General features: G+C 61.3%; 60 protein-coding genes (2 of these 60 only partly in view). 21 read left to right on the top strand and 39 right to left on the bottom strand.

The window, feature by feature from the left end:
* The 10 genes from GO988_RS16030 to GO988_RS15985 all read right to left on the bottom strand — a co-directional run.
* On the bottom strand, positions 1–931 hold the 5' portion of the coding sequence (locus GO988_RS16030) for a hypothetical protein (RefSeq protein WP_157567246.1). It extends 446 nt beyond the left edge of the window; 931 of the gene's 1,377 nt are visible here — the first part of the coding sequence; its start codon is at positions 929–931; its stop codon lies off the left edge, out of view.
* Between the two features lie 3 nt (positions 932–934).
* A complete protein-coding gene (locus GO988_RS16025; RefSeq protein ID WP_157567244.1) occupies positions 935–2,863 on the bottom strand; it encodes a hypothetical protein in 1,929 nt (642 codons plus the stop codon).
* Complete coding sequence (locus tag GO988_RS16020; protein WP_157567242.1) at positions 2,856–3,839, bottom strand: hypothetical protein; 984 nt, start codon at positions 3,837–3,839, stop codon at positions 2,856–2,858. Before GO988_RS16020 ends, GO988_RS16025 begins: the two co-directional genes overlap by 8 nt.
* Position 3,840: 1 nt before the next feature.
* On the bottom strand, positions 3,841–4,383 hold the full coding sequence (locus GO988_RS16015) for a hypothetical protein (RefSeq protein WP_157567240.1): 543 nt from the start codon (positions 4,381–4,383) through the stop codon (positions 3,841–3,843).
* A 1-nt stretch (position 4,384) separates the two neighbouring features.
* Complete coding sequence (locus GO988_RS16010; RefSeq protein ID WP_157567238.1) at positions 4,385–4,786, bottom strand: DUF5675 family protein; 402 nt, start codon at positions 4,784–4,786, stop codon at positions 4,385–4,387.
* A gap of 268 nt (positions 4,787–5,054) precedes the next feature.
* The gene (locus tag GO988_RS16005; protein ID WP_157567236.1) at positions 5,055–6,890 is read right to left on the bottom strand and encodes a hypothetical protein; all 1,836 of its coding nucleotides are present in this window, start codon (positions 6,888–6,890) and stop codon (positions 5,055–5,057) included.
* Positions 6,883–8,616: a hypothetical protein gene (locus tag GO988_RS16000; protein WP_157567234.1), complete on the bottom strand. Its 1,734-nt coding sequence runs from the start codon at positions 8,614–8,616 to the stop codon at positions 6,883–6,885. Before GO988_RS16000 ends, GO988_RS16005 begins: the two co-directional genes overlap by 8 nt.
* Positions 8,613–9,092 carry a hypothetical protein gene (locus GO988_RS15995; RefSeq protein WP_157567232.1) on the bottom strand — a complete coding sequence of 160 codons (480 nt, stop codon included), beginning with the start codon at positions 9,090–9,092 and terminating at the stop codon, positions 8,613–8,615. The genes GO988_RS16000 and GO988_RS15995 overlap by 4 nt, the downstream gene beginning before the upstream one ends.
* A 32-nt stretch (positions 9,093–9,124) precedes the next feature.
* Positions 9,125–9,640 (bottom strand): hypothetical protein, encoded by a 516-nt coding sequence (locus tag GO988_RS15990; RefSeq protein WP_157567230.1) that lies wholly within the window; start codon positions 9,638–9,640, stop codon positions 9,125–9,127.
* A 52-nt stretch (positions 9,641–9,692) separates the two neighbouring features.
* Positions 9,693–10,358 carry a recombinase family protein gene (locus tag GO988_RS15985; RefSeq protein ID WP_198172804.1) on the bottom strand — a complete coding sequence of 222 codons (666 nt, stop codon included), beginning with the start codon at positions 10,356–10,358 and terminating at the stop codon, positions 9,693–9,695.
* Between the two features lie 292 nt (positions 10,359–10,650).
* On the opposite strand from GO988_RS15985, the gene GO988_RS15980 reads away from it, so the two are divergent.
* The gene (locus GO988_RS15980; RefSeq protein ID WP_157567226.1) at positions 10,651–10,845 is read left to right on the top strand and encodes a hypothetical protein; all 195 of its coding nucleotides are present in this window, start codon (positions 10,651–10,653) and stop codon (positions 10,843–10,845) included.
* Between the two features lie 99 nt (positions 10,846–10,944).
* Positions 10,945–11,145 carry a hypothetical protein gene (locus GO988_RS15975; protein ID WP_157567224.1) on the top strand — a complete coding sequence of 67 codons (201 nt, stop codon included), beginning with the start codon at positions 10,945–10,947 and terminating at the stop codon, positions 11,143–11,145.
* Here the strand turns inward: GO988_RS15975 and GO988_RS15970 are convergent.
* From GO988_RS15970 to GO988_RS15925, 10 genes are all read right to left on the bottom strand, one after another.
* Positions 11,129–11,485, bottom strand: a complete 357-nt coding sequence (locus GO988_RS15970) for a hypothetical protein (RefSeq protein ID WP_157567222.1) — start codon at positions 11,483–11,485, stop codon at positions 11,129–11,131. The two genes, GO988_RS15975 and GO988_RS15970, sit on opposite strands and share 17 nt — an antisense overlap.
* The gene (locus GO988_RS15965) at positions 11,485–11,754 is read right to left on the bottom strand and encodes a hypothetical protein (protein WP_157567220.1); all 270 of its coding nucleotides are present in this window, start codon (positions 11,752–11,754) and stop codon (positions 11,485–11,487) included. The genes GO988_RS15970 and GO988_RS15965 overlap by 1 nt, the downstream gene beginning before the upstream one ends.
* Positions 11,738–13,024, bottom strand: coding sequence for a toprim domain-containing protein (locus GO988_RS24465; protein ID WP_157567218.1), 1,287 nt, complete (start codon positions 13,022–13,024; stop codon positions 11,738–11,740). Before GO988_RS24465 ends, GO988_RS15965 begins: the two co-directional genes overlap by 17 nt.
* Before the next feature lie 236 nt (positions 13,025–13,260).
* Entirely contained in the window at positions 13,261–13,821 is a 561-nt protein-coding gene (locus tag GO988_RS15955; protein WP_157567216.1) for a hypothetical protein, read from the bottom strand.
* Positions 13,822–13,976: 155 nt separating this feature from the next.
* The gene (locus GO988_RS15950; protein ID WP_157567213.1) at positions 13,977–14,309 is read right to left on the bottom strand and encodes a hypothetical protein; all 333 of its coding nucleotides are present in this window, start codon (positions 14,307–14,309) and stop codon (positions 13,977–13,979) included.
* A 1-nt stretch (position 14,310) separates the two neighbouring features.
* Positions 14,311–14,595 carry a hypothetical protein gene (locus GO988_RS15945; RefSeq protein ID WP_157567211.1) on the bottom strand — a complete coding sequence of 95 codons (285 nt, stop codon included), beginning with the start codon at positions 14,593–14,595 and terminating at the stop codon, positions 14,311–14,313.
* Positions 14,596–14,641: 46 nt separating this feature from the next.
* Positions 14,642–15,055: a hypothetical protein gene (locus tag GO988_RS15940; protein WP_157567209.1), complete on the bottom strand. Its 414-nt coding sequence runs from the start codon at positions 15,053–15,055 to the stop codon at positions 14,642–14,644.
* Between the two features lie 37 nt (positions 15,056–15,092).
* Entirely contained in the window at positions 15,093–15,404 is a 312-nt protein-coding gene (locus GO988_RS15935) for a hypothetical protein (RefSeq protein ID WP_157567206.1), read from the bottom strand.
* 4 nt (positions 15,405–15,408) lie between these two features.
* Positions 15,409–15,669: a hypothetical protein gene (locus GO988_RS15930; protein ID WP_157567204.1), complete on the bottom strand. Its 261-nt coding sequence runs from the start codon at positions 15,667–15,669 to the stop codon at positions 15,409–15,411.
* A gap of 37 nt (positions 15,670–15,706) precedes the next feature.
* Positions 15,707–15,973, bottom strand: a complete 267-nt coding sequence (locus GO988_RS15925) for a hypothetical protein (protein WP_157567202.1) — start codon at positions 15,971–15,973, stop codon at positions 15,707–15,709.
* Between the two features lie 66 nt (positions 15,974–16,039).
* Here GO988_RS15925 and GO988_RS15920 point away from each other — a divergent pair, with 66 nt between their 5' ends.
* Positions 16,040–16,465, top strand: coding sequence for a hypothetical protein (locus GO988_RS15920; protein ID WP_157567200.1), 426 nt, complete (start codon positions 16,040–16,042; stop codon positions 16,463–16,465).
* Positions 16,466–16,636: 171 nt separating this feature from the next.
* On the opposite strand, the gene GO988_RS15915 is transcribed toward GO988_RS15920, so the two are convergent.
* Positions 16,637–16,879: a hypothetical protein gene (locus GO988_RS15915; protein ID WP_157567198.1), complete on the bottom strand. Its 243-nt coding sequence runs from the start codon at positions 16,877–16,879 to the stop codon at positions 16,637–16,639.
* A 143-nt stretch (positions 16,880–17,022) separates the two neighbouring features.
* On the opposite strand from GO988_RS15915, the gene GO988_RS15910 reads away from it, so the two are divergent.
* Positions 17,023–17,523, top strand: coding sequence for a hypothetical protein (locus tag GO988_RS15910; protein ID WP_157567196.1), 501 nt, complete (start codon positions 17,023–17,025; stop codon positions 17,521–17,523).
* 13 nt (positions 17,524–17,536) lie between these two features.
* Positions 17,537–18,334: a hypothetical protein gene (locus GO988_RS15905; protein WP_157567194.1), complete on the top strand. Its 798-nt coding sequence runs from the start codon at positions 17,537–17,539 to the stop codon at positions 18,332–18,334.
* Between the two features lie 120 nt (positions 18,335–18,454).
* Here the strand turns inward: GO988_RS15905 and GO988_RS15900 are convergent, their stop codons facing one another.
* Positions 18,455–21,775 carry an NACHT domain-containing protein gene (locus GO988_RS15900; RefSeq protein ID WP_157567192.1) on the bottom strand — a complete coding sequence of 1,107 codons (3,321 nt, stop codon included), beginning with the start codon at positions 21,773–21,775 and terminating at the stop codon, positions 18,455–18,457.
* 96 nt (positions 21,776–21,871) lie between these two features.
* Between GO988_RS15900 and GO988_RS24460 the strand changes: the two genes are divergently transcribed.
* Complete coding sequence (locus GO988_RS24460; RefSeq protein WP_262885689.1) at positions 21,872–22,006, top strand: hypothetical protein; 135 nt, start codon at positions 21,872–21,874, stop codon at positions 22,004–22,006.
* Positions 22,007–22,094: 88 nt separating this feature from the next.
* On the top strand, positions 22,095–22,325 hold the full coding sequence (locus GO988_RS15895; protein WP_157567190.1) for a hypothetical protein: 231 nt from the start codon (positions 22,095–22,097) through the stop codon (positions 22,323–22,325).
* A gap of 54 nt (positions 22,326–22,379) precedes the next feature.
* On the opposite strand, the gene GO988_RS15890 is transcribed toward GO988_RS15895, so the two are convergent.
* Entirely contained in the window at positions 22,380–22,808 is a 429-nt protein-coding gene (locus tag GO988_RS15890; protein WP_157567188.1) for a BLUF domain-containing protein, read from the bottom strand.
* 459 nt (positions 22,809–23,267) lie between these two features.
* Here GO988_RS15890 and GO988_RS15885 point away from each other — a divergent pair, with 459 nt between their 5' ends.
* The 7 genes from GO988_RS15885 (at position 23,268) to GO988_RS15855 (ending at position 30,068) form a co-directional block, all read left to right on the top strand.
* Entirely contained in the window at positions 23,268–23,723 is a 456-nt protein-coding gene (locus GO988_RS15885; protein ID WP_157567186.1) for a hypothetical protein, read from the top strand.
* Between the two features lie 141 nt (positions 23,724–23,864).
* A complete protein-coding gene (locus GO988_RS15880; protein WP_157567184.1) occupies positions 23,865–24,410 on the top strand; it encodes a SpoIIAA family protein in 546 nt (181 codons plus the stop codon).
* 51 nt (positions 24,411–24,461) lie between these two features.
* A complete protein-coding gene (locus tag GO988_RS15875; RefSeq protein WP_157567182.1) occupies positions 24,462–25,889 on the top strand; it encodes a phage integrase SAM-like domain-containing protein in 1,428 nt (475 codons plus the stop codon).
* A 351-nt stretch (positions 25,890–26,240) separates the two neighbouring features.
* On the top strand, positions 26,241–26,834 hold the full coding sequence (locus tag GO988_RS15870) for a helix-turn-helix domain-containing protein (RefSeq protein ID WP_157567180.1): 594 nt from the start codon (positions 26,241–26,243) through the stop codon (positions 26,832–26,834).
* A 95-nt stretch (positions 26,835–26,929) separates the two neighbouring features.
* A complete protein-coding gene (locus GO988_RS15865) occupies positions 26,930–28,117 on the top strand; it encodes a serine hydrolase domain-containing protein (RefSeq protein ID WP_157567178.1) in 1,188 nt (395 codons plus the stop codon).
* A gap of 102 nt (positions 28,118–28,219) precedes the next feature.
* Positions 28,220–29,170, top strand: a complete 951-nt coding sequence (locus GO988_RS15860) for a GlxA family transcriptional regulator (RefSeq protein ID WP_157567176.1) — start codon at positions 28,220–28,222, stop codon at positions 29,168–29,170.
* Position 29,171: 1 nt separating this feature from the next.
* The gene (locus GO988_RS15855) at positions 29,172–30,068 is read left to right on the top strand and encodes a DJ-1/PfpI family protein (RefSeq protein WP_232341531.1); all 897 of its coding nucleotides are present in this window, start codon (positions 29,172–29,174) and stop codon (positions 30,066–30,068) included.
* 70 nt (positions 30,069–30,138) lie between these two features.
* On the opposite strand, the gene GO988_RS15850 is transcribed toward GO988_RS15855, so the two are convergent.
* Positions 30,139–30,714, bottom strand: coding sequence for a dihydrofolate reductase family protein (locus tag GO988_RS15850; RefSeq protein ID WP_157567173.1), 576 nt, complete (start codon positions 30,712–30,714; stop codon positions 30,139–30,141).
* A 1,469-nt stretch (positions 30,715–32,183) separates the two neighbouring features.
* Here GO988_RS15850 and GO988_RS15845 point away from each other — a divergent pair.
* The 6 genes from GO988_RS15845 to GO988_RS15820 all read left to right on the top strand — a co-directional run bounded on the left by GO988_RS15845 (position 32,184) and on the right by GO988_RS15820 (position 36,981).
* The gene (locus GO988_RS15845; protein ID WP_157567171.1) at positions 32,184–32,666 is read left to right on the top strand and encodes a hypothetical protein; all 483 of its coding nucleotides are present in this window, start codon (positions 32,184–32,186) and stop codon (positions 32,664–32,666) included.
* 47 nt (positions 32,667–32,713) lie between these two features.
* The gene (locus GO988_RS15840; RefSeq protein WP_157567169.1) at positions 32,714–32,878 is read left to right on the top strand and encodes a DUF3606 domain-containing protein; all 165 of its coding nucleotides are present in this window, start codon (positions 32,714–32,716) and stop codon (positions 32,876–32,878) included.
* Between the two features lie 74 nt (positions 32,879–32,952).
* Positions 32,953–33,258, top strand: a complete 306-nt coding sequence (locus tag GO988_RS15835; RefSeq protein WP_157567167.1) for a hypothetical protein — start codon at positions 32,953–32,955, stop codon at positions 33,256–33,258.
* 87 nt (positions 33,259–33,345) lie between these two features.
* Positions 33,346–33,591, top strand: coding sequence for a hypothetical protein (locus tag GO988_RS15830; protein ID WP_157567165.1), 246 nt, complete (start codon positions 33,346–33,348; stop codon positions 33,589–33,591).
* Between the two features lie 209 nt (positions 33,592–33,800).
* Positions 33,801–35,012 carry a T9SS type A sorting domain-containing protein gene (locus tag GO988_RS15825; protein ID WP_157567163.1) on the top strand — a complete coding sequence of 404 codons (1,212 nt, stop codon included), beginning with the start codon at positions 33,801–33,803 and terminating at the stop codon, positions 35,010–35,012.
* 592 nt (positions 35,013–35,604) lie between these two features.
* Entirely contained in the window at positions 35,605–36,981 is a 1,377-nt protein-coding gene (locus tag GO988_RS15820; protein WP_157567161.1) for a sigma 54-interacting transcriptional regulator, read from the top strand.
* A gap of 104 nt (positions 36,982–37,085) precedes the next feature.
* On the opposite strand, the gene GO988_RS15815 is transcribed toward GO988_RS15820, so the two are convergent.
* The 9 genes from GO988_RS15815 to GO988_RS15775 form a co-directional block, all read right to left on the bottom strand.
* Complete coding sequence (locus tag GO988_RS15815) at positions 37,086–37,916, bottom strand: amidohydrolase family protein (RefSeq protein WP_157567159.1); 831 nt, start codon at positions 37,914–37,916, stop codon at positions 37,086–37,088.
* Positions 37,917–38,001: 85 nt separating this feature from the next.
* Positions 38,002–39,411 carry a dipeptidase gene (locus tag GO988_RS15810; RefSeq protein WP_157567157.1) on the bottom strand — a complete coding sequence of 470 codons (1,410 nt, stop codon included), beginning with the start codon at positions 39,409–39,411 and terminating at the stop codon, positions 38,002–38,004.
* Between the two features lie 131 nt (positions 39,412–39,542).
* The gene (locus GO988_RS15805) at positions 39,543–40,421 is read right to left on the bottom strand and encodes a hypothetical protein (protein ID WP_157567155.1); all 879 of its coding nucleotides are present in this window, start codon (positions 40,419–40,421) and stop codon (positions 39,543–39,545) included.
* Positions 40,390–41,565 carry an aminotransferase class I/II-fold pyridoxal phosphate-dependent enzyme gene (locus tag GO988_RS15800; protein ID WP_157567153.1) on the bottom strand — a complete coding sequence of 392 codons (1,176 nt, stop codon included), beginning with the start codon at positions 41,563–41,565 and terminating at the stop codon, positions 40,390–40,392. Before GO988_RS15800 ends, GO988_RS15805 begins: the two co-directional genes overlap by 32 nt.
* Before the next feature lie 120 nt (positions 41,566–41,685).
* The gene (locus GO988_RS15795; RefSeq protein ID WP_157567151.1) at positions 41,686–43,692 is read right to left on the bottom strand and encodes a hypothetical protein; all 2,007 of its coding nucleotides are present in this window, start codon (positions 43,690–43,692) and stop codon (positions 41,686–41,688) included.
* Positions 43,670–45,028, bottom strand: a complete 1,359-nt coding sequence (locus GO988_RS15790) for a hypothetical protein (protein ID WP_157567149.1) — start codon at positions 45,026–45,028, stop codon at positions 43,670–43,672. Before GO988_RS15790 ends, GO988_RS15795 begins: the two co-directional genes overlap by 23 nt.
* A 137-nt stretch (positions 45,029–45,165) precedes the next feature.
* On the bottom strand, positions 45,166–46,071 hold the full coding sequence (locus GO988_RS15785) for a hypothetical protein (RefSeq protein WP_157567147.1): 906 nt from the start codon (positions 46,069–46,071) through the stop codon (positions 45,166–45,168).
* A 99-nt stretch (positions 46,072–46,170) separates the two neighbouring features.
* Positions 46,171–46,920 carry a hypothetical protein gene (locus tag GO988_RS15780; protein ID WP_157567145.1) on the bottom strand — a complete coding sequence of 250 codons (750 nt, stop codon included), beginning with the start codon at positions 46,918–46,920 and terminating at the stop codon, positions 46,171–46,173.
* A gap of 631 nt (positions 46,921–47,551) precedes the next feature.
* Positions 47,552–48,436, bottom strand: a complete 885-nt coding sequence (locus GO988_RS15775; RefSeq protein ID WP_157567143.1) for an SDR family NAD(P)-dependent oxidoreductase — start codon at positions 48,434–48,436, stop codon at positions 47,552–47,554.
* A 110-nt stretch (positions 48,437–48,546) separates the two neighbouring features.
* Here GO988_RS15775 and GO988_RS15770 point away from each other — a divergent pair, with 110 nt between their 5' ends.
* On the top strand, positions 48,547–48,744 hold the full coding sequence (locus GO988_RS15770) for a hypothetical protein (RefSeq protein WP_157567141.1): 198 nt from the start codon (positions 48,547–48,549) through the stop codon (positions 48,742–48,744).
* Positions 48,745–48,885: 141 nt separating this feature from the next.
* On the opposite strand, the gene GO988_RS15765 is transcribed toward GO988_RS15770, so the two are convergent.
* The 6 genes from GO988_RS15765 to GO988_RS15740 form a co-directional block, all read right to left on the bottom strand.
* Positions 48,886–49,986 (bottom strand): catalase family protein, encoded by a 1,101-nt coding sequence (locus GO988_RS15765; protein ID WP_157567139.1) that lies wholly within the window; start codon positions 49,984–49,986, stop codon positions 48,886–48,888.
* 219 nt (positions 49,987–50,205) lie between these two features.
* Positions 50,206–51,363 carry an alpha/beta hydrolase gene (locus tag GO988_RS15760; protein ID WP_232341530.1) on the bottom strand — a complete coding sequence of 386 codons (1,158 nt, stop codon included), beginning with the start codon at positions 51,361–51,363 and terminating at the stop codon, positions 50,206–50,208.
* Positions 51,364–51,490: 127 nt separating this feature from the next.
* Positions 51,491–52,276, bottom strand: a complete 786-nt coding sequence (locus GO988_RS15755; RefSeq protein WP_157567137.1) for a LytR/AlgR family response regulator transcription factor — start codon at positions 52,274–52,276, stop codon at positions 51,491–51,493.
* 16 nt (positions 52,277–52,292) lie between these two features.
* Positions 52,293–53,345: a sensor histidine kinase gene (locus GO988_RS15750; RefSeq protein ID WP_157567135.1), complete on the bottom strand. Its 1,053-nt coding sequence runs from the start codon at positions 53,343–53,345 to the stop codon at positions 52,293–52,295.
* 353 nt (positions 53,346–53,698) lie between these two features.
* Complete coding sequence (locus tag GO988_RS15745) at positions 53,699–54,109, bottom strand: response regulator (protein WP_157567133.1); 411 nt, start codon at positions 54,107–54,109, stop codon at positions 53,699–53,701.
* Positions 54,097–54,290: the 3' portion of a hypothetical protein gene (locus GO988_RS15740; RefSeq protein WP_157567131.1), read on the bottom strand. Its footprint extends 46 nt past the window's final position; only the last 194 of its 240 coding nucleotides appear in the window; its start codon lies off the right edge, out of view; the stop codon is at positions 54,097–54,099. The genes GO988_RS15745 and GO988_RS15740 overlap by 13 nt, the downstream gene beginning before the upstream one ends.

Here is a 54,290-nt window from a genome sequence, read left to right as displayed (position 1 = left end):
TCAGGCGGTTGTGCGAGAATACCGTCATCGCTCCCGTAATGGCAAGGCCACCGGCCCCGTTCACGGCCTCACCACCGGCGGTTAGCTCCGAGCCGTACTCTGCCGCGCTCATGCCCGCCGCCGCTGACAAGGTGGTGTAGGCATTGTCGCAGTAGGCCACCGTGCAGTTGCTGAGCGTGTTGTTAAGCGTGTTGCGGCCCTGAAGGCGAAAGGCGGTTTGTCCATCTACTGCAAACTCTGCCCCGCCCGCTGCGCCTATCTCCGTCTGATTCTGACCGAATACAAAGAATTTCTCAAACTTAAAATTGCTCAAATCACCGCCGGCGCCTGCTGTGTGGCCCAGCCGCACGGCGGTGTTATTACGCCCAGTGCCTAAGATAGCCCGCACATTTTCTAATGTATTGTGCGAACAGGAGCTGGCGTCCGGATGCGTTGAATCGCCCTTGGCCGTGTCAAAATCGAGCAAAAACATATCCTGGTTGCCCGGCTGAACTTGCATATAAAAGCCTTTCCAGTCGGAGTTACGCAAGCCGATGCTGCGCAGCAGCGTGCGGCCACCGGTGGTACCGGCGCCCGTAGCATTGACGAAAATGCCGCCATGTCCCAGCATATTCACGTGCACCTCGCTGCGGCCCGGCAAAGGCGAGAGATTCAGAATGTTCTTATCCTGCGGGTTACCGGTGATTTTAATGCCGCCGAAGTCGGGCCACGTGATGGTGCCGTTCACCAGGTTAGCCACATCGAGCGCGGCCTGAAAACCCGGCGCGTGGTCAGGTTCGGTAGGGTTCACGAAGTCGAGCAGGCGCACCTGCTCGCGGCCCATTTTCGTGACGCGGGCATCGGTCGTGTTGGCCAGTGTTAGGGCCTGCGCAGCATCGGAGTTACTGGCCGTGGCCATGAGTAAAATAGTACCTGGGGCAACGAGTGTCATATATTAAAGTGCTTCGGTGCCTAACGCACCATTGATAATTACCAGGCGAAAGCGCTGGCCAGTGGCCCGGTCCTTCTGAATAAGGCCCTTCATCGCATCTGTAATCTCGATATCATTGGCCCCTACCGCTGGCACCCCAACCCCACCAGAAGCAACCGCCGAAATATTGACGGTCATCGTTCGCTCAAAAGTTTGCGTCGTGTCCGTGGTGGGTATGCGCGAGATAAGAACGGCCGTATCTGGTTGCAGTGTGAGGCTGCCGACGCCTTCCACGGTGCCCGCGTCGAACGTTACCGTGGTGGCGACCGTGGGCTGGCCAAACTGGCTCTTCGGGAGTTTAATCCAAATGCGAACTTCGTGGAATGTGGCGGCAATCGGAAGCGTCATGCGGCAGGCGATACCGCTTTGCAGCTGGTAGCCTAAGCGGTTTTTTGCCGTTACACCTGAGTCAGTTACGTAGTTCTGAGTAGCTAGATTATCTAAGAAACCATCTTGGAAAGTCAAAAACGGATTCTGGCTGCTGGGTTCCGCTACGCGTCGGGGATTGCCGGCTGCCAGGGCCGCTAGCTGGGCGGCCGTTAAGGTGGTGCCCCCCGAGGTGCCCGTTACCAGCAGGGTTTTGTAGTCGCTGCTACGGGCACTGGTTTTGGCCACTACGCCAATGAGCCGAAACTCGCCCGGCTGCAAGGTGAGCGTAGTTGCCCCGTCCAGGGAGGGCTGCGGCTCGCCGTTGGCGGCCACCAAGTTCACCGTCATGGCTAGCTCGCCCGCAGGCACCCGCAGCGAGCAGATGTTAAGCACCCGAGGCGCAAAGGCTGAAATATCGGCCCGCCCCATGCCCACACTGACCGCGCCGCCGCCCAGGAAGCGCACGGCCGCGTTCGAGTTGGCCGCGAAAAACGTGGTGCCGTTCGAGGTAACGGCGGTTTCGTTCGACAGGGACGAAAAGCCCAGGTCGCGCATCGTGGCAAAGGCGTTGGTAGCGCTCGGACCATAGGCGCGGTTCAGCGCGTCGGCCTGGTTACTCGTTACCAAGTAATAGCCAAACGACCAGCCCCTAAACGTATTTGGCACGCTATTATTCGAGCCAGTCTGATTCGCCGTTGAAACGTAAATGGCATCCTGGCCAGCGCTGGTTTGCGCCAGCACGGTATCGCCCACGACGTATATAGTACCGTCGGCAAAGGCACCTTTGTACCGCCCGCTCGTGCTCAGCAGCACGTTGTTATAGTACGTTTGATTGCTGCCGGCCATGACCATCAGCCCGTTGCAGTTCAGGAAAACGACGTTGGTGCAGGCGGCCCCGATGTAGCAATCCTGGCCCCCGAATATGTTGCAATAGGCGCCCATCGCCTTGTTGTTGCGGCCCGTTGAAAAGGAATAATCGCCGCCCGCCTGGTTATCGAGGCCGCCGGGAACGGTGCTGTATTGGCCAGTGGCCTGAATGTTGGCGCCCCCGCCAATAGTCGAGGTTTCCGCCGTAGCGTAGTTGTTTACCCCGCCCGCAATGGTTGCCAAGTGACCGGAGGCCACGTTGCCGTACCCGCTAAAAACGGCGGCATTGCCCCCGCTGGCCGTGTTGAACGAGCCGCCCCCAATAACCGTAGCGCCGCCCGAAGCCGTGTGCTGACCATAAGAGGGCTGAATACCTCCCTGCTGGCCATACGCGTACACTTGCGGCGCGGGCACCGCCGCAGCCGTTTTTACCTTCAGCCCGGCATCGCTGGTGTCGGTTGCGGCCCATTGCATCTCGACGCCCGCCACGTTGACGGTGCGCGATTTGCGTGCCGGCACCGGTACGGCCGCGCAGGCCGCGGCCACGTCGGGGTAGGGAGCGCCATCGGCCAGGGCGTAATAGGGGTCGGTGGGCCCCCCGTTCAAATTAAGAAAGCCGCCTGGCCCCTGGCTGGCAACTTGGTCGGGATTAAGCATAGGTAAAGACGTGACGGGCGGAAGAGGTGTAAGGAGTCGCGGTGCTCAGCACGTAGGGCGTGTAGCCGGCGACCGGCTGGCCGGCCGCGTCGTTGACCGAAATGGTCGGCTGGGCCACGTATTTGGCCGTGAGGTTCAGGTTCTGGTTGTCGATATCCGTCACGCTGAGCAGCTGGCGGCCGGGCGGCAGCACGAGGGCGAAGCGCGTGGCGCTGGTGCCGGTGCTGAGCTGGCCCGTGTTGCCGGTGCTCGTGAGCTGCGAGAGGGGCAGGGCCCGCACGGCGGCCGAGTCGAGCGCCGCCCCAGCGGCCGGGCCGAAGAAGAGGCGGTAGTAGCCGACCAGCTGCACCGGGTTGCTGGCCAGGTCCGTCTCAGCCGCCTGGGGCGCATCGGGGTTGCGGATGGCCGGCGGGCGCGTGTCGGCTTTATTAGCCGGGGGCACGAGCTTGACCGGGCCGGCCGCGTAGCTGGCGAAGGCCTGGAACACGATGCTGCCGAGCACCCGCACCACGTTGGAGTTGCGCGAAAACGGCGAACTGGTGCCTCCCGTACTGATTTGCCCCCCGTTTTTGACAATGCGAATGGCGCTGAGCGCGCCGGCATCGCCCGGACTAAAGGAGGCCGTGAGCACGTTGGCCACCGATTCGCCGACCTCCCCTTCCTGCGAAGCTGACTGCGCCAGGCTCAGGCTCGCCGGGACGTAGGTGGGGTAAATGGCCTCGACCAGTACGCGCCGAAAAAAGGTATCGTCGTAGGGCGTGCCGGCCGCAATGACGTCGCCACTTTTAAGGGTGCCCGCCGTTTTGCCATTCGAGAGGCTCACGGTGTAGGCGCTGGGTGCCCGGGCCGCGCCGAGCGAATCAACCAGGTCGTGCAGCATGGCCCGCGTGATTTCGGGCGTAATATTTTCAGTTGTATTATCGGCAAACCGCAGGTCAATGGCGGCGTGCAGGTCGCTGGGTGGTAGTTGAGCCATCTTAGTGGAAGCCAAAGCTGAAGCCGGGCGAGAAGGCCCGGCGAGTGGGAATGGCCCCGAGGGAGGGAGCCAAAAAGAAGGGCGCCCGCCGGGGCGTTTCGCCAGCGAGCATAAAGGCGTAGCCGTTGCGGTCGGGCCCGCGCTTGCCCGTTTCCAGCACACTGGAAAAGCGCAGCGGATTCTCGGGCGTGCCCACCAGCTTGCTCAGCCCGTTGCCATCGGTGTAGCCGGCCACCAGGTAGCGCACGGCCGTGAGCCGGGCCACGGCCTCGCCGATGTCGGGGGCATCCTTGGGCACCACCAGCTGAATGACTGGCTTGTAGAGGTCGCCCTGCACGCTGTCGTCCTGCGGCTCGCTGAAGCCGGCCGAATCGGGCAGAAACCAGATGTCGGCGTAGTTGTCGGGGTCGAGCACCACCAGCGGGTCGAGCAGGCTCACGCCCTGGTAAGCGGGCAGGCGCACGTTGCTGGCCGGCCACACGCGCAGGCCCCGCACACCCCCGACGTTGGGGCACTCGTTGGGAGGTAGGGGCAGCAAGACCATCCTAGCGAATCGTTAAGTCGATGGTGGTCGCGTTGAGCAGCTGGCCCATCAGGGCCTGGAAGGCTTCCTGCGACTGGTAAATCTTGACGTTGCTCGGCAGCTTGGCGAAGCCCACCAGGATGCAGCCGCGCGTATCCTTGGGGCCGTTGCCCGGGTGAATCAAGATGCCGCGGCTGGCCACGGCCCCGCCCAGGCGCGGGGTAAGCATGTGGAAGCTGGGGCTGCGCTGGATAGTGACGGGGTAGCGGCCAGCCGGAATAGCCGTTTCGCCGGCGACCACGTGGCCAGCCGGACGTACCACGTCTTCCAGCGTGTAGCAGAAGAATTTACCATTGAGCGATAAATCGCCCAGGGTGCAGCCATTGGCGGACGGATGCCGCGTTAGGAGTAGGTGTGCGTTCATGCCGGCCAAGAAGCACTTTTCGCGAACCAGGTAATAGGCCGCTTACCGGCCGGGCCAAACCTGGCAATTGCCAGCTGCGCGCCGGCGCCGGCCGGGGGTCAGACGGGCTGGCCGCCTGACCCCTCTCCCACCCCTCCCCTTACCCCCCACTCCCGGTTGGGAGTAAACTGGCAAATCCTGGGAGTAAACTGGCAACTTTATTTTTTCTGGAACCGCCCTTTTTTTCGGCCCTAAACTGGCAATTTCCCGTACCCGGTAGCCCCCTTTTTTAGAGGCGCACCAGCTCCAGCGTGGCCGGCTTTTGGAGCGGTACCGTGGCCTGCACTTTGCGCACCAAGTAGGGCACCCCGTCGAGGCGCAGCGGCTGGGTCAAATCGAGCCGGGCCAGGTCGAGGGGCGTGAGCAGCAAGGGCACCTTGTAGCTGACCGGGCGCAGCTTCACGGCCAGCCAGGCGCTCAGCAGCTGGGCGTAGGTGCCGGCCGTGCCGCCCAAATACAACGTCCTGGCCCCACTGGCGCTGACCGCCGAGAGCTGCGGGTAAGGACTCACCCCGTCGGGAGCCAGCTGGAGCCCGTTGTAAAAGAGCAGCCGCAGGCTGCTGCTGCGCTCGACCTCCTTTTGGCTGGCCAGGTAAGGCGGTTGCGAGAGTGCTGGCAGCGGCACCCCGTAATCGGCATTGGGGCCCTGGTAGAGCAGCGTGTTGCGCGTGGCCGTGTAGCAGAGCACCCGCGCCTGCTCGTCGCCGCCCTCATTGACTTGCAGCGGGGCCAGGCTCAGCACCAAGGGCGTCCAGGTGAGCGTGACGCGCACGCCATCCAAATACGAGAGCGCGCAGACGTAGTACATATCGAGGGCCTGCACCAGGCGCACCTGCCCGTTCTGCGGGTTGTCGGCCGCTATATCGGCTAAGTGGGGCAGGTCGGCCAGCGTGGCCACCGCCGGCAGCAGCAGCGTGAGGTCGGGCTGCTTATCCACCAGGTCTTTGGTCAGCTCATCCTCGCTGTCCACCTTATAGGTGAGCGTCAGGCCCGCCGCCTCGTCAATCGTGGCCTCCGGGTCGCCGGCCAGCCGCGTGGTGAGGTCTACATACTCGGCACTGGCGGCCACGCGCTCCGCCAGGTACACCGTGCGCACGTAGCGCGTGGCGGGGTCTACGTACACGACGATGCCCAAATCCTGCCGAATAGCGGCCAGCAATTCCGCCACGCTCATCGCCGGCAGCACGTCAGCCAGGCTGAAGCGCAGCGTGGTCAAATCGCCCCGGTCCACCAGCTGCGCGTTGCCTACTATTACCAGGTCGCCCAGCTCGCCGGGCAGCAGCTGCGCCACGTCCACCAGTAGCCCGCTTTCCTCGAAGATGGCCTGGAGCACGTAGCGCAGCTTGGGAAAGGGGCAGTAGTACGGCAGCAGACTGTACGTGCCCAGCTGCACGCCGCCCGGCACCGCAAAGCTGATGCTATAGGTAAAGCTGCCCCCGGCCGGCATCCCGAAGATGGGCCCGGGGTACACCACCCACTTATTAACCGTCGCGGGTGGGTAGTCCGTGGGGTTGAGCACGGTGCCACTGCTACTCAGCAGCTTCTTTTCATCGTCGGTCAGGTACTCGTTGCGCAGGGGGGCAAACACGTAGCCGTAGGCATCGGGATTGGCTACCACCTGGTTGGCGTGCTGCACCAGGCCAGGTATAAATACGGGATTGCCGCCCCCGTCCAACCCGCCCGGCACCTGGCGCGGCACGTCGCGCAGCCCGCCGTATTCGAACGAGCTCAGGGCGCGCTCGCTCAAGTTGGCCCCCGAAAGGCCGGCCTGCACGCTCACGCTGTACTTGCTGGTGCTGGCCGTTTTGATGCGCTGCTGGCCCACGAGCAGCGGCAGCCCGTCGTCACTTAGCTCCGCCGGCAGCAGCGCGCCCGGGGCCCCGTCCCCATCGGGGCGCTCGGGAAAGCCGTAGAGCGGCCCGTTGGGGCCGGCCGGTACGGGAAACGAGTACGAGAATTGCCCTTTTATTACGTCCTCGTCGAACAGGGGCGAGTTTAGCTCCAGCTGGGTGCTGGTACCAGGGCTCAGGTGCACCGGCCGGCCGGCGCTGGTTAGCTCAAGCATAACGAGTGGGGGCGTAAGCGGTGGGAGCAAAAGCGTAGTCGAATTCGAGCAGCAAGCCGCGCAGGCCCTTCTCGTCGGAGTAGGGCGCGAGGCTGCGCTTGGCCACGTCGAGCGGCAGCAGCTGCGGGCCCAGCTGCTGCCAGGCCTCGCGGGTGAGCAGCAACTCCTGCACCCAGGCCAACTCGGCCGGGCTGAGCCAGCCAGAAGCCAGCTTGAGCTTGCGCAGGCCCGTCACGTCGCTCACCTGCCGGTCGGGCACCGCACCGGCGTCGCCGTAGGCAGCCGGGCGCTCCACCTTCTCGGCCGTGACTTCCAGGGTGCCTTCCAGGCGGCCCTCACAGCGCAGGGTATCTACGCCACTGAGCGAGTTGGTAAACAGCACGTAACGGGTCTGGGGCGTAGCCTCCACCAACGTATACCACGCGGGTGGGCTCAGTACCTGGCCATCGGCCGACTCCACCCGCACGGCCATTCGTTGGTAGCCGGCCTTGGCCCGCAGCGGAATGGCCAGCAGCTGGTGCTGCCAGCCCCGCGCGGGGCTGGGGCCGAGTAGCTCGGTTTCTACCAGGGGCAGGCTGGCCGAGCCGGGGCCCTGGTCGTAGCTGCGGCTGATGCGCAGGCCGGCTACGTCCACCGGACAGAGCCAGAACAGCCACTCGGGCTGGGCGAGCGTGATGCGCTTCAGGGCGTCGCCAGCGTAGGCCCCGGGGCCGGCCGGCTGCCAGCTCAGGAAGGGGGGTAGGGCAAAGGCCAGGGTGCGAAAGCGGAAATAATCCGTATCGCGCCACTCGGCCGGCAAGGCCCCGCGCACGGCCGTGCGCAGCGGGCCACTGCCGTAGACCGGGGGCCGGCCCGGGGCTAGCACGCTGGTACGCACGAAGTAGTTGACCAGGTTGGTGCGGCAGCGCGTGGTGGCCGTGGCCGCCGTAGGCACGAAGGCACTGAGCAGCGGCCAGAGCAGTGTATCGAGGCGAAACTGAATGGCCCCTAATTTATCGGCCCGCTTGCGCAGGGTAAAGACCAGGCTAAAATCCTCGGCCCCATGGGCGCTCTCGGCCCACAGCTCCAAGGCCACGTCGGCGTTAGCCGGCACGGGGGCCGTGCGGTACCAGACGGGCTGCCCGACGAAGTCGAGGCCCACCGGCGCGCCCAGCGGCACGGTCGGGGGCGGGGGCGGCGCCACCACAAAGCGCACGGTGCGCTCGCAGCCGGCCAGCCCATCGTCGCGGAAGCTCAGCACGTGGGCGCCGGGCAGTACGTTATAATAGATGCGGCTGGCCTGCTCTAGGCCGGCGTCGAGGCGGTAGCGCAGCCGGCCGTTGACGGTGCCGGTAATTTTAGCCTCCAGCGTGGCTCCGCTAGGCGTGGGCGTTTGGCTCACGCTCGCCGAGCCCAGGTCACAGGTTAGGGCCGCGGGGGGCACAAAGCCGCAGCTGAGGCTATTTTCCTCTTCTACTACCGTAAAGCCGCCGTACCCGTCGTGCACGTAGCCCCGGCGCGTGGTGCGGGCGCAATAGGCGTAGAATTCCCCGTCAAACTTGAACTCATCCAGGTCGTTGACATCTTGGAAATTGTCGTAGGTGCCCGCCACCTGGGTCAGGACCGCGAGCGCGTCCGTATCGAAATACCAGTTGGTGGTGTCGTAGGTAGTGCCGTAGACCTGGCTCGTGCGGTCGCCGTAGGGCGTGCCGTTCTCGTAGCTGGTGCGCAGTAAAATCAGGCTCATACCGTCTTGCCCTCCCAGCGCGTCGCGTCGTATTTTAGGCTCACATAATCGCCCAGGCTGAACTCGTAGCGCCAGCCGATTTCATTATCCACCGTCATCGTGGCCACCGCCTCGAGCTGGCCCCCGTTCAAGTCGAAGGTGTGCCGGCGCGTCTTCTTGTCGTGGCGCAGCCGGCTGAGCACTTCCAGGGCGAGCGCCTCGGTGCTGGCCCACTTCTTATCCTGGTCGGCGTAGCTGTCGCCTTCGGTGTTGTGCAGCACCACAAAAGCGCTGGCGCGCTGCCCGAAGGGGGTGGTGCCATCCTTATCAGTCAGCCCCATCGAGGGTGTTTCGAGCCAGAGCACCGGGTACGTAAAGCCGCTGCGCGTGCCGGCAATGATGCGGCCGGCCGCGCCGTGCACGAAGGTTTGCAACTCGACATGCTCCGTCACCAACTGGCGGAAGTAGTCAATGAAGGAAGGGAGGGTGTTATCCATGTTCCAAAGGAACAGGCCCCTACTACCCCCTTTTAGGACCGAACCGCGAAGTCAGAAAACAGCTCCTGCGATTCGGGCCAGTTCAGCAAATCTGCCTGCCCGTTGTCTTCCAGCACCTTTTCCTTGTAGTCGCGGTACACTTTGCGCAGCACCTCTAAGTCGGCATCACTGGGGTCGATACCGTAGAGCTTGCAGAAGCTGCGCAAAGCCTTGCGCTCGTTGCCCGTGGCGATGACTTGGCCAATGACGAACATGATAAGCGCTTCCTGAAAGAGCTTATCGAACATCTCCCCCATTTGCTTGGCCGACTCGGGCGAGATGGTGTAGTGGCGCAGGGCCGTGGGCAGCGTGAGCTGGTAGACACTGCCCTCCGGCTTTTCCGCCTGCCGCAGCTGCCGGAACGGCTGCTTCTCAATCTTCATGCGGACTACCCGCCCTAAGAACGTATTCTGGTGCACCGCATGCGGCTGTGCCGGGCCATACTTATAGAGCATAAACTGGCGCACATGGGGGCGAACGGGAATAGCGAAAATAGGGGTATTCTTCACAGAAGGGGGTAGATGTATCCGCAACAAAGGTGGAGCTACCCAAGGCAGCTTTTTAGGACGAAAGTGTGATGGCCGGGGACGAGGCCAAGGCCGCCTTCACTTTGAGCACCGTATTGGTGGAACAGGCGCACAGCCCAGCAATTTCGCGCACAGTTAGGCCATTATGCAAATATTTGACCACTTTCGGGTACTTATTTACCAGCTTACTTTCGGCCTGCGTGGTGCCCACCGGCCGGCCCTTCTGCCGACCCGCCGCATAGGCTTTTTCCTGCCCCGAGCGAATCCGCTGCCCCAGGCGCTCGGTCTCCATTTCGTCCACTTCCATGAGCACCGTCATAATCAGTCGGGCAATGGGGTTGGGCTGGCCACTCGGCAGCAGCGAGCCCAGCTGAATGTTAAGGGCGTAAACCGACACTTTGAGGTCGGCCAGCTCCTCGACCACCTGGCGCGTCTCGCGGGCGCGCCGGCCGAGGCGACTGAGTTCGGTGACAAGCACCTGGCGCACCTTGCCCGACTTGGCCAGGCTTAGCAGCTGGTCGAGGTCGGGGCGCTTGGCCCGGCTGCGGCGGGAGCCCGAGAGCTTCTCAGCAATCGTGGCCACCACCTGGCAGCCGGCGCGCTCGGCGTGGCGCTGCAAGTCGCGCAGCTGCCGGCCGAAGTCCTGGGCCTCGCTGCTGACACGGGCGAAGAGCACGACGGGAATGGGTTCTTGTGTCATGTTAACCAGGTGGTTTTTGGAAGACAAGTTAGAAGGCATAAAAACGGCCCGGACGGGGTCGATTTCGCAGTGTTTTTTGGCAATACTTATTTTGAGACAGCCGATGCGGCTGGCGGCCTATACTTAATTGGTCCAGTTGGGAATCCACTCGGGGCGGCCCGCGCGTAGATCCCCCCGGCTGACCCCAAATGCTTCGTAGCTTACCCAGATGGAAGAGCCCCTTAGACGAAGCACCCTCCAGCGGCGGCCTCCTGCCGACCGGCCCAGTCCTTCAGTCCGAGCAACTCTTCCGATGGTCATCAGCGCGCACCTAGCCAAAACAGGCCATCCGGACTCGACCTTTAAATCGATGCTGCTTCGGCAGTACGAGTTAGGCCACATCAGCTACGAACACCTGCTCGAATACCTGCAGGCGGAGCGCGCCCTCGTCCAGCAGGAGCAGCAGCACCGCCCCCTGCTATTACCCACGCGCACCGCTGCCAATTAGCCCAGGTTACCGCTCAAGAATTGCATCTTTTATAGACTACTACCGCTGCCAGACGCTATTTTTGTAGCGTCTATAGTATTGCTAGTTCGTTTATTTATCGTGCTTACTTATTACTACGCCATTGTGGAGGGTTACCAGTATGTGCTGGTAGCCTACGGCAAAGGCCCTGCCTTGCCCGCAACGTCTGCTGAAAGCCAGCTTATTGACCAATTTAACCGCGGCCGCCTCACCCTCGACCAAATCACGGAATGCCTGGAATTTCCGGCCCTGCCTAGCTACCCGCCTAGGCAAAGGCTATAACCCGCTCTAGATTTAGGCTGGCGCGCTGAATGGCACCCCAGGCTAACCCTGCCGCGGGGGCGCTGGGCAGAATCAGCATCAAGGCCACCACTTCGTCGTAGCGCAGCGTCAACTGCCAGGGCCGCTTTGGCAGTGGCCCTGCGTGGTGGTGCTCGCGCCGCGCCCGGCCCTGGAGCCGACCACGCACCCGGTACAGGGGCCCGAAGCTGAGCACCATGGCCAGGTTCGGCCGGGCCGGGGGCTCGAGCTGCGCGCATAGCACCCATTCGATGGCCGCGGCCAGCTGCTCGGCCTCGCCCCAGTGCAAGTGAATGCGTTGGTCAAGGTGCGGCAGTCTCATTAGCGCGGGTGCGGCTTGGTTTTATAGACCAGCAGGGTTTTACCTGCCTTCTTCTGGCTGCGGTGGATAATCGTCTCGCCTTGCTTGACTAAAAAAGCTTCTATCAGCATGGCGCACACCATTTCGTCCCCCTCCCAGCTGACGACTACGCCGACCCGGCCTTGCTGGTCGCGCCCTAAAAACATGACTTGTGATTCGCCACCGGCGTAATCATTGAAGGTGCGCGCTAAGAAAGTAGCCGCATCGGTTAGGTTAGATGGCAGTTTCATGGCTGATTTTGACAGGTTGCGTATGGTAGAGGCCGGCCCACTCCAGAATCTTGTATTGCCGGCCAGTGGTGCGCTCGCACAGGCGGTAGTAGCTGATTTGGTAACCCAGGCGGTTGCGCAGCACTCGCAGGTATTCCAGGCCGGTGGCGTCGTTGGTCCACGAGTAGAAAGTGCACATGCGCTTTTTGCCTTCGGCTGCCGGCGTGCCGGGGGCACGGTCGGTGAAGACCACCCAGAGCCAATAAGTCGCCGTGAGGCTGAGCTTGCTCGGCTCGGCCCGCTTGGGGGGTAGGGGCTTCGTGGGCGGGGTGCGGGTCAGGAAGTCGTTGAAATCCTTGTAGCCGCGGTATAGCTCGTTGTGGTTTACGAGCCGGCCGGGGGGTAGAGCCTGGCGCAGCAGCCACAGCGCCCGCTCGCCGGCCTGGTCGTTGTCGCCGAACCAGTGCACCACCGGGGCCTCCAACAGCTGCGGTAGAGCCTCCAGGAGCAGCGCGGCCGAGTTGAGCACGAGCACCGTTTGCGGGAAGGAGGACTTTTTGAAGTACGTAAGGGCACTTAGGTAATCCATGAAGCCCTCGAATAAGATGACGCCCGGCTCACGGCCCGGCAGCCAGGTGAGGCCCTTGCCGCCGATGGTGCCCTGGAAACGCTGGTTGCGCACCTCCCAGCCGGCACTCGTTTTCCAACCCAGCCCGAAGTAGGGCTTCTCGCGCAGGCTGGTGCTGGTGCGGTAGAAAATCTGCTGCAAGTGGGCCAGATTCTTACCACTCTGCTGCAACAGGGGCCAGTTGATGCCCCGGCTCACCAGGTACTCGACCAGCGGCTTCCACTGCAAGGGCTCCACGCGCACGTCGCTGAAGGTGACCTTGCCGGTGGTGAGGGTTTCGCCCACCGGGGCGGGGGGTAGGGCCAGCTCAGCCGGCGTGGCCAGGTCGGCGGCCCAGGCGCGCAGCGTCTGGCGGGCCAGCGGCAGCTCGAAGCCAGTGAGGTCCATGATGAGCTGGAGCACATCGCCGCCGGCGGCCTTCTTGCCGGGCTTGGGAGCGCGGCCGAAATCGACCCACACGTTCTTATGCTCGCTCACCACGAAGGAAGGCGTTTTTTCTTCCGGTCGGAAAGGCGAGGTGTACCAGTAATTGCCGCCCGCCGCCGGCGGGCCGGCCGGTGCGTGGCCGAGCTTGGCCATGATGCTGAGCAGGGAAATCTGTTTGTCGGCGGCGCGGGCGGCTTTCGCGCTCAGGCCGGGTGGGGTGGGAGATGTGAGGTGCACGACTGGGTTTTTTAAAATTTGGGCAAAAGCGGCCCCTACCCACGCGCCGAGGGCGGTGGCCTGGGTGCCGGGCGGGCCGCGCGGCGCGGCGCCCCCCTCCTTTTTTTTCTAGCTAGCCCCGGTTATTGACAGCTGGGGCGTGGATAAGTCGGCCCAAAACCGACGTTCCTATGCTTCATAGCATTTATGAGAGGACCAATCTTATAAAGATGCCCAAAATGCCCGCATAGGGTTTTTTAAGAAGTTTTCCACCTATTCCCGTTCAATTTTGGGCTGGCCGCCAGCAGGCTGGCTAGGCCCTGGGCGGGCGTTAGCGCCACCGGGGCTACGGTGGGCGTGAGCAGGGGAGCGAGGGCCGCAGCGGCCACCGCTGGGGCCGCGTCGAACACGAGGCAGGCCGGGTTGATGAGCAATTGCAGGCCGCCCTTGATTTGCACCTTGCCCCGCAGGAAGCCCGCTTCAATAAGCGCCAGAACATGGCGATAGGCGGTTTTCGGGTCGTGGTTATTGCCTCGCTTCATCAAGCCCTGGCGGGTGGTCTGGATGGCCAGGTTGAGGGGCCCCGGGGCTTTTTGGTAGTTTGCGATGAAAATATTTACTATTTCCTTCATCGTGTGGACCACATTGCCTTTTATCTTTGGGAGCTTAAACTTCTGAGGGGCAAGGGCCTCCTCTAAATGTTCCGGTCGTTTGGCCGGCTTGATGAGGCCGGGCTGCTTGAACAGGCGCGTGAGCGTCTGCCAGGTCTTTTCGTAGTTGAGGCGCAGTTTGGAGGGCGCAAAGGCTGGCCGGTACATAAGTAGTTAAGAGATAGTTAACGGAGAAAATTGCGCAGGTTGCAACTGCGTACTAGTTCCCCGGCCAGCTTTGAAGCCAGCTGGGCGCGCTAAGAGGTCCCACCCTGGGCGCGCCCATCTTCCAAAAGACGAGGAGTGTTGGAGGCAATCCTCCCCTATTCCGGCGCGGGCACCCCGAGGGTCCGCTCCACGGCCCGCAGGCGCGAGCGCAGGGCGTCGCGGTCGGCCAGCAGGCCGTTTTGGTGGCCGGCATCGGGCAGGCAGCGCCCCTGAGCATATTGTTCTAAGTGCCAGCCAATGACAGCCAGGTCTTGGCGCAACTCCTGGCGCTCGAGGCGCAGCGAGCTGCGCCGCTCGCCCTGGGGAGCCGGCAGCTCGGAAAGTGGCCGCAGGCGCACCGGGGACCTTAATTGCGTCGCCAGGTAATCGGCAAACGCCCGGGCGCCGTAGCTCGGGGGCGCTAAAGTGTAAATCGTGAGCGTCGGCATACTAGGCGACCGCGTTAAATTCACTCTGGCGATAGGGCAACGGCACCGGCAGGCCCAGCTGCCGGCTTTCCTCGTGCAGCTCCTGCAGGCGCACCAGAAAGACCTTGCGCAGGGTCAGCAGGTGGTTGAGCTCGTCGAGCACCTGCTCGCTGGCCCACGAAGCCTCGTCCTCGATGAGGCGGCGGATGCTTCTATCTAATTCCTGGCGAAACAGGCGCAGGGCAAATTCGAGCTGCTTTTTGGTAAGCTGCATAAAGTCGTCGATGGTGAGGGTGTGGACGGACATGCGGAGGTGAGAAGGGAGATGAAGGGGGTGAAATCAGGCAGGGTGGCTAGGAGGCCAGGCGCAGCGGCGGCGCCTCGGGCCGGGCGGGCACTTCGGCCACGGTGCCGGGCCTCGGGGGCGCGGCCGTGGGCGCGGGCAGGCTGGCCAAGTCGAAGGCCTCGCCCCGCTCGTAGGCCAGCAGCGCGGGCCACGGAATGCGGGCCTCCGACGAGAAATAGTAGGCTTGCAGCTTGATAGTGTTATCGTTACCCTTCTTATCCTTTACCTGCTTGCCCTCGCGCAGCCAGCGGCGCACGGTGCTCGGGTCGCAGTCGAGTACCTCGGCCAGGCTGCCCACGCTGTAGAGCACCACGGTAGCGGGCGCGGGGGTAGCGGCGGCTTGCTGCGCCTCCACGCGGGCCAGCAGGGCGCGAAACCACTGGTCGAGGTAGCCTACGGTGGGCAGTTCGGCAGCCGTCATGGCAACGAGGAGCTAAGGGGGAGTGAAGGGAGAAAGACTAGGCGGCCTTTTTGAGGCTGAATTCGCGGCGGTGGTCGGGCAGGGTTATTTCCTGGATGCCGGCGGGCAGCTCGGCTACCAGCAGCACCTCCTGGTCGGTGTAGCCCTCCTCCACGGCCGTGCGCAGGGCGGGCGGCATGGAGCCCGCTACGTACACCGTCCAGTTGTTTTGGGTGGTGTAGCAGTAGCCCAGAATGGGCTGCGGGGCGGGTACGAGCGCATCGCCGGGGGCGAAGGCCGAGACGCGCACCCGCTTGCCGGTGCGGGCGTCGGTGAGCGAGACGCGGGGGAAAGTCAGAAGCTTGGGCATGGGACTAGGCGACTTGCACGTGGGTAGCAGCCCCTTCCAGAAAGCGACTGTAGCGGTAGCGGCGCTTGATTTCGCCGGCCAGCACCAGAGGCGTTTCCTCCCGAAAGCGCGGGTGCTGGGCTGCGATTTCGTGTAGTCGGCGCTCCAGCTCCTGCAAGGGGGTAAGCATCACGAGTTGCGGGGGCAGGTGGTCGCGCAGCAGCTCGTGCAAATCGCGGATGCAGGGCATGCCGGCCGGGGGCGCGGGGGTCGTGTTCAGGTGCATGGGGCGTGAGAAGAAAGCAGGGGAAAGAGAGGGAGAATTAGGTAAAGAGCGGGGCGGCCACGGCCGGCACGGTTTCGTCGGGCAGCAGGTGGGCGGGGATGTCGTAGCCCGGCATGGAGGCCCGAATCAGGGCCACCAAATCGGGCAGCGAGGCCACCTTGCCTTGCTTGACATGGTGCAGGCGCGTACTGGCCGACTTGTGCTCCTGGCCGTAGCCGGCCCGAATAGCACTATCCACGGCCGAAGCGGGCATTGCCTCGCATACTTCGCCGAGCAGATGGTAATATTTTTGTTTGTCAGTCATGAGGGGGATGTGAAAAAAAAGGCGTTACTTCGTATATATGCTTCAGCTTTTCTCCCACGTTTCCCTATGTCGGCCGCTTTTTTGGCAGCTACGGCCGCTACCCCGGCGCGTCGGTTAGCGCTGATTCAATTTTACTTGCCCCAGGTGCTGTTTGCCGACGGTAGCCTCGATCTGCATTGGACGCACGCCCAGGTACTTTTCCACTTGGCCGACCACACCTTTCAGCGCTACTACCGCCTCCACAGCACCGAACCGTTGGTGGACGAGCTGCTGGAAGTCGTGTGCGCCATTCAGGCGCTGGAGCCCCTGCGGGTGCGCCTAGCCGATCTGCAGGGCGGGGAGCTGACGCACATCAACCAGATGGCCGACTGGCTGCGCCTGCGGGCCCTGCTGCGGCGCGTGATGCCCCAGGTGGAGCGCCTGCTGCAATTACCGGCTGGGCCCAAAGCAGCGCCTGGACCTGGCCCAGGCTCCGCACTCGCTGCCAGGTAAAGTACATGCCTTGCTCGCGGCTCCAGAGGTGCGAGCGCACGACGCTCGAGGCGCAGCGGGTAGGGCAGGCGCAGGGCGTGCCCCTGCCCTGCTCGCGCAGCCAGGTGGCGACGGAAGCGGCCAGGTTGCGGGGTGGCTTAGGAGCCGTGTAGTAAGGAGCGCGCTCTTCCATCACGCCAGCAGGGAAATGGGCGCGGGGGCCGGCAGCAGCTCAGCCGGAATTTGGTATTTGGGCAAGCCGTAGCGCACGAGCGCCACCAAGTGCTCCAGGTTATGCACGCGGCCGATGCGCACATTATTGAGCATGGAGGTGGGGGCCGCGTAGCCCGCCCGCACGGCGGCATCCACGGCGCTGCTGGGCAACTCCTCGATGACGATGGACAGCAACCGCAGGTATTTCTGGCGCTCAGTCATGGCTTGTGTTTGGCACAGTTCACCCGGTGTGCGCTTACTTGCGCTCACTCAGTACTGTACATGCCACAAACATACGCTTTATTTTAGTGCATGATACAAAATTACAGTACATTTTTTAGTGTATACAGTGTAACAATTTGTGAATGAGCGATAAAAAAACCGGTGCGCAGAAAAGTCCAAAGACGGAAATGGATAGAACATTCTTAGCTATAGCCCAACAGCTTATGGCTGAGCACAACATCCCATCTGAGCGCGCAATGAGTTCTGAACTTGGTCAGAATGTAAATTTTATCAGCCGCATTAGGACTGGTGTACAGTCCGTTCCAGCAGATGTATGGGGAGTTCTTATTAGCAAATTCAATCTAAAATCATTCAGCATTGAAGATGAAGATACCCCTGCAACATTTAATGTATCGCGCACTACAAATGTGGTTGGCACTAATACTGGAACAGCCAACCAGACCAACAATAATTATAACCTCTCCGATTGCGAGAAAGAGCGCGATGCCTTAAAAGCCGAACGGGACAGCCTACTTAAACAAGTAGAGTTGCTCAATGGCCAGCTCAAGATGCAGGCTACTATCATTGAGGGTAAGGACCAGATGCTGGACCTACTGCGGGGTGGGTTTACCCGGCCAAATTAAACCACCTCCACTTATGAAAGAGACTTCTAGAAATCAGAACAATACTGGCACTCAACCAGCTTCTAAAGCTGATATGCTGAAGTGGCTCCCGACAAACGAAGAGATGAATGCTCTTCTTGAAAAAGAATCAGATAGAGGAGTGATACTCATTCTAGCAGCTTATATAGAAGAGATATTAGGTTTAATTATCTCTGACGCCTGTGTTTCTCCTACTAATGCTGTTACCCTACTGCGTCATGGTGAGCCTGCTGGTACCTTCGGCGCTCGCCTGCTAATAGCTGAAGCCTTTGGCTTTATTCAGGACGCGGAAGCTACTGGCTTAAAGAAACTACAGAAAATTCGAAATAAGGCTGCTCACTTTGAACGTAACGGTCGCGGTTTCGATGTACTGTTTGATTCAGCATCAACCGTAGACCATGTGGTTGCATTAGCCGACTTATTTGGCTATGAAAAACCTCAGCGCGAGCCAGTTATATTAAGAAAATTATTTATTGATGTGATACAGACACTTGCTTTTTCCTTACTGATACGGCGCATGAACATGCAGCCTGCTCAGCCTGCAAAAACTATATCAGAATTGGCAAATGAATTACTCGAAGAGTACAACGATAAAAATTTAAATATTAAAGCAAAATTTCCAGACAATACACTACACAGTGAGCTGGCTTCAGCTAATGTGCTTTATGTGCTTGGCTTGGCTTTACAAGATATGAGGCATGGAAAATCAATTGAGGATATTCAAAATACTTTGAGCTATGGCAACAAACCAGCTATAACAATTCAGCTTACAAATACTGATGCGCAGCCTTAAGCACCAAACTAAGCTCAAAAGACATTTAAATAATGGATAAGAAATATCAAATTCTCATTAGCTCCACATACAGCTTCTAAAGCAACAGGCCCCTGCCGATACCGGTAGGGGCCTGTTGCTTTAGAAGCTGTATGTGGAGCTAACAAATATCCTCGGGTTTTTTCTTTCTGCCTCACGTCGCTCTGCGCGCTCTTTAAATAACTTTTCTCCGGCTTGCCCGAGGCCCGCTAGCAATTCTACTACCCTAGGCAACTCTCGGTCACGACCAGTCTGTAGTCGTGGATTTAAATCCGTATTGAAGAATAAATCAATTTGTCGCAGTAGCTCTTCGTCAGTAACAGGGCTAAGCCGGTACCAAGCAGTTGTAATGCCTAGCTGCGTTATCGACTGACTCTTATTAGTTGCTTCGATAGCTTTTGCGTCGCTAGTGTAACTTTTACCAAAACCCTCTTCTAGAAGAGCATCACGATGGAGCAAAGGTTGGGCATTAAACGCTTGCGTAATCCTACTGTATAAGCGCATGCTGGCGTCACTTTCAAAAGGATTTGTTTCCATGCTACCAAGCAGCTTAAAGAGCGTAGCCATACTGGAGGCTGGCGGCAGGCTACCCACCGGCATAATGCTAGGTACACTTTGTAGGGCTAGACTTACAGCCGTTAAAACTCGTTCGTTTCGAGTGTGTAGCAATTGGTCAAGCGAATCATAGATTACCGCTGCTTGCCTAGGCACCATCTTGAAAGATGGCACCTTAGCGTCAGCCGTTACCCAGTGTATAACGCCTTTTATACCACGCCAGGGGATTCCCTGTGCTATTCCAATCTCTTTCAGGGCCGCTAAGCCGCGTAGCTGGAGCAATGGCTCTTCTGTGCGCAGCAATTCAATGACTTTTTCAATATATAGCCCATTATTTTCCCCGCAGAACTGCCTTACCTTGTATTCGCTCAGTTCTCCAAAAGCAATAGTGTAATCCTCCCAATCAGTTCCGTCGGCTACATAAGCCTGCTCAACTACTTGCTGATATAGCTCCCCAAATTTTCCGCTGGCTAAACTGCGCGTGGTATCTCCCCCAGTGTGGGTCATAAGGGCCAGTCGGCCTACTTGCTGTAAGGCATTATTCAGCGTTTCGTTAGAGGAAATAAGCACCTCGTCTAGCAAGCAGCGCCGTAGAATGTCTACAGGCGTCATCCGCACAATATTATTCTGTATTTTCTCCTGCGTAGTGGCTGCGCACCGTGCTACTAGCATAGCAATTGTTTCCTCAGCCCCGCGTTTTGCCAACACGACTGCCAGCGGTATGACCTCCCGCCACGCTGACTGCCCAAAGTGCGGCGCTAGCAATTGCGCTAGGGATAATCCTTCTTTGTCCCGAGGATGGTAGCCTTCCACATAGCCTTTAGCGGCCAAGTACTCTTGAAACGTAAGGTGGCGAAATTCAAAAACTTCTTGTTCTTCGTCCTCAATTATGTTCGTACCTACCTGCATCAACAAGCTGCTCCGATATTCTACCTGCTTGATGAAATTAGCAGGCGAAGTTTGGGTATGCCGTAATTCAGGTACGGTTTGCTGCGCCTCTTTCAGCGTTCGTATCAGTTCTTGCCGTCCTATCTGCTGAATGCCTTTTTCCATCATGTAGCAGGCTAGGTACGAGAGTTGCGTGAGGGTTTCTTCTTCGTCGAGCGGTTCGAACGCTTCCGCATTCCACGTCTGAATTAATACCTCAACAGCCTTGCTGTAGAGCATCGTCCGATTTTTGGGCAGTTCGCCACCCCGGCGGCGGTTGACTACTAGGAGCGTAGTGAGTAATAAGGGGTTTTCCGCAAGGCCCCGAATATGCTCGTTTTCCCAAATATCTTTAGCAAGCTTGAGGGCTTTTTGGCGTACCTCCTCGCTGTTATTGATAACTTCAGCGTGCCACTGCACGCACAGGCGTTGCACATCTGCTTCCTCAAAGGGAGCCAATTTATATGTTTCGCATTTACTGGCAACTACGTCGGCCACTAGTCTAAAACCGGCTTCGCGCGAAGTGAGTACCAGCGTCACTTGCGGAAACAACGACAGAAAGCTAAGCAGGTTCTTTGTAAAAGCCTTGCGGTTACTTTCCTGCGTAATCTCATCTAGCCCATCAATAAGTAGCAGTACGCGGCCTAATTGCAATGACTCGTGGATATAAGCCTTGAACGCTGCCGCTGGTTCGGCCAGCATACTTAATCGTTTAGGCAGCTTTTCCAGCAAATCAATAAATGGTTCCTTAGCCTGGTCTTGTAAGTCGCGGCAACGGATGATGAGTGGCAGCCAATCCTGCGGCGGCATCTCATCGGCAAACTTCACTAGTTGATCAGCAAACCCATATTCAGTAGCCAGCCGCTTCAGCAAGGTACTCTTGCCACCACCTGGCGGAGCAAGGAGAGCTAGTCTTACTCCTGACACCAGTAGCGAACTTATAGATTCTGTCGTTTTTAAGTATTCTCTATTATTGAAGAAGCTTTCTTGTATTTCCTCCTCAGAAACATTTGAAAAAAATTCATTCTGAATATGGCGAGGAATTTTTACTTCTATACTAACACTTTGTGGCCCCCCCTCCTTTACACGAACTGCTTTAAGAGGAATAAACAGTCGCTCTAACTTTAGCTTAGTAGGGCTTACATCAGTATTAGCCGGCAATCCATCTAGTTGAACATACGCGCATTCTTCATTCAACCAACGTTGATAATGTTGTAAGGCCGCCTCCTGTACGACGCGTATGTCGGCTACTACTGGAGCAGGGGCTAGGTAAATTAATTGATGCAAAGTACCCCCAAGGGTTTGGTCAGCCTCTATCACTTCTTTGGCTGGCGCATCGGCTAAAGGCGTACCATCAGCGTGAATGAGAGCAACATGGGTTCGCTGCTTATGCTGAGCATAGTATACTGCCTTAGCATAACCCTTCTCATAGGCCAGTAGCTCGATACTCTCTAGCATTCCTGGCGCTAGCCCAGCCCGACCAGCACATTGCCCAGCCTGCTCTGTAGCAACAGCATCATCAACCAGCAGCCGGTGGTGCTCTAATTCCGAGATTATTTTAGGGCCATCTAGTAAGATGAGCCGCTTATCGCTCGTCTTTGCTTCCTGACTTTTCGCAGTTTCCGTGAAACCGCCTAATGATACGAAATAAGCATCTATCGGTAATTTAACTTCATCGCGCTCCCGAGTTACTGCCCCATAAAAGGTATTAAGCTCTGTCCCTCCCATTTTGTCCTCGTGCGCTTTGCATTCAGCTCGCAGAAGACGCGAGGCGTGCCGGTGTTGCCCTTCAATATCAATTTCTCGACCTGACTTTTGAACGTCTAAGCGGAAATTGTCATAGCCCAATGCCTGAAATAAATCCGTCATGAGCCGGGTGAATAAGTCACCCTTTTTATTGGTAGTTGGGGTAAGAAACCGGATGGTAGAAGTGCGCGGCATCAGTCGTTAATAAGAACAGAATAGGGCTCGCAATGTACTGTACTATCCTGAATTGTTGGATTTGTGTTTTCACCGTATCTACTACCAGTTCCTACCTTGGCCGCCTATGAAGATTACCCGCCAGCTGCGCCTCGACACCCTAGCTACGGACGGTACATTCAACTCACCATCAGCTGGGAAGGCAACCGCCTGCGCGTGGGCACCCGAGCCGTGGTGCGGCCCGAGTACTAGACTAGCAAACAACTAGAAGCTCCGCTTGCTCCCTATATTCGCTAGCCCCACCCAAATTACTTACTCTCACTCCCACCTTTTCTGCCTCATGGACATCAGTCAGTCGCTCGACCACTACGCCAACCGCCGCGACCTGCTGCGCGCCTACCTCTACGAGTACGACCTGCTCCAAAAAGAAGCCCCGGAAGTGGCCGAGCACCTGAGCTTCGATGCCTATGTGCATTTCTCTTTTGCCTACTACCGCATCACCGAGCAAACCGAGGGCGTCGAGCGCATGGAGACCGTGCTGGAGCGGGTACGGCGCCAGATACCCTCCTAGCCCGCTACCACTTGGTAGCGCGCCTTTTTCGCTTGGTGCGCCAGGCAGTGCCCGCTACCAGGTACTGGTAGAACTCTCTACAAAGCCCTTAAGCAAGTCAAAAAGCAACTCATCGCGGGTGTTCAGGCTGTGGTTGTGCAGGGCCAGCTGCTCGGGGTTAAAATAGCCCCGGACTTGGGCCAGGTGCTCCGAGGTAGCCGGGTGAAAACCCATGGTCCACTGCGTGAAGATGCGCTGGACAATGGGACCGTAGGCGAGTTCTGTCACCCCGTGGTGACGCCGGTCGCGCAGGATGTGCGTATACAAGTAGGCCACCACCTCTTTTGGTCCTTCTATCACCTGCACGAACTGGTTGTCGCCGTAGAGCAATACCCCAGTAACGCCCTTCTGCTCATTCCAATCCCGCGACCATCGTAGCAGGGCCAGCAAATCTTTGTCTGTCATACTGAAGGTGGCATGGCTCGTGTAAATCAGTTGGTGCATAGAAGAGCAGTCAGGGAGCGGTAAAGAGGGGAAGTAAATGTATGTAACTGGGATTAAACCTCCACCATACTAGTTATACCTTACCAGCCCGCAGGAAGGCAACCGCGTGGGCACCGGGGCCGTGGTGCGGGCGGCGTGTGATTAACTGAGTACACACAAGAGGCTCCACCTTACTTATGGAAGTAACCCGCTAGCTCTTGATGGAACGAGCCGGCAAAACGGGCCTCGCGCGCATTCAGCTCACCTTCTGCTGAGATGGCCAGCGCCTGCGCTCGAGACAGCGCCGCCTTCCTAAGGGCTGCAATAAACAATGCATTGCACTTATCCAATATTTTATTTATTAAGTAGTTATATGCAACCTTTCACTAGGAAGTAGGTTCGTACGCGATGAACTTAAAACATTTATGCTCCGCTGCGCGCGCGGAGGTGTATGTAGACCGGACGAACAATTGGATTTTCGTGGATTGGCACGGGGAACTGACGCTCTCCTCGGTGCAGCACACCTGCCTGGGCATTGCGCGCTGCTTTCTGGACCACTACTACCCGCGCGTGCTCAATAGCAACGAGCAGGTGACGAGCGTGAGCCGCGAAGTCGCCGGGTGGCTGGCCAGCGAGTTTCTGCCGGCCCTGACGCTTACCGGCGTGGAGCAAATGGCCTGGGTGGCCCCGCCCGCGCTGCGGGCCCGCAACAACGTGCTCGACACGCTCAACTTGTTTCCCCACATCGCCATCAGCCTCTTCGACGACGTGGAAGGGGCCGTGGCCTGGCTGCAACAAACGGCCCCCGAGCCCCTGAGCACCGGCTGCGCGCCGCCCGCGCGCCTCTACGCCGACGAGCTCAAGCTACGCCACCTGGTGGAGGCCTTTGCCAAGCGCCTGGGAGTCGCGCCCGATACGGGCCGCGCCCGCCCCTGAGGGCACCCAGCAGCCCGCACTACGGCCCGCCCGCAATCTTGCACTTACCTAATAGATTCGTTCTTATCTTGCCTAGCAATTAGCGGCCGTCACGCGCGTACATTAATCCCTTTTCTTGCCTTCCCACCCTACTTATCCTCTATGCAACTACATCTACTCAGCAAAACCCCGTGCCTTTCTATCTATTACGATTCCAAGAATAATTGGCTCTTTTTAGATTGGGAGGGCGAGCTGACCTTGCCCGCCGTGCAAGTCGCCTGCGTGGAGCTCGCGCGCTGCTTTCTGCACCGCCCCTACCCGAGGGTACTCAACAATAACACCCAGGTAACGGGCGTCAGCTGGAGCGTCGCGACCTGGCTGGTGCGCGAGTTTTTACCGCACCTGCCCCTGGCCGGCGTCGAGCAGGTCGCCTGGGTTAGCTCCGCCTCGCTGCTGGGCCGCAACATGGTTCAAACCGTCGTTAACTGGCTGCCCTGGCTCTCGGCCACCCTCTTTGACGACCTGGAGGCGGCCGTGCACTGGCTGCGGCAAGTCCAGACCAGCGGCACCACCGGCTTTTTGCTGCCCCAGCGCCTGCCCGCCACCCAGGCCAAGCTAGCCCAGACCGTGCAGGAGCTCCAGCGCAAAGTAGCGGCCGCCGCGCCGCCGCACCAGCCGGTGGCTAGGCGGTGGTCTGGACTTGCCTAGCGCGCGGGGTGATTGCCCAAGTACAGCCCCCAGGTTCTACCTTGCCGGCCTATGGAAGTCACCCGCCAGCTCTTGACGGAACGGGCCGGCAAAACGGGCCTTGCGCGCATTCAGCTCACCTTCTGCTGGGATAGCCAGCGCCTGCGCCTGGGCGCGGGCCAGAAGTGCCTGCCCAAGGACTGGGACGCCAAGCGCGAGCTGCTCAAGGCCAAAACCGGGGCAGCCGGCACCCACGTGGACACGGTTAACCGGGTGCTCGACACCTACGCCGAGGCCGCCCACGCCGCCTACCACGAGGCCCAGCTCAGCGGCCAGCGCCTGAACCCAGCGGCCATGAAGGCCGCGATTCTGGGCCACTACGCCCGCCTGGGGCAGGAGCAGGCGGGCCTGCTGCCCATTCCGGCCCCGCCGGCCCCTACCCCACCCTCTTTCACCGACTACTACCACCAGTGGCTGGGCGAGCAGAGCCGGCGCACGAACCTGCGCACCGGCCAGCGCCTGAGCAAGACCTACCTCGATAGCCTAGCGAACTCGCTGAGCGTCTTCCAGGCCTTCGCCGCGGCTACCCAGCACGAGCTGAGCCTGGCCGGCATGAACAAGACCTTCTACCAGCAGTTTCAGGAATATTTTTTCGAGCAGCGCGGCCAGGGCCTCAACACCTTCGGCAAGCACATCCGGGCCCTGAAGAATTTTCTAGGCTGGTGCGAGGAAAACGATTTGGCCGTGAGCCCCAAGTTTCACAAGTTTGAGGCCCCCGACCAGGCCACCGGCGCCGATGCCCTGACCCAGCGCGAGCTGCTGGCTATCGCCGGCGTGGACTTCTACACCGAACACGCCCGCACGCTCGTGCGCCAGCACTACGAGCGCCTCGATGCCGCCGCGGCCGACACCCCACGCCGCCGGGGCCAGCGCCGCAGCCAGGTGGATGAGTACCGTATCCTGGAGCGGCTGCGCTCGCTGGAGCGCGCCCGCGACAAGTTTTTGCAGTGCGCCTACCTGGCCCTGCGCATCTCGGACGCGAATAAGCTCGCCCCCCGCCACCTCGACTACGCCCACCACGTGGTGCGTATCAAAGCCGGCAAAACGCAGCTGCCCTGCGTGGTGCCCTTTCTCGACGACGACGTGTTCCGACCGGTGGCGCTCATTGAGAAATACCGCTCCCTGGGCCTCGACACGTGCCTGCCGGTGGGCACCGGCCTCGATGACTACCTGCCGACGGTCGCTCAACTAGCGGGCCTCACGCGCATCGCGCTCACCAGCAAAGTGGGCCGCAAGACCTTTGTTACCCTTAAGCTCGCCCAGGGCGTGCCGCGCACCACCGTCATGCAGGCCACCGGCCACCGCACCGAGAGCAGCTTCAACCGCTACGTGGGCATTGACGAGGCGGAGCTCGTGGAAACCTACCGCAAGACCGCTCGACAGGTGGCAAAAAAGGGTGGCAACAGCGTAAGTACTTCTACCCAGCAGGAAGCAGCCTAACCCGCAAAAAGCCGCGTGCCGCAGTCTGAGCGTGGTTTTTAGCCAAGTAAGGCAAAACGAACTAGACACGGTTAATTCCCGTCCAGACCGCAACCGTTCAGCAAAAAGGCCCTTCTTGGTAGCAAGAAGGGCCTTTTTTCATTTTACAGTGGCAGTATGTTTTCGTTCTTCCTACTTTGGCACGTACTGGGCTAAGGTGCTCTTATGGGATGCCCATGGCCTTGCCGCGGGCTTAATCAGCTATTTCCCGCTGCTCGATTTGCGCCTGGTTCTTACCTGGTATGCCGAGCTTGACGCCGGCAGCTTTTTTTGGCCGAGGCCGCCTAAAAGGAAATAGCCTATTTTGGGGCCATGAACAAGGAACTGGTGGCGCGCAATCTGCTGCACCAACGTACTAGCCGCGGGCTCACGCAGGAGCAGCTAGCGGAGCAAGCCGGCGTCACGGCCCGCACCATCCAGCGCGTTGAGGCGGCGGCGGGCACTCCGCAGCTGACCACGCTCGCGCTACTGGCCAGCGCGCTGGGCATCTCCGTGCAAGAGCTGGCGCAAGCACCTGTGGCAGATACGCCGAGCCGCCCGGCAGCGAAGGACAACGGCACCCTGGCGCTGCTGCACCTATTGCCGCTGCTGGGCTTGGTAGTGCCCTTCGCCCATGTGCTGGCCCCGCTGTTCTTTTGGCTTTATGCCCGCCCGCTGGATGTCCGGCTTGACACCCAAGGGCGAGCAGTCGTGAATTTTCAGGTAGCGATGACGCTGGGCATCGGCCTGGGGGTAGGGCTGCTGGTGCTCTGCTTTCCAGTGGGGGCCCTGCTGCTGCTAGGGTGCTACGGGCTGGTACTTGGTATGAGCCTGGTGAACGCCCGGCGGGCGCTGCGCAACCAACCTGTGCACTACCCGCTCGCCTTGCCGGTGCTCAGAACCGCTACCGGAGAAGTTGACAGCTAAATTTCGGCTACTTGTCAGGTATTTGTCGCTTGGCGGGGCGGCTGACCGTCAGACTTTTGCAGCGGCCAGGCCCCTAATAGGCCTAGCTGCTGTTCATGCTCAAAACGATGCTGCACTTGCTGCTTGGCTGCCTGGCGTGTGCCACTGCCCTAGCCCAACCCGCTACCGTTCGCCACTTGAAGGGGCGGTCTATTTCGGCTGACCAGCTTACGGCGGGGCTGGCCCGGGTGGTTGATTCTGCCCGCGTCACGGGCCTTTCGGTGCTGGTGCTGCAGGGGCGGCGGGTGGCGTATGAGCACTACTTTGGCACGAAAGACAGCCGCACCCGCGCGCCGTTTGATGCGGAAACCATCTCCTATGCGGCCTCGCTGACCAAGCCCGTGACGGCTTACGTCTTCTTGCGATTAGTTGACCAAGGTGTGTTCGCGCTGGACACGCCGGTTTATCGCTACCTGCCCCGCCCGATTGCGGCGTACGAAAAGTGGCACGACCTGGCCCTGGACCCGTCCTTCCGGCGCATTACGGCCCGGATGCTGCTGAGCCACAGCGCGGGGCTGCCCGTGCTGCGCGATATCTACGGGCCGCAGCTGGCCACTATTGCGCCGCCCGGCACGCGCTTTTTTTATTCCAACGAAGGCTTCAACCTGCTCGGCACCGTTATGGAGGAGCACACGGGCCTACCCCTCCAGACCCTTGCTGAACGAGAGTTATTTGGGCCGCTGCATATGACGCACACCGCTTTCGTGTGGCAGGAGCGCTTTGCGGGCAACCATGCCGTGGGCCACGACCCGGCGGGCAAAGCCCTGGGCTACCAGCTGCGTACCAGTGCCCGCGGGGCGGGCTCGATGGTGACCACCCCGCGCGATTACGCGGCCTTTGTGCGCCACGTACTGGCGCGCAAGAGCTTGTCGCGCCAGTTATATCGGCAGTATTTCGGGGCGCAGATTGCCGTCACTAGCCAGCGCGGCTGGGGCCCGCGCCGCGACAGCTTGTTGCGCCAGTCCGACCCCGCACGCAAAGCCTGGGGACTGGGCTGGGGCTTGTTTGCCTCGCCCTACGGCCCGGCCTTCTGGCACGGAGGACACTACCCCGGCTGGCAAAACTTATGCGTATGCTATCCGCAGCGAGGGCTAGCCGTTATTCTGCTCAGCAACAGCGACAATTTTGAACCTGTCGCCGACCGGGTGCTGCGCCTGTGCTCGGGCGATGCGGCGGCACCGCTGGAGTGGAGCGGCTTTTTTGACGCCGCGCCCGCCGCCTCGGCAGTGGGTAGCAGCAAGTGATATCCGCTAGTATTTTGCTCTGCATGTGGCCGGAAATGGCCGGTAAATGGCCGTATGTGGTGGCAGGCAACGGGTACCTTTGGCGGGTAGTTAGTTACTGCCATGAACGCCCTAGCCCACGTCATTTTTTTGGTACTGCCGGGGGTGCATTTGCTGGACCTGACCGGCCCGGTGCAGGTTTTTTACGAAGCCGCGACCTACGGCCAGCCCTACCAGCTCACTTACTGCTCGTACCGCAGTGCCGTACCTAGCTCGGCGGGGTTGGGCCTCGGGCCGCTGGTGGCTTTGGAGGGGGTAGCGCCGCAGCCGGGCGACTTTGTTTTCGTGCCGGGCTTGGAAATGGAGTACCTGCGCTCGGCGGCCTTTCGGGAGGAAGGCGCGGCGCTCTTTGCCTGGTTGCGTACGCAGTACGCGCGGGGCGTGCGGCTGTGCGCCATCTGCACCGGGGCGTTTGTACTGGCCGAAGCTGGGGTGCTCGACGGCCGCAAGTGCACGACCCATTGGCGGCGGCTGGCGGAGTTGCAAGCCCGCTACCCGCGGCTAGCTACGCAGGGCGACACGCTTTTTGTGCAAGACAGTGGCCTGTATACCAGCGCGGGCGTAACGGCCGGTATTGACTTGGCGCTCTACCTACTGGAGGAACGGCACGGACCGCTTTTTGCCACCAAAGTGGCCCGCGAGCTGGTGGTGTACCTGCGCCGGGGCGCCGGGCACCGGCAGCAGAGCGTGTACCTCGACTACCGCAATCACCTGCACGCGGCCGTGCACCAGGTCCAAGACTGGCTAACCGAGAACCTGGCAACCGGGGCTACCCTCGAGGCGCTGGCCGAGCTAGTGAACATGAGTCCGCGCACACTCACGCGCACTTTTCGCAACGCTACCGGCATCAGCATCAATGCCTACACCACCGCGCTCCGGCGCGAGCTAGCCGCCACGCTGCGCCGCAACCCGGCCCTGACGCAGGAGGCCATTGCGGCGCAGTGCGGCTTTCGGAGCGTGCGGCAGTTGCAACGCCTGTTGCTGCCGGTTCCTTCATCCCCTAATCCTTCCTGATATGAAACGGCTTGTTTTGCTATTCTTCGGGCTATGGCTGGCACCGGCCAGCTTTGTGGCGGCCCAACGGCTTACCCCCGTCAGTAACGGTAGCGCCTTGCAATGGTCTTGCCCGCCCTGCGGCGGCACCTGCGACCAGGCTACTTACCCCGCGCCGGGCACCTGCCCGCACTGTGGCATGGCCCTAGCGCAACTTTCTACGGCCTCGAGCCCGGCCACTGCCGCCACGCCGGCTCAACCTAAAAACGTCGCCATCTTGGTGTTTACCGGCATGGAAGTACTGGACTTCGCCGGGCCGAGCGAAGTATTTACCGTCACCCCCGGCTTCCAAGTCTATACGGTCGCGGCCACCCTCGAACCAGTACTTAGCCAAGGGTTTGTGTCGATAACGCCGCGCTACACGCTCGCCACGTGCCCGCCGCCCGACATTGTAGTGCTACCGGGCGGCAACCTGGGCTCCTTGTTAACCCAGGAGGGGGTAGTGCGCTGGGTGCAGGCCTGCGCCGCCCGGTCCGAAGTACTGCTTTCGGTGTGCACGGGCGCGGGGTTGCTGGGCAAAGCCGGCCTGCTAGATGGCAAGCAGGCCACTACCTACCACAGCTACATCGACGCGCTGCAGCAGGCTACGCCCAGCGCGCGCATTCTGCGCGGCACGCGCTTTGTCGACAATGGCCAGGTAGTTACCACCGCCGGCATTTCGGCGGGTATCGACGGGGCCTTGCACGTAGTTGCCCGCCTGCAGGGCGAGGCCGCCGCCCAGCAAACCGCCCAGGCTATGGAATACGACCACTGGCAGCCCAACCAAGGGCTAGTGGTGCAAACGACCAGCTTACCCCAACACCCCGTAGGTAAAAGCGGACCAAGCAGGAAAGCAGGCTCCAGGAAAAACAGCCAGTAGGTTGCGGCTGAATTTGTTACGCCGTCTGCATAAAGCACTTGCTGCTGCCACTGGCTGGCGGCTCACCGCCTTAGGGTTGTAGGGCGCCCACGTGGCGATAGGTGTTGAGGAGCACGCCCGTGGACGTCGCCTGCGAGCTGACGAACGCGAGTTCGCGCGGGTCGGCTCGGTCCGAAAACAAGCGCTTGCCCCGGCCCAGCAAGACCGGGTAGACCAATAGCACCACCTCGTCAACCAAGCCCTGCTCAAGCAATACGGTCGTTAGCGTGGAGCTGCCGCAAACAAGTAGGTCCGGGCCGTCCGTGGCCTGGAGGGCGCGAATACCGGCGAGGATGTCCGCACCTAAGTCCTGGACCGGACCCCACTGGAGGCTGCCGGGCCGGTGGGTAGCAACGTATTTGGTCGCCGCATTCAGCCCGTTCGCCATCGGGCTATCCCCGGCTTTAGGCCAAAATTCAGCCCAGGCATCGTAAGTGCGGCGGCCCAGCAACAAATCGAAGCTACTGCCATAAGCCTCGACCACGGCCGCTAGCCCCGCCGGCGTGCGATAGGGAGTCGTCCAGTTGCCATGGGCGAAGCTTTCATCGTTTTCGTGCTGCATCACCCCGTCTAGGGAGATGTGCTCCATTATTTTAATCTTCCTCATGGTATTGGCTACTTAAAAAAAGTTGGGTTAATACGAAGCCGGCAAACGCTCACGCCTTCGCGGCACCTGGGTTGGAGCAGGGCCAGCGCGCCCAGGATTTTGGTTGTGCCTATGATGGTCATGAGATAGCGGGGTAGCCAAGCTGGCGCGTGGCTTGCTGGCCGTTTTCTCCAGCAGTAAGCCAGCTACGCTGTCAGTCAGCAGCAGCAGGCAAAAGGGAACATAAAGCTCTAGTAGAAGCGGGTAATAGTGCGCGAAGTCATAGCTAGAGGGGGTTTCAAGCAATAAAACGGAGGATAGTGCCAGCTAATTTTTTTAGCAAATTTATTGGCCAGATAGCGGCAAAGACGGGGGGATTCGTGACTAAGTAAGGGGGCGAATGCGACAACTTTTACTCTACAGTTTTAAGCCAGGAAACACATCTCCATTCTTATTCCGGCCGGGCACATGGTGGGCAGCATCGTTCCGGTCTCCAACTAAGACGCGCCAAGCTGGAGTTGTCGCACGAAATAGTGAATGAGGTGATGTACGCGGCAAGTTGTTCGGATGCCTAGGCCTTTTGCACGGTATCCAAGGATATGACCGGGCACTCGCCCACCGATTACAGAGCCAGGCACAGCCACGAGGCGGCGCTGGAGCCGGGGTAAGCTGCCGCGTCCGCTTATTTTCATCTTACCCCCTACCCTGCTTATGACCAGCCTGCCCGCTACCACTTCCCCCGATTCTTAGCCGCGCGGCTTCTGGTGCCCAACATCCGGGCCAATGCCGAGTGGGCGCTGCTGCACCATGTGCCATTCGTGCCGCCGGTGCTGGCTTTTGTCCCCGCTAGCGCGTAGCTGCCCGCCTACGTCCCTAGCCTGGGCCGGGCCTACCTGGTGTGGGCGCTGGCGGTGCTAGCCCTGTACTGGCTGTGGCGCTGGTACCAGCGCTTCAAGCAGCACACCTACTGGTGGCTGGCGCACTTATAGGCGAGTGAAACGCGGCTGGGCAATTACTGGTGTTCTTTTTGCTGGGTTCCCTCGCATCTAGCTAGGCAGCCCTTGGCTTACTTTTTGGTCGTACCGTCGAGCCACTTGACCAGCGGGGCAGCGCGGAACGGCTCTCAGTTTTATTTGCCCCGAATGGAGCGCCTGCTGCGTTTTACTACCCCCTGCGTAGCCAACGTTGTGCGGTCAAGACCAATGGGGGCACAGACCTCTTGCTGAAAGCCCACCTACACCAGCCATTGACCTGGGCAATGAGTTCGCGCAAGTCGACTAGCGCCGAATTAGTATTATATTCCGAACAATTTCAATGACTATAACCCCATTACCAACAACGCCCAGCTGAACAATTGCTGCTGCCACAAAAGAGATTGTACCCATTGCCAGCCCGCTCACCGATAAGAAGTGCATCATTCAGATAATCATACTCTTTAAGCAAACCTCCTAAACCCACGGTGCACCAACTGCGCTCTCCTTCATACTCCCATGCGACGCCTTCTCTCGCCCCTACTCCTCGCCTTTGCGCTGGTACTAGGCGTGAGTGCGTGCGCCAAAAAAGACCAGCCGTTGCCTACCCTCACCCCTACGCCTGGTGTTGGCAGCTACCTGCTCGATGGCCGCTTAATAAGCTGCCAGGTAATGGCCCAACTTAGCTCCCGCATGAACAAGGGGGGACAGACTTTCGAAGATTTGCTCATCACCCTGAACACCACGGCGCCCACCACCGGCACGAGCGAAGCGCTTACCCTCAATTTTGAACGGCTGGCCGGGCAGCCGCCCTACGTACTCACGTCAAGCATTTACCACAACAGCAGCCAAGCTGTGGGGGCCAGCTACGACAACAACCGCCTGGCAACGCTCACGGAAACAAGTACTGGCGTACTTGAGGGCACCTTCTCGGGCACGACCTTTTACACGGCCACCAGTACGATTACCAACGGAGTATTTAAAGACGCACGCCTTCCTTAGCACTTGCCGTTACTGTACACCGGCTATACCATCCCCATCTAATTGTTATGTATCCTGCTATCCCCGCCGACGCTACTCGCGTCAATGTCTTGTCTACCAACGAAGTGAATTACTGGTGTCGTACCTTCAACTGCACGGAGACCCGCCTGCGCAATGCCGTGCTCGCGGTGGGCTTGCTTGTGAGCGATGTGCAAGCCCACCTCAGCCGGTAAATAACCCTTTTAAGCACGTTGAAGTTGCTGCGCGCCCGCGCCCATCACTTAAATTAAACCTACCGGCCCCTACCATGAAAGATGCCACGCTAGCAGATTTACTAAGTCGCCACCTGGGGTTAGCGCGGGAAAATCTTATACCAAGGAGTACGGAGGTTGTCGACTTGAAGAACATCTTGGCTCGCGTGACAAACCTGCTGCACGACCTGCACCTCTGCCCAAGCGCCGAACCGAGCATACTGCTGCTGGAAACACGTTTGCGCACGCTCCAGCAGCAATCAGAGCTGCTGGCACGAGACTTACAGGCCTATTTAGTAGAGGCCCTCGTACTGGCGTTGCAGACCCTACGCCTGGCAGTTAATTGTGAGCAGGGCTTGTAGCCTGCTTCCGCCTGCAATTAGATGTCCCGCTAAGAACCACAAAGCTGTTACTACTCACACAATACCTCTCTAACCCACCCTAAGCTTATGAAAACGCTTCTCGCAGTGGCCAGCCTCCTCGCTCTGAGCACGGCTCAGGCCCAAACGCCTGCTACCCCCCACGACAACCCTAGCCCGGCCAAGCCCAGCACCAAGACGCCCGACCAGCGCGCGGCTACCTACAAGGGCCCCAAAGTGGTCAAGGATAGCAAAGCCCTCGGTCAAAAAATGGAGCAGAAGAGCAAGCCCGCGGATATGCAGGTTCCGGTAAGTACGAGTCCGATTAAGAAGTAGCTAGCGACTCCTGAAATAGCTAAAGCCACTGGGTATATCGGGCGCCGCACCGAGAGCAGCCGCAACCGCTTCGCAGACATCTGCGAAGCACAACTGGTTGATAAGTAACGCGAAATAGCCCAACGGCTACCCCCGACTCTTTCGCGTTTGCAGGCATAACCTTGGATAGGAAGTAGGCGTATTTTTGGCGGCTTTTTTCTTCCCACCCCATGCCACAGCCCTTATCCAGCTTCTTGCTAAGCTTTGCTTTGCTTAGCGCTTATGCGGCTTCTGCCCAAACCCTTACGCGCGCGGCCAGCCTGAACGACGGCTACACGGGCACTTCGCTCAATATTGCGGCCAATGGCTCTATGGTCTACCTGGCCGACTTTGGCTCTCGGCAGTTGCGGATTTACGACGCGAGCACGCCGAGTGCCCCGGTTTTTAAGGCCGCCACCGCCGCCAATCAGGCCCGTAGCGTGGTGGTGAGCGGCACCAAAGCTTACGTGCGGGGGCAAATAAGCGACCCCTACCCCTACCCGGGAACGCTGCAGTTGGTAGACGTGAGCGTCCCTACCGCCCCCGTTACGGGCAGGCTAATCACTATTTCGGCCCCCTCGTTCAGCATGGCCGCTAATAGCTCCCTGGTCTGCCTGGTTACGAACACAGGCCAGTTGCAGGTCTTTGACCCCACCCTCAACCAACTCGGCACGCTGGCCTGCCCAGCGGATAACATCACCCTAAACGGCACGGTAGCCTACGCGCAGAGCGGCAGCCAGTGCTACGTTTACGACCTGAGCACGCCTAGCCAGCCCAGGCTGCACGCAACGCTTACGGGCGCCATTGGGGCGGTAAGCGGCAAGCTGGCTGCCGGCGTCCTAGCGGCCACGGCCACTGCCGGCACGGTATACATCTACAACGTGAGCGACCCCTTAAATCCGGTGTTACTCAGTAGCATTGCCAACAATGGTGGCACCCAACTGGCTATGAGCAGCACAACCGTGTATACCACCGGCCTGTATGCTTTTGTGGTCAGCAGCCCTAGTACGTTGCAGGCGTTTAGCATCAGCACCCCCACTGCGCCGGTGCTACTGGCGACTGTCGCCGCACGCTCCAACTCGCTGGGCCTAGCTGCCAACGGCCCGAACGTTTACTTACTCAACGGGGCGCTGGAAATCTATACCCTGACCGGGGGAATTGTCACGGCCACGCACGCGGCCACGCCCGTAGGGTTCACGCTCTCGCCAAACCCCGCCCGTGGTACGCTGACCCTGGGGCAGGCACCGGCCAATGTCCCCGTCACCATTTACGACCTTACGGGCCGCGTGTGCTTGGCCACTCCTGCGCTCCCGCTTACCGGCACGCTCGACATCGCCAGCTTGTCACCTGGCCTCTACCAGGTGCGCGTGGGCGATGCCGTCCGCAAGCTGGTCGTGGAATAAACGGCGAGAGGTGGCAAAAAGGGGGTAGCGCCGTAAGCACCTCTGCCCAGCAGCAAGCACCCCGACCCATTAAAAGCCGCTTGCAGCGGCCTGAACGCGGTTTTTAATAGAATTTAGCTAAATAAACTGGCGCAGCGCGACTTTTCACCAGTGCACGGACAGGATTCCCCACACGCTTTCGAGGTATTCATCGGTAATAACTCGCGATTCCATCAAGTACCGTAAACTGGCGGGCACTCCGAGGTACAGGCTCTAGCGCGGAGCTTTCGAGGCACTGCTACAACCGTTTAATAGGTGGAAGCCGTCCGGGCCGAGCGCCAGCAGGCGGTTAGCCCCTCGGAAAATAGTTGGACGGCTCATGTATCCTAGTTGGTTGGAGCCGTGAGGCGAGCGGCAGCCATTAAATCCGAGTCAAACAGGCGTAGCAACTATCGACGCTTTAGCTTATTCATAACTTCAATTAATATATTGCATTACAAGTGGTTATGGGCAAATATAACCCGTTTGCTTTACTAGCCCCTTTCTATTATCTTTACTTAGTACCTGCTGTTCTGCGCTGCTTTTTTAGCGCTCGCTCTTTTCCCACCTAGGTATGACTACTCCCTGCCCGGTCTGGTTTCTGGCGTTTACCCGCCAGCGCAGCCGCCTAGCCGACATTATTATTCAACTCGAAAAGGCGGGGCTCGACTTGCACGCCCAGCGCCCCCACGACGGGGCCGGCGGCGCGGGCATTGTGTTTTTGGATGCGCAGGCGCCGCTGCCAGAGGTGGAAGAGTCTCTCGCCGAAGTGCGCCGCACGCCCGAGGCCAATGTGCTAGCTGTGAGCGTGGGCCCGCTGCCTACCCCCAGCACTTGGGCGCTGCTGCGCAGTGGCGCCGCCGACGTTTTTTCGTGGTTCGATGTGCATAATCCGGTGGAAATAATTACGTCGCGGCTGCGCTACTGGCAGGAACTTGATGCGCGGGTGGCCGACTTGCAGCAGCGCCTGGTGGGCCGCAGCCAGCGCTGGCGCGACACCCTGCGCCAGGTAGTAGATATGGCCCTTTCGAACTGCCAGGTCTTGATAACGGGCGAGAGCGGCACGGGTAAGGAGCTGGTAGCCAAAGAAATCCACCGCTTTGACCCGCGACCTGGCAAGCGCGATTGCGTAGTCGTAGACTGCACTAACCTCATACCGGGCTTGTCGGGCAGCGAGCTATTTGGGCACGAAAAGGGCGCGTTTACCAACGCTATCAGCACCCGCGACGGGGCGGTGGCGCTGGCCGACGAGGGCACCTTGTTTCTGGACGAGCTAGGCGAGCTGCCCCTGGCCTTGCAAGCCGAGTTTCTTCGGGCGCTGCAGGAGGGCACTTACAAGCGGGTGGGCAGCAACACCTGGCGGCAAGCGCACTTTCGGCTAGTGAGCGCCACCAACCGCGACCTGCTGGCGGAGGTGCACAAGGGCGCGTTCCGCCAGGACTTGTACTACCGCGTGTCGGGCTGGACCTGCCACCTACCCCCCCTGCGCGAGCGCCAGGAGGACATTGTGCCGCTGGCCGAGCATTTTTTTCAGCAGCAGCACGGTATTCAGCAGCCCGTCGACCGGCAGGTGTACGACTTCCTGCTGCTGCGCGACTACCCCGGCAATGTGCGCGAACTGCAGCAGCTCATCACCCGCATTGCCAGCAAGCACCAGGGCGAAGGCCCAATTACAATTGGCGATATTCCGCGCTCCGACTGGCCCGATTTTGCGCAGCTCAGCGCCCCCGCGCCGGCCAGCGACGAATTGGAAGCAGGCGTAACGCACCTGCTCCACCAGGGCCTGGGTCTCAAGGAAATAAAAGACCAAGTGACGGAAGTAGCTAAAGAAGTGGCTATTCGGCACGAGAGCGGCAACTTGCAGCTGGCCGCCCTGCGCCTACGGTGCAGCGAGCGCATCTTGCAGATGCACCGCCGCGAGGAGCCTAAGGAGCGCCTGCGGCTGGATTAGTGACTGGCTTGTTTTTGACTTAGCCGAATAGCTAAAAACGTCGCTCCTGCCTCGGCAAGCTCAGCAGGAGCGACGTTTTTAATTATTCTGAAACCTACTTTTTCTTATCCCTCGCCGCCCACCAGCCACGGGTCGCGCCACTTTTCAGCGGTGGGGGCGGCGGCTACGGCTACGCGCCGCCCGGCCCCTTCCCCTACCGTCGGCCGCACGCGCCTAATGAGGCGTAGCAAGTTGCCCGAGGTTACCTTTTGAAAATCAGGCTCATTTAGATGCAGGGCGTAAATTTTGCTAAGCTCGACGCCGGGGTGCAGCCAGGGGCCATCGGAGCCGAAGAGGAACTTACCCGCCCCGGCCCGCTCTACGGCGCGCTGCAAAATGTCGAAGCGGCGCACGCCCGAGGTGTCGGTGTAGATGTTGGGGCAGCGCACCAGGTAGTCGATGAGGGCGGTTTGGGCGCGCCAGTCGTCGGCAAACGACCCTAGGTGGGGAATAATGAAATTGACATCGGGGTACTGCGCGGCCAGCAGGTCGACCACCGAGGCTTCGCCCACCACATCGTAGAGCACGGGCAGACGGAAGGCGCGGGCCACGTCGCACACCTCGCGGCTGATGCGGGCGTCGTAGCGGTGCAGCTTGATGCCCACAAAGCCGTAGTCCTCCACGGCGGTGCGCACGAGGTCAAGTATCCGGCCGCGGTCGCGCTCGGCGTGCACGAAGGCGAAGCCGTAGAACCGCTCGGGCTGCTGCTGCACCAACTGCGCCACTTGGCGGTTGGCCACGGCGTAATCGGAGTGGAAGGCGGCAAAAATGACCGTGCGCTGGATGCCCGCCTCGTCGGCCCAGGCCAGGTAAGGGCGCAGGGGCGCGTCGGTGTCCCAGGGGCCGGTAAGGCCGTCGCCGCGTCCGGCGTGGCAGTGGCAGTCGATGATGAGCATGGCAGCAAGGGAGGGGGTAGGGAATTATATTTAGTTGGGGTCGCCCCAGAAGGGCGTCGTGGGGTCGGCCACGGAGGGCGAGCTGTTATTCATTTTCAGCTAGTTGCCCTACTCCCATTTGCCCTAGCTCACGCATAAAGGCCAAGCTGGTTTGGATGCCACGCCAGAAATTGGGCAGGTGCAAAAACTCATCGGGGCCGTGCTTGTGGTCGGCGGGCAGGCCAAACCCCATGAGCACGGTAGGGATGCCGAGTTCTTCCTCAAAAAGCGTCACCACCGAGATGGTGCCGCCCGAGCGCTGCCACACCGGCGCCCGCCCAAAGCCTACGGCGTAGGCGCGGGCCGCCGCCTGCATGGCCGGGTGTTGCGGCGCCACGGCGTAGGGCCGGGCCCGCAGCTGCGTCGTGAGCGTGGCTTGCACCTGCGGCGGCGTAAGCTGGGCTAGGTAGCGGCGCAGCTGCTGCTCCACCACGAGCGGGTCCTGGCCGGGGGCGAGCCGAAAGCTGAGCTTGGCACTGGCCTGCGGCGGAATAATCGCCTGGATGCCTACCCCCTGGTAGCCCCCGCTAAGCCCCGTAATGCTGAGCGAAGGCCGCAGCACGGTGCGCTCGTAGAGGCTGTAGCCGGCCTCGCCCCACCCCTGCTCGGCCTGTGCCTCGCGCAATAGCTGCGCATCGGAGGGGCCGGTGCGGCGCAGGTAGGCCCGCTCGGCGGCCGGCGCTGGCCGCACCGCGTCGTAGAACCCGGGGATAGCAATGCGGCCCGCGGGGTCGTGCAGCTGCGCCAGTATTTCGCTCAGCGCCTGCAAGGGGTTGAGCACCGCGCCACCAAAAATACCCGAGTGCAATTCGGCTTTGGGCCCTTGCACGGCCAGCTCGGCGCTGAGGCTGCCGCGCAGGCCGTAGGTGAGCGCCGGCTGCTGCGCCGAACGCATGTTTGTATCCGATAGCACGGCCCAGTCGGCGCGCAGCTGCCGGCGGTGCCGGCGGATGAAGGCGCCTAGGTTGGGGCTGCCGATTTCTTCCTCGCCTTCGAGCAGCACCTTCACGTTGAGGGACAGGGGCGACCCAGCTTGCAGCAAGATTTCCAGGGCCTTAAGGTGCGTAAAGAACTGGCCCTTGTCGTCGGACGCGCCCCGGCCATAGAGGCGGTCGCCGCGCACGAGGCCGCCGAAGGGTGGCACCGTCCAGGCCGCGGCTGGGTCCACGGGTTGCACATCGTAGTGGCCGTAAATAAGGAGGGTAGGGTGTGCCGGGCTGACTAGCTTTTCGGCGTATACCACCGGGTGGCGCGGCGTGACATACACCCGCACCCCATCGAGCCCAACGCTGCGCAGGTGCTGCGCCAGCCACGCCGCGCAGGCGCGCACCGCCCCCGCGTGCTGCGGCTCGGTGCTGATGCTGGCAAACGCCACCAGCTGCTGAAGTTGCCGCAAAAACCGCGGCCGGGCCGCAGCAGCCTCCGGCTCGGGCCGCACTTGCTCGACTGCATTCATGACTAAGGACTTAGGAGTACTAAGGTGTGGCGCTGCACACTATAGCTGCGCGGCGATGGGCTGCCTTGCCAGAGTGGTTTCGGTAGAGACGTACTAGGGGGTGCCGCTACGGCCCCTTGCTGGCCCCGCTGCTAGCGCGACGGTACCCGCACCGGCACGGCGCCCGCCGCGGCCAGTTGCTGCGCCGATAGGTTGACGAGGCGCAGGGCTTCGGCGGGCGAGCGGCCGGCGGCTAGCAGCGCGTAGTAGGCCTTGAGGTCTTCGAAGCCCTGGCTGGGCGCGGCGGCCAGCGTGCCCGTACCCGAGGTGCGCACGCGCACCCCACCGGCGCGCAAGTCCACGTCGTGGCCGTGCGCGGCGCGGTTGGTGCCGCGCTGCACCGCCGAGGCCCGGTCGTGCTGTGCGGGGGTAAAGCCAGGCCCGTTCTGAGCAATGGCGAGGGCGGCGCGGTGATTGGGGTTGTTTTGGGCCGAGGCGCCCCGGGCGGCGTACGCCCCCGATTGGTGAATGTGGTGACCGCTCACCTGCCGGTAGGGGCCGGTGGCGGGGGGTAGGGACTGCGCGCCGCGCCGCGGGGTTTCGCCCAGTCCTTCCTGGAGCACCTCATCCAGCAGCACCGCGGCGCTGACGGTGGCAGTGCCACAGGCGCAGTTGTCGCCGCATCGGCACGGGGCGGGCGCTGCCGAGCGCAGGCGCAGCTTGCCGGCCAGCTGGTACTGGCTCAGGAAGCGGGCCAGCGCCCGGTGGCAGCTCGGGCACAGCGGCTCGCCGGTGATGAGCAGAATACTTTTTATCTGCATCGGGAAGCCCGGGCGGGCGGCAGACATGCGGTTAAACCAGACAATAAACTGGCGCTCGGGGTGCTGCGCGCAGCCGTGGGCCCCGCCCGTGCGCGTGCGGCGCAACGGCACCCGTAGCACGTTGCCCACCTTGGGGTAGAGGATGGCCAGCGCCGCCGGGCCAGCCGCGCGGGGCCGGCTACTGAGTAAAGCGTTCGAGGTCAAGTTCATGGCGAGGGGTCGGAAAGGGAGAGGAAGTAAACCAGTCGGTGCGGCGGGCCAGCGCAGCCAGCGTAGCTGTGGCGCGGCCAATGTCGGCGGCCGAGTGGTCTGCGCGCAGGCAAAAGGCGATTTCGGGCACGCCGGGCTGGTGCTCGCCGGCCAGCAGCACCGTGGCAATGCCCGCCTGGCGCAGCTGCTGGTGCAACGCCAGCGCGGCCGTGGTGCGGGCCAGCACTAGCTTCTGCACCGGAAACCAGCCGCCGTGCGGCCGCAGCCCGGCCTCGGTCAGCCCGCGCCGAAACTGCGCCACCCGCTGGCCTAGGCGCCGGCGCGCGGCCTCGCCGTAGCAGGCATCGTGGCGCAACGCGGCGGCGGCGGCCCAGGCGTGCCACGCCGAGACGGGGCTGGTGTGCACCCGCGTTTCGGAGCAGCGCCGGAACTGCGCCACGCGCCGGGCGCGGCCAGCCAGCACCGCCACCGGCACGCCCAGCCCCTTGGCCAGGGAGGTGATGGTAAGCACTTCGGGGGCCGCGCGGCCTAGCCCGAGGCAGGCGCGCGGGAGGCTCCCTCCCCCACCCCGCCCGAGCGGCCGGCTGGCGCTGGGCCCGGCACCCAACACCCCAAAGGCCTGGGTGTCATCCAGCAGCAGCACGGCGCCGGGGTAGGGCGCCAGCAAATCAGCATATTGCTTGAGCGGCGCGGGGCCCCGGCCAGGGTGCCAGCCATCGGCCACGAGCCAGGGCGGACGGCCTTGCTGCGCGTACGCGTGCAGCAATCGGCTTAAATTCAAGAGATTATCTGTCTCAAACTGCACCACTGGCAAGCCCTGCGCTTGCGCGCGCAGCCCGCCCCACCGGCCCACTGGGTACAAGCCATTTTCGAGTAGCACTACTCCCCTCGCCGGCACCAGCTGGAAGACATCCCAAAACAGATGCAGGGTCGAGGGGGCTAGCAGGCCGGCTTCGAGGCCCTGCCGCCGGGCCACGGCGTGGGCTACTTGCCGGGCGCGGTTGTCTTCGCCCAAGGCGGCCGGGCGGCCGGTAGTCAGCACCAAGCCCGCGGGCGGCGGCAGCACCCGCGGGCCTAGGTAAAGAGCGGAAGTAAAGTCGAGCACGGGGGTGATGGGATGAGGAGGGGGTAGGGCGCCTGTCATGGCGAGCAACGCGAAGTAATCGCCTCAGAGTATAGTCGTTTGGGTGTCGTGCTGGGGTGATTGCCGCGCTCGCAATAAATGATAGGTAGTTCCCTACCCCCTCCTTACCCCAGTACCTCATTACTCTACCATGCGGCGGGGCTGGGGCGGCATAAGGGGCTGGCGCGGCGCGAGCTGCCCGTTGAGTTGGCGGTTGCGGCGCAGTTGGCCCTGCTGGATGGCCACCTGGCGCTCAATGAGCTGCGACGGTTGCAGGTAGCGCTCCTCGTTGTCGGGCAGGTTCTGGCGAATGTCGCCGAGGTCGGTGGCCAGGTCGATGCCCGTCACGGCTTTGTAAGCGTGGATGTAGCGCTGAATTTCCTCGCGCCAGTAGTGGGCCCAGTTGGCGGCGTTGGTAGCGCCTACGGTCAGGCTATTCCAGGAGCCGTAGCGGATACTCAGCAGCAGCTGCTCGCCAAAGGCACCTAGGTCGTGGAAGTGCGTGATGTTGGTCGGGTTCCAGCCTTGCAGACTCTTCATGTTGTCCACGCGGTCCATCCAGGGCTCGGTGTAGGGCACCATGATGCGGCCACCCAAAAACTCGCGCACCTCGGGCCGGGCCAGTATCCACTGCTGGGTCAGCATTTCGCCGCGGGCCGTCCAGGGCAAGTCACCGTATTGGTTATGCGCGCCTTCGGCCAGGGTCAGGTGCACTTCGCGCAGGTGGTTGAGGATGGGGAACCCATCGGGAATCACGGTCGTGAAGTTGGCCTGCTGGTAAAACTCGATGCAGGCCCGCAGCAGGTTGTGAAAGCCCCGCAGGAAAAATGCGCGGTTTTCGGCCACCGCGATGGGCTGCACGCCGCGCCCAATCAGCCCGAAGCCGTACTCGTACTGGTACTCCAGGTTGCGGCGGTTCATAGTGAGGCGGTTGCGCTCGTCTTCGATGTAGCCCCAAATGACGTTGCCGAGGGGCCGCAGCGGGTCGATGGCCAGGTTGGCGAGCGGGTCGGGGCCGGGGCCGGGCCGGCGCACGTTTTGGAAGCGCAAGCTCAGGGCGTTCATAGTTTGCACTAGGCCGCCTTCTTCGTGCCAATACGACCAAATCAACTCAATAAGCGGCGGCGATTGCAGCTTCGATTTCAGAATGCCGTAGCAAATGTCGTCGCCCCCGATTAGGTCCTTAGGGTCCTTCAAGGGCACTTCCGAGAGCTTCTCGCGGATGAGTTTGAAATACGGCAGCACCTTGCCCTCCTCGTTTTCGAGCTGCTCTAGGTAGTTATCGCGCAGCGCGCCGAGGCTGAAGGCCGGCCCGCCGATGCGGCGCAACTCGTCGGTATTGCCCAGACGGTTGGGGCGCTGCAAGTTCAGGTTACCTCCCTGAATGTCCATCTCGTCGTCGATGGCCAGACCGGCTTCCTGCATCATAAAGAACTCGGTGGCGTACTTGAGCATGGTGTAGGAGGCCGCGCGGCTGAAGGGCAGCTGCCGGGCCTGGGCATAGTCGCGGGCCTGCTTACCCTCCTTGCCGTCCTGGGTGCAGAGCACGCGGTCGATGAAGCCGCGGTAGCGGCTGAAGTTGAGGGTGCGGCGCCGAATGAGTCCCCAGAGCGTCTGGTCGAAGGTTTCTTCGCGCTTGGCCTCCTGCATGGTCACGCGCACGGGCGGCTGCTCTTCTTGCTCCTGCACCCGTAGCTTGAGCGGGCCGAAGTCGAAGATGGACGGATTAATAATTACGTCTCTGCCGGCGCGCTTGGTCACGTCGCCGCCACCCGTGACGGCGCCCGCGATGGTGAGCGTGCCGGCCGCGTCCCAGGTGCGGATGTCCCAGACCAGCTCCACGCTCTGCTTGTCGGCCAGCGGCACTTTTTTGGACACCACCGCCAGCTTGCCAAACAGGAACAGCCCGTCGCTGGGCTCGGGCCCGACGCTGAGCTTGAGCACGTCGTTGTCGATAACAAAAGGAAACTCGTGAGTTTGGGCGGCGCGGTTGTCGGCCAAGTGGTCAAATTTCAAGCTAACCGAGCCCCTCGGGCTCAGCGACTCCAGCAGGGTTTTGCCCTGGGGGTCGGTGCTCAGCGTCAGGGTCAGGGTGGAGTCGTCGCCGAGCGCCACCTGCGACGCATCAATGCTTAATTCGCGGTGCATGAGTACGGGGTTTTAAAGTGAAGGTGGAAGTCGGGGCGGGGGTAGGCGGCGGGGCCGCCAGGGCCGGCGCCGTGCCGTAGGTGCGGGCTCGGTTCAGGGCCCAGCGCTCCAGCAGGTGCGACAGCACGCGCACCTCGTCGTTGGTCGAGAGGCGGCCGTCGGCCTTGGCCTGGCCCACCACAGCAAATACCAGCGACGGCGCAGCGTGCTCGCGCAGGTAGGGGTGCTGCTGCCACGTGTCGTAAAGAGCTTGCAGCTGCGCGGGCTGGCGCTCGGCCAGCGGGAAAATATCGGCCACCCGCTGCCCTTTTAAGGACGCCGGCCGGTGGCTGAGCACGAGGTCGGCGAAGACGGGCAGCACGGCTTCGAGCCGGTGAATGAGGTCTTGCTTGTCGGCCCCTAGGTCGGTGGGGGGGTAGAGGTCTTCCCACTGCTGGCTTAGGGCGGCCCATTGCGGATGCGGAAACATCTTGGCCCCCAGCGCGATGCTGATTTTCATCCGAATCCAGGGGAAGGGGTGCGGGCCGTCGGTGCCGATGCGAAACACGAAGTAGCTCGGCAAGCTCACCACGCTCAGCAGGCCGTAGGTGGCCGTTATGCCCAGGTGGCCTAGCGCCCAGCAGTCCGACAAAATCTCGTTGAGCCAGCGGCTGAGCAGCTGCCAGGGCAGGGCGTTTTCTTTAGCGCCATCGGCAATAACTTGCTCGATGGCCGCCCGGATAGAACTCGTCAAATCGAGCAGCTCGGAGCCCTGGTGGCCCACCTCATGAATAAGCGAGGAGGCGATACCCGAGCCTATCATGCGCTCGCGCGGAATCTGAATCACGCCCACCGGGCTTAGGTCGCCGCCCGGCAGGCGGGTGCGCGCCCGCCGGATGGCCGCCCCGTGCCCGCGCTCCAGAAAGCAGATGAGCGGCGGCGGGGTATAGTAGCCGCCGGGCAGGGTTAGGGCGTCTTCGGCCAGCACGTCGAGGCCCGCCACCCAGGTGCCGGTGCCGTGCTCACTGCGCTGCCCCAGCACGTCGGCGAAGATGTCGACCTGGTCGAGCAGGTTGTTGAAGCGCAGCTTGAGCAGCACGTAGCGGGCCTGGGTTTTGGCCGCGCTCAGGCGCTGGCTCTCAGGGCTCCGCAGCCAGCCCACAAAAGCGAGCAGCTTGCGGCGCAAATCGAAGGCCACGTGCGCCAGGTGCGCGTTGATGGCCGCCTGCGCTGGCGCCGACACCGCCGCCGCCAGCACCATCGGCGTGCTCAGGGAGAATGAGCGCACAGTCTGGAGCCGGCTGAACAAAGCCAGCGTTTCATTCACCAAAAATCGGGTATCGGCGGCGGTACGCATTTTTTTAGGTGAGGAGGTGAGCGAGGTGAAGGGGGGTAGGGCTCCCATCATAGCGAGCCCGCGCTGCAATCGCACCCGAACGATACCGCTCCGGGCCGCCGCGGCGGGCGACCCGGAATACTAGGTAACGCACTACTTTATAAGTTGATAACCAGCGTGCGGCCGCGACGCATCCAGGTGCCGCGGGTAGCGCGGCCAGTGGGCGCAGCACCGTAGTCGCTCTGGTTGTCGGGCTCGTCGTAGCCCGCTTGGTCGTAGCCGTTGTCGGCGGGGGCGTAGCCGATGTTGGCGTAGCCGTAGGCGGGGCGACCGGCGCGCTGCGGTGCGGGGCGACGCCCGCTCTGGCCGGGCCGCTGGCCCGACCGGCCGTTCATCGAGCGGAAGGTGCCATTGGCATTGCGGGGGCGCAGCAGGCCGGGGGCGTGCTGGCGGGCGGCGGCGGCCAGGGCCTGGCGCACCACGGCCGAGGGGGGTAGGGCGCGGCTGGCGGCGCCCTGGAGGCTGGCGGCACGGTTGATGGCCGCGTTGGCGAAGCGCACATAGGCGCGAGCGGTTTCAAATTCCTGGTCTTCCGGGCTCAGGCCTTCTAGCTCCAGCTCGAATAGGTTGCTGGCCAAGGAGCCCAGCTTGCCGCCCACCATGCCACCCATTGGCCCGCCCACGAAGGTGCCCAGCGCGCCACCCACCACGGGCAACGCTTTCTTGGCCACGGACTTGAGCGCGCCGCCAATGGCACGCCCTACCCCCGACTTGGCGAAGCTGCTCACCGCGCCGGCTGCTTTCTTGATGAGGCTGCCCAAGAACATGTTCAACTCCTGCTCGTTGCTGATTTCGAGCAGCTCGTGGGCCAGCTCCATTTCCAGGGTTTCGTTGAGCTCGCCGCTCATTTCGAACGACTCACCCTGAGTCTCGCCGCTGGTTTCACCCAGGTATTCGGGGTTGAACTCGAAGGTTTCCAGGGACTGGCCACCTCCTTCAAACTCTTGGCCGATAGCTTGTTCAAATTCTTGGGAAAATTCGTTGTTATACATGGCATTGGGCATGAAAGTGAAGGGTGAAAAAATAGCAGTAGTGCAGGGCCTAAGCCCCGAAAATCGTTGGCTGTAGCGCGCGGCGCGGCTAAGCGGAGCCCGGGCTTCGTGCTACACATCGTAGAGCACCAGCGTGCCGCCCCGGCGCACCCAGCTGCCGCTCTCGGCCCGGCGTGCGGGCCCGCTAAGCATGGGCAGGGGCTCTTGCAGCAGGCCGGGGGCATAGAGGGGCGCCGAGGCGCTGAGTACCTGGCGGCCCAGCGCGCCCAGGCGCAGGTGGGGCTGGCGGCGCTGGGCGTGGTGGGCGCGGCGCGCCACATCGGTGGCAAAGCGCACGTACGAACGCGCGATTTCCAGTTCCTGGCTTTCGGGGCTCAGCGCCTCCAGTTCCAGGCCGAAAACGCGCTGCGCGTTGCTGGCCAGCCAGTTGGTAGCCTGGGTGCCGGCCCATTGCCCGGCTTGGGCGCCGAGGCGGGCACCCTGCGCGCCCAGCTTGCCGCCTAGGGCGGCGCCCGCTTGGCTGGCTAGGCCAGGCAGCGTTTTCTTGCCCAAGTCGATGAGGTAGCGCCCTACCCCCTGCCCAACCGGCGACTTCAGCAGGCCCGAGGCGGCGCCGGCGGCCTTTTGGATGAGGCCGCCCAAAAAATGGCTCAGCTCCTGCTCGTTGCTGACTTCCAGCAGCTCGTTGGCCAGCTGCTCCTGCTCGTTGCTCAGCTCAAAGGTTTCGTTGCTGAACTCCTGCTCGAATTCCTGCCCCAACTCCTGGCCGTACTCGCCGCTGGTTTCGAAGCTGTTTTCATACTCGCCGTTGGTAGCGGCTCCGGTTTCAAACTCCTGAAGGGTTCGGTCGATATTGTGCATGGCTGGGAAAGGGTGAAGGCGTGATGCCCTTCCTTTTCCAAGCCTAGTGCCAAGAACAAAAACGCCCCTTGCAGCACGCTGAGGGGGGTAGGACCCGAAATAAATTTCGTACTCGCGGCCCACGGCCGGTTTTGACGAAATAGTTTTCGCCCGATTTAATTTGCTGAATAGCCCACCCTAACCGCCTTTTTAACCCTTCCTCGCTTGGGCCACCGAGTCGAGGTAGGCTACGGGTGACGAACTGAACCGGGGCGGACATTACTTCTGCCAAGTCCTTGACTACCCCGATTAGGTTAGGTGCTTGGTGGAGCGACCCAGCCGGTATGACCTGCTGGACAACCTACCCCGAATGTCCTACCCAGGGACTGTTGCTCCACCAGCAAGGCGTTCTGAAAAAAGCCCCGGCTGGCCCCCTTCTCAATGGCCGAAGGCTACTGCACTCCCCCAGTGCACGAGCTGCCGCACCAGCCCGCTGGCCTCAATTTTTAATGACCTTTGCTCACTACGAACGCCCGGATTAACCCGTACGCACAACCTCGCTAGCACTAGCCCTTCCTACTGGTGCAGAAGGAGCTAATGCTAGCGAGGTTGTGCATACGGGCCCGGCGATATAGCTAGGGTTTAGCCAGCTTTATGGAGCATATGACCAGCATTTTCCGGGCGTACCTGGGCGTTGCCGTCCAATGTTGTGCTGAATGTCTAGTTCACCTGTCGGCTCTTTTTTAAGGTCGGCCGGCACCTGCGCGCCCGCGCCACTTTTGGAGATGGTCGTGCCGCCATCCACAAAATAGATGGCGCCCGTCACGTAGCTGGCCTCGTCGGAAGCCAGGAACAGGTACACGTTGGCCACCTCTTCGGTGGTGCCGCGGCGGCCCATGAGTACACCCTCGGTGGTTTGTTTCTCCATTTCGGCCGTCATTGGCCCAGTTTCTTTGTGGGTCCAGGCCGTATCAATGGGGCCGGGGCCGACGCAGTTGGCGCGCACACCGTGCTTGGCCTGCTCGGCGGCAATGCCTTTGGTGAAGGCGTGGTTGAAGCCTTTGGTGCCGCCGTAGGGCGTGTTCATCGGCTGGCCCATTTGCCCAGACTCCGAGCCGGCGGTCACGATGTTGCCCCGCGTTTTCTGCAGTTCGGGCAGCGCGGCCCGGCTCATATGGAAGGTGGGGTAGATGTTGTTCTTTATCAGGTACTCAAAGGCTTCTACCGGATACGCGTCCAGCTCGCTCACCGCCGGAAAAGTCCCGGCGTTATTCACCAAAATGTTGAGTTGCCCAAAGACCCCCACGGCCGTCTGCACGCAGGCTTCGGCCACGGCTTGGCTGGAGAGGTCGCCCTCAAAAGCGGTGGCCTGGCCGCCGGCTGCGTTGATTTCGTCAACCACGGCCTGCACGGGGTCTTGCGGAAAACCCGCGACGACGACGGCAGCGCCCTCCTTGGCAAATTTCTTGGCAATGGCCTCGCCTATGCCGGCGCCGCCACCGGCCACGATGGCCACTTTGTCCTGAAGTCGGTTCATGGAATGAAAATTTTATCTTATTAATATACTATATGCCAACCACTTGCGTCCCTGGCATGCTGTGCCAGGCGCGGAAGCCGAGTACTTCCTGCGTCTCAGCGATATTACTGATGATGGAGCCCGCAATGGCAGCCGGCCGCGAGCAAACGCTCTACGACACCATCCCAAGTACGCACGTCGTCGGGGAAGCCGTGCAGCAAGAGCACGACCGGGGCAGCAGCCGGACCGCGCCGCTCGTAGGCAGTGCGCAATACGGCTGTTTCAAGCGAGTGGGTGGGCACCATAAGGAAGCAGTTAGCAGGCTATAAAATAGACGATTACTTGCGTTTACTCAGGCAAGTCAAACTCTTTTATAGAAGCGTGAAAAGGCAAGCGTGCCTGCGTCCTGCTGCGCCTTACCCCGCAGCAGGACGCTTCCGTAGTGGCGCTAGTAATTGGGATTACTGCCGCTAATCAGGCAGCTGGTTGATATCGGTCGGCTCCACCTTGGGCTGGGCATTGGTGGCGTGGCGATACTGAGTCGATGACGCGTAGGCCTTGATGCGCACCCGGTTGATAGAGCCCAGCGGCAGGTGCTCGGGTAGGCAGTGGAAGGGGTTGTAGGAGAGCACATCATCGGCATACACGCGGCGGGCGGGGCTGAAGGTATCCTGCGCTTGAAGCACGATTTTGCCCAACGCCTGGTAGGGGCTCTGGTCCTGGGGCCAATCAATGGACGCATCTTCCACGGGCATGGTCTTCAGGTCCGTGCACAGCTGGGCGCGCAGTTCATACTCGCCCCCCTGGGTGCGAAAAAATTCGGACACCATGTCGCGGTAAGCCCCGGGTTCTGATACATCCATTTCCTTGCCGGCTAGCGCCTTAAGGTTATCTGATAAGGGGGCGATGCCTACCTTGGCCACGTAGTCGCCGTAGCGAATAGCACCGAGCGTGGTATAGGTTTCGCCCAGGATGTGGTTGTTAGGATGGGCCTGCACAACCAGCGGTAACTCCTTCTTCGTGCCGACGGCTTCGAGCACTTTGTCGGCTAGCACGCCCACTTCATTAATGATAGTTTGGACCACCTCGGGGCTGTGCGCCAGCTTCTCAATCCGCAGTTGCATGTCGTGGTAGCTCTTCACGTCGCCCGTCGGGATGATGGTATCGTTGACCAGTAGGAAATCCTGGGTGAGGGCATCGGCTTCTTCCGCCAGAAATTTCTTACCCTCTACCCCGATGATTTTCAGAGCAAAGCCTTTCACGGCGGGCTGGTTATCGGGCTGAATGGCACCTGGCGAAGTGGAGAGCCGAATGATAACCGGGTAGGTCTTGGCCTCCTTAAACATGCCCTGCGCTAAGTGTTCGGGCAGGTTGGGGTGCACGTGCAGCTCGCCCCGGATGATGCCGTGGCTCTTGGCGTGCGCATCGCGGATGGCGTGGCGGTTCTTCTCGAACATCAGGCGGGCAACCCGCGCCATGGAGGCGACGGTTTCGTCCCCCAGTTGGTCTTCATTGGGTTGGATTTCTTCGACGCCCTCAGCGAAGCGTACGTAAGCAGTAGGCAGTGACATAAAAAGAGAATGGGGTTGGGTGAACGAAGGGCCAAAACACTTATCTGTGTGCGTGGGTAGCGCGGCTAGGGCAAGCTTGGAGCTGGCTGCGGGCGCCACGTATTTGGGTAGCGCTGCAACTAAGCCGGCCTGTAAAAAGCCCCAACACAGCGAAGCATCGGGGCTTTTTTAAGTAGTGGAATCGACTAGCTGGCTGGCCGCGCACGGCAGCGCCGGTGACTATTGGAAAGCCATTTTGAGCCGCGAGGCAGCAAAATCCTGCGCCTCGTTGGCCAGCGGCACGACGGCATAGGTGCCAAAGAACTCGTGCGTAGTGCCTGTATAGAGCTGGTAGGTGGTCGTGACACCCGCCGCCGTGAGCTTATCGCGGAGCAACTGGCCTTCGGTCTGCAACGGGTCGATTTCGGCGGCGATGATGGTTGTGGGGGGTAGGCCCTTCAGGTCCGCTACATCGACCAGCGAAATCAGCCGGTTGTCGCCATCGGCGGGCGTATTGAAGTACAGGCCCGTGAAGTACTGAATGTTGGGCCGGTTGAGCGGCACCGCGTTGGCGTAGGTATTGTAGGACGCCGTATTCAAGTTGTTGTCGGCCACGGGGTATACCAGCAGCTCGTGCACCGGCAGGGCCAGCCCGCGCTCGCGGGCCAGGATGCACACGGCCGCGGCCATGTTGCCGCCGGCGCTTTCACCAGCCACCGCAATTTTAGCGGGGTTCACGTTGAGGGTGGCCGCGTTGTCGCGCACGTACTTATAAGCTGCGTAGGCGTCTTCGTGGGCCGCCGGAAATTTGTTCGCCGTTTCGGAAGCCAGGCGGTAGTCAACCGAAAACACCACAGCTCCGGTGCGCTCAGCTAGGGCTTTAGCCGAAGGCTCGTACACGGCTAGCGAGCCGATAACCCAGCCGCCGCCGTGGTAATACACAATGGCCGGGCGGGCGCCGGTGGCCGCGGCCGTGGGCGTATACACGCGCACCGGTACGCCATCGGGCGCCGAGGCTGCCGTGTAGGCTTTGGGCAGCACCATCTGGCTAACCGCTACGGCGGCCGACGGGGCGCTGCGGTCGTTCTTGGCCAGCAGCGCGTTTACGGCATCGGTCACGCTGTGCGTCATGCGGGCCTGGCGGGCCGACAGGGTGGGCAGCATCGGGTCGTTGAAGGCCATAAACTGCTCAATGACCGCCCACATCTGGTCATTTTCGTTGGGCGCGTAGCTGGGCTTAGCGCCGATGGGCTGGATGAGGCTGGGCGACGAGTCGCTGTCTTTTTTACAAGAAGCCAGCGGGGTGCCTACCGTAGCTATAAGGGCGGCGAGCACGAACAGGCGTGGCAGGCGGCCGAGGAAGTGCCCGCTGGTTGGAAATGAGTGGGGGTGTTGCATAGAACTGGAAAAGGAAACAGAGTCACGCATACGTATGCCAGCCCGCGCCCCCAGCGCCCAGGGATGAATTGGCTGCTGGCCGGGACGAGTTGCCTACTTAAGCGGGTGAATAGCCTGCTGGCCTTTTTCAGGAAATGAACTGTTTGAGGAATTGCTGGACACCTTCGCTATAGCTGCGCGAAGAGCTTAGGTGCGTGCCGTCGTGCAGGGTCAACAGGAACTCGCCGTGGGCCCAGGGGTGCAGTTCCTTGACCTGCTGCATGTTGACAATCAGCGAGCGGTGGATGCGTAGGAACTGGGCCGGGTCGAGCTGCCGCTCCAGCTGGCTCAGGGTAGCGCGCAGCACGTGTTCGGTGCCTTGGGCATGCACCGTGACGTAGTTCGCCGCTGCTTCCAGGTACTGAACCTGGGCCGTGGGCACAAAGTAGTAGCGGCCCGGCTGCTTGATGAGCAACTGCGTTGGAAACGTGGGCGTGGCCGGGGCGAGCGGCAGCGTGGCCAGCAGGGTGGCAAGCTGCTCTTGGAGCACCCCTTGTTGCCGCTCGATGCGCTGGCGCACATGGGTGAGGCAACGGGCAAATCGGTCGGGGTCGAGCGGCTTGAGTAAGTAATCTACCGCGTGGTTTTCAAATGCTTGCAGGGTATACTGGTCGTAGGCCGTGACGAAAACAACCAGCGGCACGCGCGCCAGGTCCTGCACGCGCTGCAATACCTGCAGGCCGCTAAAGTCGGGCATCTGCACATCTAGAAAAACCAGGTCGAGGCTACTATCCCCCCGCAGGGCCGCCACGGCCTCCGTGCCATTGCTGCATTCGCCCTGGATGAGGAAGTCAGGCTGCTCAGCCAGCAGTTGCCCAATGCGGCGGCGGGCCAGGGGTTCATCGTCAACTAGCAGGGTGCGAATGGGTTCCAAAAGTTTACGCGCGAGGTTAGGTGAGAAATGGCAGTTCCAGGTGTACGGTGGTGCCCTGGCCGGGCGCCGGGCGCAGGGCCAGTACGTAGTGGTCGCCGTAGAGGGCCCGCAGCCGCTGCTCGCTGTTGGTGAGGCCTACCCCCCGGGGGCCGGCCGAGGTAGGGCCGGGCCCCGAATCGCGCACTTCCAGCACCAGTTGCCCGTCGTGCCGGTCGGCCTGGATGTGGAGCTGGCCCGGCCCCCCCGCGCTCAGCCCATGCCGTACGGCGTTTTCGACCAGCGGCTGAAGCAGCAAATGCGGCACTAAGGCCGATAGGGCGGCCTCCGAAACTTGGTACGAGACGGCGAGCCGGTCAGAAAACCTCACCTGCTCCATGTCTAGGTACAGCTCGATGAAGCGCAACTCGTGGGCCAGCGGTACTTGCTGCGCTTCGGTGTGGTCGAGCACCATGCGCAGAAATTCGCCGAGCTTGGCCGTCATGCGCTGCGCTTTCTGGGGCTCGTCGCCGATGAGCGTGGCAATAGCATTGAGGGTGTTGAAGAGAAAGTGCGGGTTGAGCTGCTGCTTGAGGGCCAGCAGCTGGGCTTGCACGAGCTGCATTTCCAGGCGCACGGCGTCCAGGTTGCGGCGCTGCCATTTGTCGTGGTAGTCCAGGGCGTAGGCCACGAACAGCACCATCCAATAAATGGGAATCCAGGCATTGACCGACCCCAAAATAAGCGACCAGGAAACCGGCGCGCCGGGCACACCGCATACGTACAGCGCGCCCACGTACAGGCCACGGTAGAGAATAGTCAGCCCCACGCTGGCCCCGGCGTGCACCAGCAGGTAGGGCAGCCAGTGGGCGCGGCCCGCCGTCAGGTTGAAGCGCGTGGCCAGCCGGAAAACGACCGGGGTAAGTAGCGTCCCAATCAGCCCGTATATCAGTGGGCCCAGTAGCAAGGTGCGCCAATGCAGCGGCGTGACCCCCGTGAGGGCCTGCCCGTATGCAAGCACTATCATCAAGAGCGTAAATACGCCCCAGGCCAGGGCCACGCGCAACCAGGTAATGCGATGAAATAAGGACATGCGAGGGAGAACAAACCGGTCCTCTCCAACGCGTAATCCATTCGGCAAGTTGGCTGCTGCCCAAAATTTGCGAGTGCCAGCACGGCGCTGCGTGGCAGGCGTATCCCTACCCGGCAATAGGTTGGTTGAGGGGGTAGGGTTTTTCCTTGAATTACCGATTTTCGAGCAGTTTGGCAAACATTGCCAGCAGCCAGCGCTCAGGCAGCAAGAGCAAACAGCGCTTGCTAGCACCGTGGGGGTAGGTAGCCAGAAAGTGTTGGATAGCGGTCACTACCTCCGTCGGAGTCATCAAGTGCGGCGTTCTGCACCAGTTGGGTAGCGGCTACTTGACGGTCTGCTAGCTTGGAGCGCGGCTACTGGTGGGTGAAGTGCTGCTGCAATAGGGTCATGACCTTCTCCTTGGTCAGGGGCTTGTTGAGAAAGCCGGCAATCGGCAACTCCTGGGCGCGGGCTAAATCCAGGGGGTGGAGCGAGGTAGTGAGCATGACGATGACAATCGCCTGCCGCTGGGCCAGCGGCATTTGCACGTAAGCTTCCAGAAAGGCCAAGCCATTAAGCACCGGCATATTCATGTCCAGCAGAATGAGCCGGGGGCACGTCGCGTTTTCGGCCGTACAGGTCTGCACGAGCGTGCGCAGGGCCTGCTCGCCGTTCTCGGCCAGAAACACCTGCTCGGTCACTTCCATGCGCGTGAGCAGCAGTTTGTTGAGGTAATTTGTAGTGGGGTCGTCATCGACCAGCAGCACACTCGCTAAGATAGACATGGAGAAGAAAAGGGCGTCAGAAACGACTCGGCCGGGTGCTCCGAAAGCCGCAGCATCTGCTGGGCCGCAGGGTTCAACTGCACCCCGTCGAAATCGACAATCTCTCCGCTCGCCTCGTAGCGGGGCTGCATGAGCATCACGCCGGAGACGGACAGGTTTAACAGCAGAGACGAGAACCCGG

This window comes from Hymenobacter ginkgonis (assembly GCF_009755225.1).
GTDB classification, from domain to species: Bacteria; Bacteroidota; Bacteroidia; order Cytophagales; family Hymenobacteraceae; genus Hymenobacter; species Hymenobacter ginkgonis.
The sequence above is the reverse complement of the archived record's forward strand: the minus strand, read 5'-3'. Positions and strand labels throughout refer to the sequence as shown.

What these genes read in the sequence shown, in the direction of transcription:
- GO988_RS16025 (WP_157567244.1), bottom strand. Translation starts at nt 2,863, where the DNA reads ATGCTTAATCCCGACCAAGTTGCCAGCCAGGGGCCAGGCGGCTTTCTT.
- GO988_RS16020 (WP_157567242.1), bottom strand. Translation starts at nt 3,839, where the DNA reads ATGGCTCAACTACCACCCAGCGACCTGCACGCCGCCATTGACCTGCGG.
- GO988_RS16015 (WP_157567240.1), bottom strand. Translation starts at nt 4,383, where the DNA reads ATGGTCTTGCTGCCCCTACCTCCCAACGAGTGCCCCAACGTCGGGGGT.
- GO988_RS16010 (WP_157567238.1), bottom strand. Translation starts at nt 4,786, where the DNA reads ATGAACGCACACCTACTCCTAACGCGGCATCCGTCCGCCAATGGCTGC.
- GO988_RS16005 (WP_157567236.1), bottom strand. Translation starts at nt 6,890, where the DNA reads ATGCTTGAGCTAACCAGCGCCGGCCGGCCGGTGCACCTGAGCCCTGGT.
- GO988_RS16000 (WP_157567234.1), bottom strand. Translation starts at nt 8,616, where the DNA reads ATGAGCCTGATTTTACTGCGCACCAGCTACGAGAACGGCACGCCCTAC.
- GO988_RS15995 (WP_157567232.1), bottom strand. Translation starts at nt 9,092, where the DNA reads ATGGATAACACCCTCCCTTCCTTCATTGACTACTTCCGCCAGTTGGTG.
- GO988_RS15985 (WP_198172804.1), bottom strand. Translation starts at nt 10,358, where the DNA reads ATGACACAAGAACCCATTCCCGTCGTGCTCTTCGCCCGTGTCAGCAGC.
- GO988_RS15980 (WP_157567226.1), top strand. Translation starts at nt 10,651, where the DNA reads ATGGTCATCAGCGCGCACCTAGCCAAAACAGGCCATCCGGACTCGACC.
- GO988_RS15970 (WP_157567222.1), bottom strand. Translation starts at nt 11,485, where the DNA reads ATGAGACTGCCGCACCTTGACCAACGCATTCACTTGCACTGGGGCGAG.
- GO988_RS15965 (WP_157567220.1), bottom strand. Translation starts at nt 11,754, where the DNA reads ATGAAACTGCCATCTAACCTAACCGATGCGGCTACTTTCTTAGCGCGC.
- GO988_RS15955 (WP_157567216.1), bottom strand. Translation starts at nt 13,821, where the DNA reads ATGTACCGGCCAGCCTTTGCGCCCTCCAAACTGCGCCTCAACTACGAA.
- GO988_RS15950 (WP_157567213.1), bottom strand. Translation starts at nt 14,309, where the DNA reads ATGCCGACGCTCACGATTTACACTTTAGCGCCCCCGAGCTACGGCGCC.
- GO988_RS15945 (WP_157567211.1), bottom strand. Translation starts at nt 14,595, where the DNA reads ATGTCCGTCCACACCCTCACCATCGACGACTTTATGCAGCTTACCAAA.
- GO988_RS15940 (WP_157567209.1), bottom strand. Translation starts at nt 15,055, where the DNA reads ATGACGGCTGCCGAACTGCCCACCGTAGGCTACCTCGACCAGTGGTTT.
- GO988_RS15935 (WP_157567206.1), bottom strand. Translation starts at nt 15,404, where the DNA reads ATGCCCAAGCTTCTGACTTTCCCCCGCGTCTCGCTCACCGACGCCCGC.
- GO988_RS15930 (WP_157567204.1), bottom strand. Translation starts at nt 15,669, where the DNA reads ATGCACCTGAACACGACCCCCGCGCCCCCGGCCGGCATGCCCTGCATC.
- GO988_RS15925 (WP_157567202.1), bottom strand. Translation starts at nt 15,973, where the DNA reads ATGACTGACAAACAAAAATATTACCATCTGCTCGGCGAAGTATGCGAG.
- GO988_RS15920 (WP_157567200.1), top strand. Translation starts at nt 16,040, where the DNA reads ATGTCGGCCGCTTTTTTGGCAGCTACGGCCGCTACCCCGGCGCGTCGG.
- GO988_RS15915 (WP_157567198.1), bottom strand. Translation starts at nt 16,879, where the DNA reads ATGACTGAGCGCCAGAAATACCTGCGGTTGCTGTCCATCGTCATCGAG.
- GO988_RS15910 (WP_157567196.1), top strand. Translation starts at nt 17,023, where the DNA reads ATGAGCGATAAAAAAACCGGTGCGCAGAAAAGTCCAAAGACGGAAATG.
- GO988_RS15905 (WP_157567194.1), top strand. Translation starts at nt 17,537, where the DNA reads ATGAAAGAGACTTCTAGAAATCAGAACAATACTGGCACTCAACCAGCT.
- GO988_RS15900 (WP_157567192.1), bottom strand. Translation starts at nt 21,775, where the DNA reads ATGCCGCGCACTTCTACCATCCGGTTTCTTACCCCAACTACCAATAAA.
- GO988_RS15895 (WP_157567190.1), top strand. Translation starts at nt 22,095, where the DNA reads ATGGACATCAGTCAGTCGCTCGACCACTACGCCAACCGCCGCGACCTG.
- GO988_RS15890 (WP_157567188.1), bottom strand. Translation starts at nt 22,808, where the DNA reads ATGCACCAACTGATTTACACGAGCCATGCCACCTTCAGTATGACAGAC.
- GO988_RS15880 (WP_157567184.1), top strand. Translation starts at nt 23,865, where the DNA reads ATGCAACTACATCTACTCAGCAAAACCCCGTGCCTTTCTATCTATTAC.
- GO988_RS15875 (WP_157567182.1), top strand. Translation starts at nt 24,462, where the DNA reads ATGGAAGTCACCCGCCAGCTCTTGACGGAACGGGCCGGCAAAACGGGC.
- GO988_RS15870 (WP_157567180.1), top strand. Translation starts at nt 26,241, where the DNA reads ATGAACAAGGAACTGGTGGCGCGCAATCTGCTGCACCAACGTACTAGC.
- GO988_RS15865 (WP_157567178.1), top strand. Translation starts at nt 26,930, where the DNA reads ATGCTCAAAACGATGCTGCACTTGCTGCTTGGCTGCCTGGCGTGTGCC.
- GO988_RS15860 (WP_157567176.1), top strand. Translation starts at nt 28,220, where the DNA reads ATGAACGCCCTAGCCCACGTCATTTTTTTGGTACTGCCGGGGGTGCAT.
- GO988_RS15855 (WP_232341531.1), top strand. Translation starts at nt 29,172, where the DNA reads ATGAAACGGCTTGTTTTGCTATTCTTCGGGCTATGGCTGGCACCGGCC.
- GO988_RS15850 (WP_157567173.1), bottom strand. Translation starts at nt 30,714, where the DNA reads ATGAGGAAGATTAAAATAATGGAGCACATCTCCCTAGACGGGGTGATG.
- GO988_RS15845 (WP_157567171.1), top strand. Translation starts at nt 32,184, where the DNA reads ATGCGACGCCTTCTCTCGCCCCTACTCCTCGCCTTTGCGCTGGTACTA.
- GO988_RS15840 (WP_157567169.1), top strand. Translation starts at nt 32,714, where the DNA reads ATGTATCCTGCTATCCCCGCCGACGCTACTCGCGTCAATGTCTTGTCT.
- GO988_RS15835 (WP_157567167.1), top strand. Translation starts at nt 32,953, where the DNA reads ATGAAAGATGCCACGCTAGCAGATTTACTAAGTCGCCACCTGGGGTTA.
- GO988_RS15830 (WP_157567165.1), top strand. Translation starts at nt 33,346, where the DNA reads ATGAAAACGCTTCTCGCAGTGGCCAGCCTCCTCGCTCTGAGCACGGCT.
- GO988_RS15825 (WP_157567163.1), top strand. Translation starts at nt 33,801, where the DNA reads ATGCCACAGCCCTTATCCAGCTTCTTGCTAAGCTTTGCTTTGCTTAGC.
- GO988_RS15820 (WP_157567161.1), top strand. Translation starts at nt 35,605, where the DNA reads ATGACTACTCCCTGCCCGGTCTGGTTTCTGGCGTTTACCCGCCAGCGC.
- GO988_RS15815 (WP_157567159.1), bottom strand. Translation starts at nt 37,916, where the DNA reads ATGCTCATCATCGACTGCCACTGCCACGCCGGACGCGGCGACGGCCTT.
- GO988_RS15810 (WP_157567157.1), bottom strand. Translation starts at nt 39,411, where the DNA reads ATGAATGCAGTCGAGCAAGTGCGGCCCGAGCCGGAGGCTGCTGCGGCC.
- GO988_RS15805 (WP_157567155.1), bottom strand. Translation starts at nt 40,421, where the DNA reads ATGAACTTGACCTCGAACGCTTTACTCAGTAGCCGGCCCCGCGCGGCT.
- GO988_RS15800 (WP_157567153.1), bottom strand. Translation starts at nt 41,565, where the DNA reads ATGACAGGCGCCCTACCCCCTCCTCATCCCATCACCCCCGTGCTCGAC.
- GO988_RS15795 (WP_157567151.1), bottom strand. Translation starts at nt 43,692, where the DNA reads ATGCACCGCGAATTAAGCATTGATGCGTCGCAGGTGGCGCTCGGCGAC.
- GO988_RS15790 (WP_157567149.1), bottom strand. Translation starts at nt 45,028, where the DNA reads ATGCGTACCGCCGCCGATACCCGATTTTTGGTGAATGAAACGCTGGCT.
- GO988_RS15785 (WP_157567147.1), bottom strand. Translation starts at nt 46,071, where the DNA reads ATGCCCAATGCCATGTATAACAACGAATTTTCCCAAGAATTTGAACAA.
- GO988_RS15780 (WP_157567145.1), bottom strand. Translation starts at nt 46,920, where the DNA reads ATGCACAATATCGACCGAACCCTTCAGGAGTTTGAAACCGGAGCCGCT.
- GO988_RS15775 (WP_157567143.1), bottom strand. Translation starts at nt 48,436, where the DNA reads ATGAACCGACTTCAGGACAAAGTGGCCATCGTGGCCGGTGGCGGCGCC.
- GO988_RS15770 (WP_157567141.1), top strand. Translation starts at nt 48,547, where the DNA reads ATGATGGAGCCCGCAATGGCAGCCGGCCGCGAGCAAACGCTCTACGAC.
- GO988_RS15765 (WP_157567139.1), bottom strand. Translation starts at nt 49,986, where the DNA reads ATGTCACTGCCTACTGCTTACGTACGCTTCGCTGAGGGCGTCGAAGAA.
- GO988_RS15760 (WP_232341530.1), bottom strand. Translation starts at nt 51,363, where the DNA reads ATGCAACACCCCCACTCATTTCCAACCAGCGGGCACTTCCTCGGCCGC.
- GO988_RS15750 (WP_157567135.1), bottom strand. Translation starts at nt 53,345, where the DNA reads ATGTCCTTATTTCATCGCATTACCTGGTTGCGCGTGGCCCTGGCCTGG.
- GO988_RS15745 (WP_157567133.1), bottom strand. Translation starts at nt 54,109, where the DNA reads ATGTCTATCTTAGCGAGTGTGCTGCTGGTCGATGACGACCCCACTACA.